The sequence below is a fragment of the Alkalibacter saccharofermentans DSM 14828 genome (assembly GCF_900128885.1).
In the GTDB taxonomy this organism is placed as follows: domain Bacteria; phylum Bacillota; class Clostridia; order Eubacteriales; family Alkalibacteraceae; genus Alkalibacter; species Alkalibacter saccharofermentans.
This window is the reverse complement of the sequence record NZ_FQTU01000010.1, coordinates 1-57,671: the sequence shown is the minus strand read 5'-3', so window position 1 is coordinate 57,671 and position 57,671 is coordinate 1. Positions and strand designations below refer to the sequence as shown.

The following is a 57,671-nucleotide window of genomic DNA, read 5'->3' as shown; positions in this document are numbered from 1 at the left end:
TGCTTATCAAAGAAAACGAAACAAATTTTGTGAAATTGCAGGAACTCTCAGATATGAAAGATTTAACAGAAGAAAAACTCATTAATAAGTTGGAACGAGAGGAATATTTAAAAAATCTCATCGAAAGCTTTAAATGAAACATAAAAACCTTATTTCAATCAAGGGGGAAGCCTTTTAGAAATAAGGTTTTTATATGCTATTTATAAAGGTTTTCGTAATTGTCCGCACGATTTTTCAAAAACCCTACAGATTCAAACAGCGGAGCCAGAGCCGCAGCTACGAAGCCCCCTGAAAATCCGTTGTTGTATAGATTCATTCCCCCATGGAGGTAAGATACGTTCATGGTCATTGACATGTGTAAAAAACCTGCAATGATTCCATGTATCGGACCGTAATGACCTGCGATGGGAGCTAATGTCGTGCCGAAAAGCGCAGCCAACAGGGCCACTGTAGAAGCTGTATCATATACATTGAACAGGGATGCTATGTATACTCCCAACAATATCGGAACTACATTTCTTAAATGCTTTCCATATGCTCCAAAGCCGACTACCGTGAAAATTCCACCTATTACAGGACCGTTTAAATCTCCTCCTAAGAGTATCACATAAAACATTGATAGAAATCCAAGTAAAGACATATTGATCAAGACTATACCGAAGCCGACTTGCGATACAAAATCAGAAGAAAGTCTTCCTGACAATTTAAATAAATCGGATAACCCCTTAAAGCTAAACTGATTTAAAAACAGTCCAATAAATAGCATCATGCTGAACATTATAATCAAAAACATGGACAGTGGTTCATTCATTCCGCTTAAAACATGAACTGCCGTCTCAGTCTGAAATCCAAGACCTCTAAGGGCCGCCATAAAGAACATTCCTATAATTCCTGCCGTAAATCCTATGTTGTAAATGCTATATCCTTGATGAAACAACAGAAAATGCGAAGCGAGTGGAGGCAAAACAAAACCAGCCATAAATCCTGCCAGGTTGCCCAATAAAATCCCTTGAATAAGATTTAGCTCAATCCCAAATGTTATGCAGCTAATCAAAGGACCTAGTGCTGTGCTGAAGAGAGCTTGAACTATGTATTTATCGAATGATTCTTTTTTAAAGACAGAATATGTGTACACACCAGCCATTATTCCCCATGTGTTGTAAAGGTTCTTGCCGAAAAATGAAAAGCCTGCCAATGTCAACAATGCCGCTATCATAGGACCGTTCATTTCTACTTTATTGACTCTGGCCACTATTATTCCCACCATTGTTATTATGGCACTATTAAATAATGAGGAGCCTATATTTGCTATCTCAAAATAGTCGGTGACAAGAGTACTAGGAGATACTATAATGAGCTTCATTCCTGACATTATTTCTGAGGGGGTATTGAATACCAAAGATGAAATCAACAAAAACAAAGTCATCATTGCCATAACCATGTACTTAAGTTTATCTGTTACTATAACATTGTTGATATATAGCACTTCTTCTTCTATTAAGATTTTTTCTCTCGACTCTATGGCGCTGTTTTCTAAAACTGCTTCCCCATCCTGCATTAACTTATCCTTGAACTCCATATTCTATAAACTCACCTCAGAAATTATTTATTAGAAATCATTAGTTGCTTACATATTGTATACAATATTATTATACACTATGTAACCAATATCACATTGTATATTTGACACAAAAAATTGATTAAATTTTGTCTAAAACTTTAGAAACGATTACAAAGAAAATCCTAGCATTCCAATCTTTACTGTACCTTTGATAATTCCAAAATTTAATGATCTTTTTATATACTATTGAACTATGGTTTATGATAAAATCATATAGATACAAAGATAAAGTACAGGAGTGATAATGTGGATACAGACAAAATAAGGAAGTCATCAAATTTTATTTACAGCATCATCGAGGAAGATATCAAGAACAACACATTTACAGATAACAGGGTTCACACTAGGTTTCCACCGGAACCTAATGGATACCTTCACATAGGGCATGCTAAAGCTATCTTATTGAACTATAATACGGCTAAAAGATTCAATGGAAAATTTAATCTGCGATTCGATGATACTAATCCCGTGAAAGAAGACATCGAGTATGTTCAATCTATAAAAGAGGATATCGAGTGGCTTGGCGCGAACTGGGATGACAGGTTGTTTTTTGCATCCGGATACTTTGATCAAATGTATTCATATGCAGTCGAATTAATAGAAAAAGGCTTAGCATATGTAGACGATCTTTCACCGGAAGAGATTAAGCTTTACCGTGGGACATTGACTGAACCAGGGAAAAACAGCCCATACAGAGATAGGACTGTTGAAGAAAACTTAGAATTATTCGAAGGAATGAAAAACAGAAAATACGATGACGGATCAAAAGTCTTAAGAGCGAAAATCGACATGACCAGCCCCAACATCAACATGCGGGATCCCATAATTTACAGAATATTAAGAGCATATCACCACAACACAGGAAATGCATGGTGCATATATCCAATGTACGATTATGCTCACCCAATAGAAGATGCCATAGAAGGCGTAACTCATTCTTTATGTTCTCTGGAATTTGAAGATCACAGACCATTTTACAACTGGGTCCTATCAAATATCGACGATTTCAAAAAAGAACCTCCCAAACAAATCGAATTTGCAAAATTGTATCTTACGAAGACGATTGTAGGTAAAAGATTTCTTAAAAAGCTTGTGGACGAAAAGAAGGTTGACGGCTGGGATGACCCTCGCCTGATGACAATAGCCGGAATGCGCAGAAGAGGAATAACTGCTGAAGCTATTCAAAATTTCTGTGATGAAATTGGAGTTGCAAAATCAAATAGCACCGTGGATATAGCTATGTTTGAACATTTTGTCAGAGATGATTTAAAGCCTAAAACATCCAGGTGCATGGCAGTTTTAGATCCAATAAAACTGGTTATAACAAATTTGCCCGATGACCATTTAGAATGGCTCGAAATTAAAAACAACCAAGACAATGACGAATTAGGCCATAGAAAGATGCCTTTTACAAAAAATATATATATAGACAGGGATGACTTCATGATCGACCCTCCCAAAAAATACCACAGATTATATCCAGGAAATGAAGTTAGACTTATGGGAGCTTATTTCGTTAAATGCCATGATTATAAATTAGATGACCGTGGGTATGTAACAGAAATACACTGCACGTACGATCCTGAAACAAAATCAGGAAGCGGATTTACAGGAAGAAAAGTTAAGGGCACCCTTCACTGGGTAAGCGCAAAGATTAACACTGAAGCTGAATTTAGAATTTATGATTATCTGATTGACGACCAACCTAATGATATGGTAGAAGATGCACAAAAACATCAATTAAATCCGAACTCTCTAGTTATTAAGCGGGGATTTGCAGAAACCTATTTGTCTGAATCTAAACCTATGCAGCGGTTCCAATTTGTCAGACATGGATATTTTTCAGTTGATCCTAAACACACCTGTGAGTCAAATTTGGTTTTCAACCTTATAGCTAACTTAAAAAGTTCCTGGAAGCCTGTGTGAAAAAGCCGCAAGAGTCATTTTTATGATTCTTGCGGCTTTAGCCATTCAAAAAAGCGTATATTATCAAAAGAATAAAGCTAATCATTATCAGCACAGCTTTATTTGACTTAACTCAACTTTTTAAAACTCTGAGAATTGCAATATGATATGGAATTGCATAGATACCTGCAAGCTGATCATAAGCGTAATTTATTCTTTTAATCGAATCCTGTGATATAAAAGCCAAAACGCCATTGTTCAAGCCTACAGCGATTGCGCCACTTCTCAAATCTTTGATATATACATCCAATGCAATTTGCTCATCTCTTATATATCCTTTGCTGCCAAGAACAAGTCTGAACGATTCACCCTTGTTCTTACGGGAATAAAAAAACTCAAGAAATGTATTTTCTTTCTGAATCTTCGTTCCATTTATCAATATATTCCTATACTCAGGTTTTACGATTCTAGTTAAAACTTCAATCTCTGATTTTAAATCTTTTAATGTAAAATACCTTCCCTCATATTTATCGTTCTCTTCTCGTATTTCACCGAACTTCTTTATCAAAAATTCTTTTATCACTTAATTTTTCAAGTCCGTCTCATTCACAAATTTTAGAGAAACGCTCATAAATTTTTGATCCTTCAAGTTAATCTCATCTGTATCATTCTCAGATATCGAAATATATAATTTACTGCTTCAATTCCTTCTTGTTCAAGATATTCATAGTCGAGCAATGTCAAGAATACTCCGTCAGATAGCTTGAAATTCACTTTAAGATCATCAAATAGCTCTATAGCCTCCGTATTCAAGAGCATAATGCCTGATTTATTATTTGAAATATTTTTAATGTTTTCTAGAAATCTCTTTAGTTCACCGTTAGCTGATGTCGCCTTGAACTCATGAACTTTTTTTCCTTTGGAACCAGCCAGGTCTATTTCAAATGACTCTAGTTTTCCTTTAGCTTCAGCATCTTCAGGGTTATTAGGCGCTGTTTTTATGACATCAGTAGGCGTCATTCGGCTTTTAAGCCTTGCACTTTCCAGATTTTTGTCCTGATTTTCTATTCCAGCTTTAATCTCGTCGGACAGTTTGGCAACCACTTGAGGTCCTACTGCTTTATCTGCTGATGGCTTATCTGCGTTTTTTACTATTATGTCATTTAGATACTCGCTAACGATTCTTTGTATTCTCACCTTTGGTACATCCCGACATTAATAGTATCGGCTTATTTAATGCATGTATACCCTTATTTTAATCAAATAACTAAGAGTCAGATTCCTTCGGCTTGAATTCTAGGAATTCTCCCAATAATAAAAAAAGCCGAAGACAAAGTCTTCGGCAATATGCTTACTCAGCAAGCTTTTTATATGTTGCCATTTTTTCTTTTGCATCCATCTCGGCTTTTTCAAACAGCTGTTCAGCCAGTGCCGGGAAGGATCTTTGAAGTGAAGTGTATCTTACTTCGCTTCTAATGAAATCTTGGAATGATTTTGTAGGCTCTTTAGAGTCAAGAACAAATGGATTCTTGCCTTGTTCCTTAAGCTCTGGGTTGAATCTGTACAAGTGCCAGTATCCAGTCTCTACAGCAAATTTAGTCTGCTCTTGAGTTTTACCCATTCCGCCTCTGATACCATGGTTGATACAAGGAGCATATGAGATTATCAATGATGGTCCATCATAGTTCTCAGCTTCGATCAACGCTTTCATAAACTGGTTCTTGTCTGCTCCCATGCCTACTTGAGCTATGTAAACATTACCGTAAGTCATGGCTATCAAACCAAGGTCCTTTTTCTTGTTCTTCATTCCTGATGCTGCGAACTTAGCTACTGCAGCAATAGGAGTCGCTTTAGATGCTTGTCCACCTGTATTTGAGTAAACCTCAGTATCAAATACCATGATATTGATGTCTTCTCCGCTTGCAATAACGTGATCCAATCCTCCGAATCCGATATCGTAAGCCCATCCGTCTCCACCAAATACCCAGACAGATTTTTTAATCAAGAAATCTTTCAAATCTATTACTGTCTTAATGCTTTTAGCACAATCCGTACAAGTCGCCTTAGCATCGGTCAGTACCGCTAACAGTTCTTTGGAAGCAGCTTTAGAAGCTTCTCCGTCTTTTTTAGTTTCAATCCACTTAGTAGCAGCAGCTTTGACTTTTTCATCATCACAGCACTCCATTATGTGGTTTAAAGCATTTTCTATAGTAGTCCTGTTCTTCTTCACTGCTATAGCCATACCGAAACCATACTCTGCATTGTCTTCGAACAAAGAGTTAGCCCAAGCTGGACCTTTGCCCTGTGCATCCGTACAGTATGGAGTTGAAGGAGCTGAACCACCCCAGATTGAAGAACATCCAGTAGCATTGGCTATCATCATTCTATCTCCGTAAAGTTGAGTGATCGCCTTTGCATAAGGAGTCTCACCACAACCTGCACAAGCTCCTGAGAACTCTAGCAATGGCTGAGCAAATTGGCTTCCTTTTACTGTTGTCTTGGCAACGATGTTATCTCTTACAGGAAGAGTAACCGCATAATCCCAGTTTTCTATTTGTTCTTCTTGTGTTCCTATTGGCTTCATCAACAATGATTTTTGCTTTGAAGGACAGATATCGGCACAATTTCCGCAACCTGTACAGTCCATAATAGAAACTTGAATTCTATATTTATAGTCTTCGAATCCTTTTCCAATGGTTTTCTTAGCCTCGAAAATCTCCGGTGCATTTTTCATTTCTTCCTCAGTTGCAAGGAAAGGTCTGATTGCCGCATGAGGACATACGAATGCACATTGGTTACATTGGATACAGTTGTCTATTTGCCACTCTGGCACGTTTACTGCAATACCTCTTTTTTCATAAGCAGCTGTACCTTGTGGGAAGGTACCGTCTTCTCTTCCAGTAAATGTTGAAACTGGTAGTACATCCCCTTCTTGTCTATTCATAGGTCTCAATACGTTTTTAATGAAATCAGGCTCATCTTTTGTAGAAACATGTGCCGGATTCTCCTTAGCATCTGCCCAGTCTGAAGGAACTTCTATCTTTACAAGTGCGTTGATTCCTTGGTCAACAGCTTGGTTGTTCATGTTGACAATGGCATCTCCCTTGCTTCCATAAGACTTCTTGATGGCATCCTTAAGATAGCCAATTGATTCGTCAAGATCCATAACCTTCGCCAGCTTGAAGAATGCTGATTGCATGATAGTGTTGGTTCTGTTTCCAAGACCTAGTTCTTCAGCTAGTTTTGTAGCATTGATTGTGTAGAATTCTATATCGTTGTTGGCGATAAATCTTTTCATTTCTGCAGGCAAATGCTCAGCTAGTTCTTCCGGAGTCCAGATGGTGTTAAACAAGAATGTACCACCCTTTTTCAACCCTTTAAGAAGATCATACTGGTATACATATGCTTGTGTTGAACATGAAACAAAATCAGCCTCATCTATCAGGTAAGTAGATTTAATCGGCTTTTTACCGAATCTCAAGTGAGAAATAGTAACTCCACCTGATTTCTTACTGTCGTAAGAGAAGTATCCTTGGGCATACATGTCTGTATTGTCCCCTATTACCTTGATTGCGTTTTTATTTGCTCCAACTGTTCCATCAGATCCCAATCCCCAGAATTTACATCTGATTGTTCCTTCCGGAGTTGTGTTGATAACTTCTTTTTCTTCCAGGGAAGTAAAAGTAACATCGTCAACAATACCAACTGTGAATCCATTTTTAGGTTCAGCTGTGCTTAAGTTTTCATAGACAGATAAGATTTGAGATGGAGTGGTATCTTTTGAACCAAGACCATATCTTCCGCCTACGATTACAGGCTTCTTATCTTTGTCGTAGAACAAGGTTCTTACGTCTTCATAAAGAGCATCTCCAAGAGCTCCCAATTCTTTACTTCTATCTAAAACTGAAATTTTTTCGACAGTATCAGGCAATACATCGAAGAAATACTTTTCTGAGAATGGTCTGTAAAGTCTTACCTTTATTACTCCGACTTTCTTTCCTTTTGAAACAAGATAGTCAACAGTCTCTTCGATGGTATCTACTACAGAGCCCATAGCTATGATCACTTCAGTTGCGTCTTTAGCTCCATAATAATCAAAAGGCTTGTATTCTCTTCCTGTCAGCTTTGTTATTTCCTTCATGTAGTCTGCTACTACATCAGGAACACTTTCGTAAAATGGATTTAATGCTTCTCTTGCCTGGAAGAATATATCTGGATTTTGTGCTGTACCTCTAGTTACAGGATGCTCTGGATTAAGGGCTCTGTCTCTAAATGCTTGAACTGCTTCAAAATCTAAAAGTTCAGCAAATTCTTCATATTCGATTTGCTCAATCTTTTGAATTTCATGAGATGTTCTAAAACCGTCAAAGAAATGAAGGAAAGGAACTCTAGTCTTAATGGCCGCCAAGTGAGCGATACCACCAAGGTCCATAACCTCTTGAACACTGTTTGAAGCAAGTAGAGCGAATCCTGTAGGCTTTGCAGACATAACGTCTGAGTGATCGCCGAAAATTGATAGTGCGTGTCCTGCAATTGCTCTTGCGCTAACATGGAATACTCCAGGCAGCAACTCTCCTGCAATTTTGTACATGTTTGGAAGCATTAATAAAAGTCCTTGAGAAGCAGTGTACGTACTTGTCAACGCACCAGCAGCTAAAGAACCGTGAACTGCTCCTGCGGCTCCTGCCTCAGATTGCATCTCAACTACATCTACTGTTTCACCAAAGATGTTTTTTTGGCCTTTTGCCGACCACTCATCCACCATTTCTGCCATATTGGATGATGGAGTGATTGGATAGATAGCAGCAACTTCGGTAAATGCATAAGATACATAAGCCGCGGCTGTGTTACCATCCATAGTTTTCATTTTTCTTGCCATGAATGAACCTCCTTATATTTCAATAAAAATTGTTAATGAAAATAAATGCAATGTACTAAAAACCATACGCTTTGGGGCGCAATAGCATGTCAATTATAACATAGGCATTGTACATTGTATATAGAATTACACACGAATTGACTTGTGTACACAGGATAATGTATGTCTTTTATTGTATATATAACTCGTTATGCCATATTTTTGGGTTATTTGTATATCCTTTTTCTTGTTTTAGCACATTTTTATTCAGGCTTGTTCATGAATGTGTATGTCTTTTTCAGAATACTCAATTTAATGTAACGGATTATAAGCCTCTATTGTTAAAAAAAAATACAATACATGTGCAGTTTTATTTGAAATAATTTTGCATAAATTCAGCTATTCCTTCGTTGGAATTTTCACCGGCAATATACTTTGATTTGTCCTTTATGGACTGATGTGCATTACCCATCGCGACTGAGGCTCCGGCTATTGTCATCATCGTCTCATCATTATGATTGTCTCCGAAGGCCATAAGATCTTTTGTATCTAGGTTATTCAAATTAAACAAATACTTGAGGGCTTCGCCTTTACTGACATCCTTGTGAGTTATATCCGTGTAGTTTTCTTTAAAATCGACATAGTTTATACCATCATAGCCTCTTAATGATTCTAAAATATTCATATAGCTTTCATCGCCGTCCGACATAGAAAATGTGAATATCTGATATATTTCTTCTTTCCTTAAAAGCTCTTTTTTGCCTTCAATAGATTTGAGCAGCATCAAATTAAAGGACTCCATGGGGTACTCACTCTTGTAAGCGCTAATATAATCTTCTTCGAAAGGAAGTAGATTATTTGAATAGTAGGTATCAAAGCTATCCCATTGAATCTTGAGAACGTCAGAATATTTATACATGTCTTCAATTATTTGATGCGCCGTATCCTGAGGCATTGGTTTCTTATAGATTACATAATCAAGGGCCACATCATAAACTATGGCTCCGTTGCAGCAGACTATATAATCGGCTTCTATCTGATTTGCATAAAATTTGCTTGCAGAATAACTTCTCCCTGTGGCAACCGATATTTTAATTCCTTCATTCTTGACTCTTTTAATTTCTTTTAACGTCTTTTGAGTTATGCGCTGCTTGTCATTCAACAAGGTTCCATCTAAATCAAAAGCTATCATTTTAATACTCATATTTTCTTCCTTCCTTTAATCATCACTCCCTTAATTATACCATATAAAAAATATTTATTGTTTGTCTATGCATCAAAATAAAAAACCAACTGTTAATATATCTCTAAATATAAAAGAGCAACCTCATCCAATGAGGTCACTCTAATATATTAGTTTACATGATTCTTACTGTATGGTATCCTTCATGCACTGCATTCAAAATTTTTCTTGGCGCCTCTGCGTCGCCTACAACGGCTATATTATCCATTTTATCGTACAGTTCATCCTCTAATCTGTTCTCAGATTTAAATCCTGCGGCTACAATAACGGTATCGCAGTCAACCGCATGATCCTCGCCGTCTTTTGTATATATCACTCTATCTTTTTCTATTTTTTTTACTTTGGCATTGCCTACTACAGCGATATTCCTTTCTTTTATCATATCCCTTAAGGCTTGATCATTATTCAAACAGTGATCTGCTATTGCCAAAATGTCGCCCAACATCTCTATAATTGTAACTTCCTCCGCTGTTTCTTTCATATAAGCTGCTGTCTCGCATCCGACAAGACCGCCACCTATAACCACTACCTTTTTGCCCGGTTTCTTCAGTCCCACCAGATAATCATTAGCTGACGATGCATTTTCTATTCCTTCTATTGGAGGCATTATCGGATTTGAGCCGGTTGCAATAACAACTTTGTCATATTTACCCGCTGGTATATCCTGTTGAGAACCTTCCTTGTTCAATTTAACATCGACTCCCAGCTTATCCAACTGTCTTTCCATATATGTTATAAGCTTCAATACATCATTTTTAAATGTAGGCAAACCTGCAGCCCATAAATTCCCGCCAAGTTTAGAATCTTTCTCCCATAGTTCTACCTCAAAACCTCTTTTTGCAGCTGCTATTGCAGTTGACATACCACCTGGTCCGCCACCAACTACCAGTACTGATTTCTTTTCATCAGTCTTTTCAGGCAATTGGTAATCTCCTTCTGCATAGCAAAGCGGATTTACGCCACAGTAGTAATGTTTACCTGAAAATCCAGCTAGCAGGCATTCGTTGCATCCGATGCAAGGGATTATATCCTCATAATCGCCGGCTTTAACCTTATTGGCCCAATGGGGATCAGATAACATCTGATGACCTAACACTACATAGTCAGTCACCCCTTCTTTAACAGCCTTTTCGGCCTTCCTAGGATCAAACATCTTCCCTTGTCCCAGCACAGGAATCGATACAGTTTTTTTCACTGCTTCAACAACATCCATTTGATGTCCCTCTTCTTGGTAAACTGTAGAAATCGCCTTGTACCAAGCTTCATAACAACCAACATCTACATGCAAGGCATCAACTCCGGCAGATTCCAATATTTTGGCCATTTCAAGACCTTCATCTAATTCTCGTCCACCTTCTACTCTATGCACAGGAGTAAATTTCACTAAGATAGGAAACTCAGGACCTACATTTTTTCTTATTGATTCTATGCACTCAACAGTAAACCTCATTCTATTTTCCAAATCACCACCATATTCATCAGTTCGATTATTCCATTGCGCAGAATGAAATTGATCTAATAAATATCCACCGTAAGCGTGCAACTCTACTGCATCGGCTCCGGCTAATTTTGCCAAATAGGCTGAATATCCTACTTTATCCACAAGATCTTTTATTTGATCTTTGGCAAAAGGCTTGCACTTTAAATCAGGAAACCAAAATGCTCCACAATCACCTGCAGAGTATGGAGGAGTAAAGGGGTCTGTAAACTGCTGCCTTCCTAGCCCAGGAGATATTTGCACGCATACCTTGGAACCATGGTGGTGGCATCTTTCAATCAGCATATTTAATCTCTCTACATTGTGAAAGTCACTAAGTTCCGTACACGGCCGAGGCTCATACTTGCTTGTTACTACATTGGCACCTGTAATTATCAAACCTGTACCGCCTTTTGCTCTTTCTTCAAAATAACGAATGCCTTCATGACAATACGAACCATCCGCTTCTCCCGTCGTACCCATAGGGCCCATTACTATTCTGTTTTTCAGTTTCATGTTTCCAATACTTGTTCTTTCAAACAATTTCATTTGAATACCTCCTTTGGTTTACCTTAGTATTGTTTTATATGACCTCAGTAATATAATATCAACTTGTTATATTATTGTCAATATAGTTTTTTAAAAAAAAATGTGCTATTATATAGCATATTAAACATATATACATTTAACGGAGGTTCTCATGTCAACAGCTAACAACTCAACTAAATCATTTATCATAGACACCGCAAACAAGCTATTTCTCGAAAAAAATTACAAAGAAGTTACTATTGCAGATATTTGTGAGGCCTGCAACATCTCAAAAACCACATTCTATTACCACCTCAAGTCCAAGGAAGATTTGATCCTACAGTTTTATGATGGGATAACTCACAACATAAGCCTTTACTTAATGTCTATAATTACCCAAAACAACCACTGGGACCAACTTATGATATGCTTCGATTCACTAATAGATGTAGCCCATAAATATGGTTCAGATTTTTTCAGCCAGATGCTTATAAGCAACCTCAAGAAAGATCACGGCAGTTACGAACTTAGAGATGAATTGACACAAATTGCTGTTGCAATAATTAAAAAGGGACAAGAAACAGGACAAATAAGAAATAAAAACAACCCACTCGACTTGTACGTGGCTTCTGCTTATGCTTTTTTAGGTCATGAAGTAACCTGGTGCATAAAAAACGGCAACTTTGACTGGAAAGGAAGTTTCAGACATGCATTGGAATGCATCTATGATGCTGCACCTGAATTCAGAAAATAATCTTTATATTCAATAATTTGCAAACGTTATAATATTGTGCTGTCCTATAAAGAGTAGTATGATTTAAGCATATAATACTTTTTAGAGGTGATTGAAATAAACTTCATTATTGATTATCATATACACTCCACTTTTTCACATGACGGAAAGTCTTCTATCGAGGAGATATGTTCTGCTGCCATTAGAAAAAAGATAGATGAAATCTGCTTCACAGAGCATATTTCCGCTACTCATGCTTCTCCATGCTGCCACAACCTCAATATGGAAGAATACTCAAAAGAAATAGAACGATGCAAGGATTTATTTCAAGAAATTTTAATAATAAAAAAAGGGATAGAACTTGGCGAGCCTCACCTTAATTCGCAGGAGCTGATTCAGTATACTTCAGACAAGACACTTGATTTCGTACTGGGTTCTATCCATTTTATTGATGACATTGACCTGGTTTGCTTTGCCGATGATAAAAACCTTGAGGAAAGTTACATCGCCTATTTCGAAGAAGTCTATAATAGCGTTTCAGAAGGCGATTTTGATGTCCTTGGCCATTTTGACCTGCTAAAAAGGTATGCTTTTGACTTGCACGGAAAGTACAAGCATGGTGATTTAGAAGAATTGATACATGAAATTCTAAGAAAAGCTTCCCAAAGAAACATTGGAATTGAAATAAATACATCTGGCTTTCGTTCCAGCTCTCTAGAGATTTTTCCTTCTCAGCTTATTCTTCAAGACTACATAGAGCTTGGGGGAGAAATAATAACCGTCGGTTCAGATTCCCATACCGCTGAAACGGTGGGAAATAATATTCCTCCAGTTTATCTTATGTTAAAGCAACTCGGGTTTAAACACGTTTATACTTTTGATAAGCGGAACCCAGCTGGCATAAAAATTTAAATTACACTTAAGATTTTTCACAAAATCCAATAAAACTGTCATAATTATAATTCAAATCAAAGGGGTAGAAGTCGGGCAACCGTCATCTGTCCCTTTAAATTATTCATGTCTTCTTTCATTTATAATACATTTATTTACATTAATATTATATTTTATTGACATTGTTTAGAATTAGGTATACAATAGTAATGCTAATAGTTAAAAACTAGTAATCTCTGTTGTTCAACTAGCATGTATTGGTTTAACGCTTATGCAACCTAAAAAAGTGGAACGAAGTGACTTTTTTCAGTTGTTATGAAAACGTATTCAAATATCCATTAGAGGTGATGCCTATGAAATGAAAAAACTTATCACATCGACTATTTTGAAAACGATGGACAACTCATTATGCCAATAGTTAATTCAAGCGAAAAAAAGCAGTTAATTTAATGTCATCAAAGGAACCGATAGATTATACATAATTAAATCGTTAAATACAGAAAGGGTGAAAATTTTATGAACACACAAAATTTTATGAACTTGCGAAAAAGTTTTGGATCCACATCTTTAATATTGGCATTATCTCTGATTCTCCTGTTGATGCCGGCAAGTGTAGTAGCATCCGAACCAACTGTCGGTCTGGGAACAACGGAATCATTTGCGGTTCTAGCCGGTACTACGATAACCAATACAGGCTCAACCGTGATTAGTGGCGACGCCGGTGGGAATATAGGAGTTTCTCCTGGCAGTTCGGTCACTGGATTTCCACCTGGAACAGTTCAAGACGGAACTATTCATCTAAACGATGCTGAAGCCATCCAAGCACAGGCAGACCTTGTCACCGCTTACAATGACGCAGCCGGTCGCCCGGTCACCTCTGATATGACCGGGCAGGATCTGGGCGGAATGACACTCACACCTGGAGTCTATTTCTTTTCCTCATCGGCCCAATTGACAGGGACTCTGACCCTTGATGCTCAGGGAGACCCCGAAGCTGTCTTCATATTCCAGATAGGCAGCACACTTACAACAGCATCTAACAGCAGAGTCAGTCTCATCAATGGAGCACAGTACTGTAGGGTATTTTGGCAAGTAGGAAGCTCCGCGACTTTGGGTACAAGCACAGAATTTGTAGGTCATATTTTCGCTTTGACAGATATAACTGCCAACACTAATGCGACAGTGCAGGGTCAACTACTGGCAAGAAACGGTGCTGTCACTCTCGATAGCAACACGATCACTAATGGCACATGTACAGATGTGCCGCCATCATCTGAAACAAATGGTTCTGACGACACTGAGACGGAACCGGGAACAAATGGTTCTGACGATACTGAGACGGAACCGGGAACAAACGGTTCTGACGATACTGAGACGGAACCGGAAGCAAACGGATCGGATACTTCAGCAACAACTACAGATACGACAACAAAAGATCAGCAGGAAATCCCTAAAACCGGTGAAAATATCAATTATGTCATCGTGGGGCTAGTTTTATTAGGATTGGCTTTTGGCCTGACTTTCATCCGACATCGTTCACGACAAATTTAGAACTTCAACATAATACAAATATAAAAACCCACTGATATCAGTGGGTTTTTATTATATTAAAATATGTATTTTTATTTGGAGGCGGCACCCAGATTTGAACTGGGGGTAAGGGAGTTGCAGTCCCGTGCCTTACCACTTGGCTATGCCGCCATTATGGAGCGAAAGACGGGATTTGAACCCGCGACCCTCGCCTTGGCAAGGCGATGCTCTACCACTGAGCCACTTTCGCATGTGTACTATCAAATTGAAACACTAATGGTGCCCAAGGGCGGAATCGAACCACCGACACGAGGATTTTCAGTCCTCTGCTCTACCGACTGAGCTACTTGGGCTGAATATCAGCTGAAATAAAACAGATAATGGTTCTCGCTTCTCAATTGTTGACATTAAAAACATATTCTTAATTTAATGAATGGCGACCTGGAAGGGACTCGAACCCTCGACCTCCAGCGTGACAGGCTGGCATTCTAACCAACTGAACTACCAGGCCGCATATATAAGATCTGACATGCAGAATCTTTTTAAATAATGGTGGTCGCAATAGGGCTCGAACCTATGACCCCCTGCTTGTAAGGCAGGTGCTCTCCCAGCTGAGCTATGCGACCATCGCCTCAAATTTGAGACAATTAATATTATATGGCATAGAATAGTCAAAGTCAATAGCTTTGTTGTTTTTTTTTTACCATTGTGGCGAATGTTCTGTAACCGTTGATATACAAGCTTTTCAAGAGTCGTCTTTAGAATCTGTTGCTCTAGTTTTCATGCTTGTTTTTTTGATTTTTCCATAATTTTCTTCAATTCTTCGACAGTAAAACTATACTTGGTATTGCAGAAGTGGCATACAACTTCTGCCCCACCGTCTTCAAATATCATCTTCTCAACATCTTCTTTTTTTATCATGGCAAGACCATCCCAAAAGCGGTCTCTGCTGCAATCGCATTTATATTCCAAATTCTTGCTGTCAATAAGCTCGATTTTTTTTTCTGGAAAAATCGCCTTTATCATTTCCATCGGCGCCATATCTTTTTCAAGCATGGATGTGACAGATTTTGCTGTCGATATTTTATCTTCCAGGTATTTTACCACATCGTCAGGACATCCTGGCATCAGTTGAATCATGTACCCTCCAGAAGCTTTGATATCGTCATTTTCTCCTAGCAAAACACCCAATGCAACGACTGATGGTGTTTGCTCGGAAGTAGCAAAGTAATATGTAAAATCTTCGGCTATTTCTCCGCTGACAATATCCACAGTACCCACATATGGGTTTTTAAGCCCAAGATCCCTAACCACCGTCAATGTGCCTTTTCCTACAGCTGAAGAAACATCCAGCTTGCCATTAGCTTTCAGTGGAAGATAAATGTCCGGCTGATGAATATCTATTTTGATTTCTCCCGCTGAATTTACCACAGCTACTATTCCCTTAATTGGGCCATCGCTTTTTATCTGTATGCTTAACTTATCCTTCTCGCTTTTAAGAGCCATTGACATCATGGCAGCGGCACTCAGGACTCTTCCCGCCGCCGCAGTAGAAGTATACGAAGAATTGTGTACCTGTTGCATCCTAACGACTGCTTCTTTGCTGTTAACTGCAAAAACCCTTGCCGACACATCCTCTATCTTTAAGCTTATTATATTGTCTTTCATCGTTACCTCCATATATCCTTAATTGACTAAAATTATATCATAAATCATGTAACGGAGATTAATTACTCTATAAAAAATCATATCCCTGTGCACACGTATACACAGGGATCGATAATTGCTAAATGTTATTTTATACCAAGTACATCTATGTTTAAAGAAACTTTGTTACTTTACTATATAATGTTAACATTAGCAGCTTGAGGGCCTTTTTCGCCTTCAACGATTTCGAAATTCACTTCTTGTCCTTCTTTTAAAGTCTTGTAGCCGTCCATTTGCAATGCTGAGAAGTGTACGAAAACATCTCCGCTTTCATCAGTTGAAAGAAACCCGTATCCTTTTTCAGCGTTAAACCATTTTACAGTACCGTTTGTCATACAAAAATTCCTCCTAAATTAAATAAATATTATATACTGCTATGGATATTATTTTAACACCATTATTTTTGTTTGTCAAAATATATTTGTAGATATTTCCATGTTTTCTAGTTGCAAAATGCAACCATCCCAACCTTCTCTGATCTAGATGTGGGAAGGGTTTCAGATAAAAAATCATAAGCGTCAACGCTGTCAAATCCTGCATTTAAAAGCATATATTTTATTTTTTCAATCTCGTATGCCTTTTGCACATGAACTTCATCAAACCTTTCATAATTATTAGTGCCTTCTGCCTTTACAAAAAAATCTATTTCAAACTCGCTGATATCATTTTCTGAATCATAAAAACAATTCCATATATAACACAGATCATCTGACACGTAATTAAATGAGTGATTGCCATAAACATCTTTAAGTCTGTATTTAGTATTGATATCAAAAATGAAAACCCCTCCCTTTTCAAGGGAATTATATATATTTTTAAAGGCGTTATCCAAATCTTCTTCACCTAATATATAATTGATGGTGTCTAAACAAGATACGGCTGCATGGTACTTTTCAGTGTTCGCAAAATTGCAAACATCACCTTTCATCCACCTGACGCTTGATCCTTCAGCGAAAGATTTTTCATCGGCCACAGAAAGCATTTCATCCGAAATATCCATCCCGGTAACATTGTATCCCAACTTAGACAATGGTATGGACACATTTCCCGTGCCGCACCCTATCTCAAGCAAACTGTTGGCGCTGATATTTTTTTCTTTTATTTTTATATCTAGCCAGTTTACCATTTTATCGTAATCCACATCTTCATTTATTAAATTATCATAAATATAAGCCAGTTTATCGTACATGACACTCCATTAAAAGAAGAAATTTTTCTTCTTTTTCTTTCTTATGTAGTAAATTAAAAACACAATCAAAGCAACTATTATCCCGCCGGCAATTAGAATCACCGTGAAATTCCCATCTATAAATCTTCTTACGAACATCTCAAAAGCTGTAGGTGGCTTTCTTTCCTCCTCTATTCGCTCCAACGTGCTGTCAGGTATTCTAGCCATAGATTCATCCAACCATTGTTCAAGGTAGTAGTTAAGGTCAGGATCTAATTTTTCATACATTATGAGATCATACATTTCCTCATATCGTTTGAGATTCTCCAATGCCGTAATTTTGTTAATCAACATTTTGTTGTCAATCCGTTTGTGAAGCTCGCCAAAATTTAAGTCTGTCGATTCAATGAGTTCGTAGACTGCCAACACCTGGTTGTATTCCCTTTGTTGAACATATGAATCTGCCATTAGAAGATATACCAAATTGTGCGCTTCTGTGGGCTGAGAATTCTGGATATACTCCCTTCCCGCCTCTATGGCCTTTGCATAGTCCCTGTTCTCATATTCCTTCAAGAAAGCGTCTATTCTTGAACTTCTCTGTTTTACAAGCTCGTCTTTTATCTTATCGTCAACCGGATAGTAATTAAAGGATATATCTCTGAAATCTGCAGTTTCATCAAAGCTCCACTCAAGGCTGTACTGGGGAGTCATCTCTGTGGGGTTGACCGCATAGCGATTATCAAAGTTATAAATCCTAACGGATCTGGGGTTAAATGATGCAGTTACTTTTATGCTTTCCGGCTTGCTATTCCATGACTTGATATGCTCCAAATCAATATTGAACCCCAGCCTGCCATCTTCTGAATAATAATTCTCCACCGTATATGATATACTTGCTGTTTTAATCTCCCCCGGTCTCAAGGGCACTTCAAAGCTGTAAGTTCTCCAATTTGCATAATCAAGAGCCACTCCATCTATCAGATGATTTATCATTTCTCCCGCTACGATTCTAGAATTGTATACATAAGGTGTAAAGCGATATGTTGCTTCAGTGATGTTCACGTTAGACAAGGGCATGCCCATATACAAAAAAATTGTTTCCTCCCCTGTATTTTCAACCTCGTATGACGCATTTACCCTGGACGAGCTTTTATCGTTGACCAGTATGGATATATCTACGTTTTTTAGAGTTGCATCGCCCCCGCTTATAAGATAAAGGCCATTGAATACACCCTCGTTTTCATTTGCGGATATCTGGGTTGGAACTGCTATCAGACCGAAAACCAGTAAAATAAAAATGGCTGCGGTCATTAGATTCATCTTTTTCAATTTCAACTTCTCTCCCTACCTGCAAGTCTTGCATATACCTCAACAGCATTTAATAATATACTCTCGTCAAAATTAAATCTACAGTCATGCAGTCCATAGTCATATCCCAATTCTTCATTGCGTGATCCCAAGTAAAAAAACACTCCCGGTACCGCTTTTTGATAGTAGGAAAAATCCTCAGCAATCATCATTGGATCAGCCTCCTTGTATTCGTCTTTATCAAGCAGAGCTATAAAACTTTTATGAACTGCCGCATCGTTAGTGACAGGAGGATACATGTCTATAAATTTATATTCTATCGTACAATTAAATGCAATCTCATATCCTTTGAGTATTTCAATTACCCGCATTTTCATCTGATCGTAAACTGCTTCTTCATAAGACCGCATCGTTCCGGAAAGACTCACATGTCTCGCTACTACATTGACTCTTTCCCCCCCGGATATAGTTCCAATTGACAACAAAGATGTTTTAACCGGATTTATATTTCTGCTGACTACCGTCTGAAGAGATCCCACAATGCTGGATGCTATTACTACCGCATCAATTCCTTGATGAGGCACCGCCGCATGAGAGCTTTTGCCTTTGATATCGATGTAAAACTCTCCTGTCTGTGCCATCATTGGCCCCGACTTTACTGCTACTATGCCTTGGTCTACATCCGGCATGATATGGCATCCGAATATTTCCCCTACATTGTATCTTAATAAGAGTCCCTCTTCAACAATTGCTTTTGCTCCGCCTGGTCCCTCCTCAGCTGGTTGAAAAATAAGCAGGATATTTTTTTCTGGTTTTATGTCATTGTCCTTCAAGTACTTTGCAAAAACAAGCAAAATAGTCATGTGACCATCGTGACCACATGCATGCATCATGCTTTCATGAACAGATGTGTAATCCACGTCCGTTTCCTCTCTTACTGACAACCCGTCCATATCCGCTCTCAAAGCTGTCGTTGTTTCCTTGTCATTTCCCTCAATCAGCAAATAGACTCCCGTATCAGTAATATCTTCAGGCTCATAACCTAAATCCTTCAAGTATTTTTTTATATATGCATTTGTTTTATATTCACCATATCCCTCTTCAGGAATCATGTGCAGATCTCTTCTTATTTTAATTGCTTCATCCAGCATATTTAATATATTTTCCCTTACTTTCATGACTTCCTCCTCCAAATTTGCATTTTAGTCGTTTTTAATGTAAAATGAACTCACTTGTAATATTATAACGCAAATGAAATATAAAAAACATACGCAATTGTGTTTATTTTTTTGCATCTTTTTGTTATACTATTAGACAATCAAATATTTTTAAGATAGAGGTGCATCTTTTATAAGTACTCACAGGAACGGTTTCAGGATCGGATGAACTGGGATGAAAGGGTAAGATGCCGAAGTTTTCGATTCCCTGAAGTCTCGAATGCTGGTTGCCTGGTGAATAACCTTGCAATTGTCATCCAAAAGATGGAGCGCTATCTGAAACTGCCTGAGATATACATTTTTTATGCATGTCTTGTCAACGTTCAGCTAGTTTATATTAAACTAGCTTTTTTATTAGAGTTTTGCAGTTTACTTAAAAAATCTGCATCAGCAGATCAACCATAAAAACTTAGGAGGTTTTAATCAAAATGAAAAAGTACAATGTCGCCGTCGTCGGTGCAACTGGAATGGTTGGAAGAAAGGTTCTGGAACTATTAGAAGAAAGAAATTTCCCAATTGAGAATTTTTACCCATTGGCATCGGCTAGATCAAAGGGCGAAGAACTGACTTTCATGGGAAAGACTTATACGGTACAAGAATTAACTGAAAAATCATTCGAACAAGATATTGATATTGCAATATTCTCTGCCGGCGGAGGAACCAGCGAAAAGTTTTCACCTATCGCTGCAAAAAATAATGTGGTGGTAGTGGACAACTCTTCAGCATTCAGAATGGATCCTACAGTACCACTGGTAGTGCCGGAAGTAAATCCGGATGATCTGAAATGGCACAAAAACATTATTGCCAACCCTAACTGCTCAACCATTCAAGCAGTAGTGGCATTAAAGCCCCTTCATGAAAATTACAAAATCAAAAGAATTGTATATTCCACATACCAAGCGGTTTCAGGATCAGGCATTAAAGGTTACGAAGATCTTGAGAAGGGCGTAAAGGGTGGAACAAACGAGTTTTATCCTCATCAAATCGCCTTCAACTGCCTTCCTCACATCGATGTGTTCCTAGACAACGGGTACACCAAGGAAGAAATGAAGATGATTGAAGAAACACAGAAAATACTTGGTGACGACTCACTTAAAATCACGGCTACAGCGGTAAGGGTTCCGGTATTTTATGGACACAGCGAAAGCGTCAACCTTGAATTCGAGACACCTTTTGAATTGAAAGAAATACGCAGCTTGCTTTCAAACTCACCGGGCATAGTGGTAGAAGACGACGTCGCCAACAACATTTATCCACTGGCAAGAAACGCAGAAGGCAAAAATGAAGTTTTTGTCGGCCGAATCAGACGCGACGAAAGCGTGGAAAACGGCTTGAATCTCTGGATAGTAGCAGACAACATCAGAAAAGGTGCAGCTGCCAACGCTGTTCAAATTGCAGAATTGCTAATTAAAAATAATTTATTAAGCAGGTGATGATATGAGTGTATTTAAAGGATCAGGAGTAGCAATCGTAACACCATTTAAAGACAACAAAATAGATTATCCGAGGCTAGAGCAACTGATTGAATGGCACATCAAAGAAGGCACCGATGCAATCATTATTTGTGGGACTACAGGTGAGACGCCTTGCCTCTCTGACGAGGAGCAGCAAGATGAGATCAAGTTTGCAGTAGACGTAGTTAAAGGCAGGATACCAGTCATTGCAGGCACCGGAAGCAACAGCACCTTCCACGCTGTTGAGATGTCAAAATATGCAGACCAAGTGGGAGCCGACGCAGTACTTGTTATGAACCCCTACTACAACAAGGGTACTCAAAAGGGTATCGTCAAGCATTTCGAAGCAGTTGCAAGCAGCGTATCATGCCCTGTCATAGTCTACAATGTTCCCAGCCGAACGGGCCTTAACATTAGCGTTGACACCATGGTTGAATTGTCAAAGATAAAAAACATAACCGCTGTTAAAGAAGCTAGCGGAGACATATTGCAAGTAGCTGAAATAGCTAGATTGTGCGGGGAAGATTTTGCCATTTATTCGGGAAATGACAATCAGGTGGTGCCTATCCTATCTCTCGGCGGCATCGGAGTCATCAGCGTCAGTGCAAATATAATTCCTAAAGACATGCATGACATGGTTGCAAAATACCTCTCCGGAGACGTAAAAGGCAGCCTTAGTCTTCAACTTAAGATGAATGGCCTAAATGATGCATTGTTCATTGAAGCAAATCCCATACCTATAAAAGCTGCTTTAAAGCTAATGGGAATGGACACGGGAGAAGTTAGAATGCCTTTGACAGAAATGGAAGAGGATCATTTGAAGATTCTTGAATCAGAGATGAAAGCTTACGGAATACTTTAATTTGGAGGAAACAAAATGAAAATTTTACTCAGTGGATGCAACGGTGGAATGGGAAAAACCATATCATCTCTCGTAGCTGAGAGGGATGACATGGAAATAGTTGCCGGGTTTGACTCGTCACAATCGCCTGACAGCCCCTTTACCGTTTATACCGAACTGGAAGATGTACAAGAAAAGATTGATGCGATCATCGACTTTTCACACTTCAGCGCATTCGACAAAATAGTCGATTTTGCAGAAGACAAAAAAATACCATTGGTAATGGCTACTACCGGATTGAGTCAAACTGATGAAGATCGATTAAAAGAACTATCGAAGTCAATACCGGTATTTAGGACAGCAAACATGTCCATAGGAGTCAATGTCCTTCTCGGGCTTGTATCACAAGCTGAAAAGATGTTGCAAGGCTTTGATATTGAAATAATCGAAAAACACCACAACAAAAAAGTTGATGCTCCAAGCGGTACGGCACTGATGCTCGCAAATGCGATAAACGAAAGCGCAGCAGAAAAATTCACTTTTACTTACGGCCGTGAAGGCACCTCTGCCAAACGCCAGGACAAAGAGCTTGGAATACACGCCGTAAGAGGTGGTACTATCGCAGGCGAACACACCGTTTTGTACGCAGGTGACGATGAAAATATCGAAATCAAGCACACTGCGACTTCAAAAAAGGTGTTTGCTAAAGGAGCGGTGGAGGCTGCTAGATACATCGCCGTTCAAAAAAACGGACTTTACGATATGAAAAAAATGCTAGGTTTATAATTGAGAGGAGAAGTTAATATGACTACAAACGAAGAATTAAAAAAACAATTTGATCTTACCAACCCTTATGAGATTGCAAAATACATAAAGGCGGTACAAAAACAAACACCTGTAAAAGCCTATATCAACGGTGACTTCACAGAAGCAGACCTTGAAGGCATGGAATACTACGGTCTTCCTAGTTCCTTTACATTATTTGGAGAAAGCGATATAGTCTTGCCGTTTATCGATAAAAACAAAGAGAAAATCAAATCCTGCAGAGTCGAAAATGACAGAAGAAACTCAGCAGTTCCCATGCTTGACATGACTGCTGTGGATGCTAGAATCGAACCAGGCGTCTTTATCAGAGAAGGTGCACATATAGGGAAAAGCTGCGTTCTGATGATGGGTGCGGTTATAAACATAGGTGCAAACATAGGAGACGGAACCATGATCGACATGAATGCCGTAGTAGGCGCTAGAGGCCAGCTAGGCAAAAACGTACATCTTGGAGCAGGCGCTGTGGTAGCAGGCGTATTAGAACCCCCAAGCAAGACTCCTGTTATTATCGAGGACGATGTAGTCATAGGAGCAAACGCAGTTATATTGGAAGGCGTAAAAGTCGGAAAAGGTTCCGTGGTAGCTGCCGGAGCAATCGTTACAAAAGATGTTCCTTCAGGCACCGTGGTAGCAGGATCTCCTGCAAAAGTCATTAAGGATATTGATGATAAAACTAAAAGCAAGACAGAGTTGCTTGATGATCTTAGAGGATAACATTATAAAGGAGCTAAAATGAATATCGTAGTGCAAAAATACGGCGGAACTTCCGTCGGAAATATAGATAGAATTCAAAATGTAGCAAAGCGAATCATAAAAAAGAAGGAAGAAAATCACAAAATAGTGGTGGTCGTTTCAGCTATGGGCGACAATACCGACAAGCTTTTGGAAATGGCCTATCAGATTTCAGAAAATCCGCCAAAGCGGGAAATCGACATGCTTATTTCCACAGGAGAACAGGTATCCATTGCCTTATTGTCAATGGCTCTAAACAGCATGGGACATCAAGCTATATCATTGACAGGATCACAGGTAGGAATAAAGACCACAGGACATCATACAAAATCCAGGATTGCAGACATTGACGACAGCACGATAAAAAAACACCTAAAGGAAGATAAAATAGTCATAGTTGCTGGATTTCAAGGCGCCAACGAAGAGTCAGACATAACAACCTTAGGTCGTGGTGGCTCGGATACATCTGCTGTCGCCATAGCCAGCAAGCTACAGTGTCCTTGCGAGATATACACCGACGTAGACGGAATATATTCACTGGATCCTAGAGTTTACCCTAATGCAAAAAAACTAGACGTCATAAGCTACGAAGAGATGTTGGAAATGGCAAGTTTGGGCGCAGGCATAATGCATACAAGAGCGATCGAGCTAGGTCAAAAGTACCATATCCCAATTATAGTTGCATCCAGCATGGGGGAAAAACCAGGTACAGTTATCAAGGAGAGTGAGAAGAATATGGAAAGCGCGGTTATAACGGGCTTGGCAATTGACAATAACGACGTGATGATTACACTGAATCATGTTCCCTACAGTATAAGAACTACTGCAGATATCTTTGATTCACTGGCTAAAAAGGATATCAATATAGACATGATAAGTCAGACTTCCCCACAGGATAATTCGGTAAGCATATCATTTACTACGCCAAAAAGTGAATTGAGCGATACCAGGGACATCTTGGCTTTCCTGGCTAAGAAATACCCACAGATTTCTTATGGTATAAATGAAGACATATCTAAATTATCAGTTGTGGGAATTGGGATGCGAAGCCATAGTGGAGTTGCAGCTCAAATATTTGTGCTTCTTGCCAAAGCAGGCATTGAAGTTCAAATGGTTACAACCTCAGAAATCAAAATCAGTTATGCGATTGATTCTGCCGATCAACAAAAAGCAGTCAACCTTATTGCTGATGCATTTGAACTTTAAAAAACTGCCTGGAGCATCTGCTCCAGGCAGTTTTCATTTTCTATTGAACATCTCCGGCGTACTTTCTAATTAGGTCAGTATCTGTTCCGTTTATTAAATCCTGATAAAAAACAGCAATTGTGTTGTTGAAATAAGGCATGACGTAAACGTAACCCAGCCCCAATGTCACTGCTGAAAAAACAAACCATCCCACAAAGCTCATAAGCAAGTTAAAATACCTTCCCTTGTGACCTTTCATAATGTCCTTGCTCATAGACAGAGCATCCATTGCAGATAGGCTTTTATAATCCGCCAACAGATAATATGCCATGGAATAATTGATAGCTGCTATAATTCCCGGAATTATGAAAAGCAAGCTCCAAAGCACTATGAATATAGTTTGCATAAGGCCACAGAGAAACGTCGTTCCAAACCTCTTGAACCCGGTAAAAACATGGACTATTTCCCCCTCATTGCCTCTTGCTGCATTCAGAAAAAACAAAGCTACTCCATAGGATATTGGCCCTGTAAATATTATCGATTGAATCCCAGCAAGACTGGTAAGGTTTCGAGCCTGTGTTCCAAAAATTTCGTGCATGACTTGAAAATAACCATCTATGAATGATATCGAGCTTAATATAAAAAAACTGATGATCAAAACAGCTACAGAATTAAGCCAATTTTTCCTCATTCTCAATATTCCCATATTTTTCATTTGATCAGTTGAATTAAATTCCATAAAATCATCTCCCGTTAATATTTATGTGTCATTTGTTGCTTGTATGGTTTTTGGGACAAATGCTCATACAAATGCCGCATACGACTCCCCTTCCTATGTCTTTGTAAGCTTCCTTCATGTAATCGCTGCATGCCCTTGCGTCATATAGCTCGTTTCTTTCCATTCCAGCTTTCCACTCTTTTCCTTCTATAGCCATTGCCGGGCAGCTTTCAACGCATATCCTGCACGATCCACACCCACCTGATCTGACCGGAGATGCCGAAGGTAGCTTCATATTGGTAAAAATCGTCCCCAATCTCACAGAGGGACCAAGCTTGTCGTCTATGAACATGCCGCTTTTCCCTACCCATCCCAGGCCGGACAAAGTGGCCGCCGTTCTGTGTTGAAAAACTCCACTGATTTCATTTTTCTCGCTTACAGTTTGTGATGCTGGTATGGGCACAGCTTTAAACCCCATTTTTTGTAGATATAGCACTATTTTGAGTGAGACCTCGTTTATATGGTAGTTGACGCTTCTGTAATGGGCAAAGTAAGTCTTCGAAGGACCGCTTTTTATGTCATCAACTATAGGCTCCGACAATTTAATCGAAAATGATATCCCATATTCAAGCTCTTTCCAATTATTTGGCACTACGCTTTTTGCACCAAAGAAACCCAGTCTAGATACTCCCAAAGATTCTATATAGCTTATCAGATTATCAGTCATTTTATTGCTCCTTATCGTATTTTGCACTTATATGAGTCACCCTTTTCTGTTATAATATAAACAGAAAGTAGGTGTACCAATTGTATTTTGACTCAGAAAACATACTTGAGAATAAACTAATTATATTATATGCACTGGACCAATTCAAGGTTCCGGTAAACAAGGAACAAATTAGCCAAATCGTATTGGAAAACGTTCAAATCAGTTACTTTGATATACAGTTTTTAATCAATAGCCTATTAGATGATGAATTTCTATACAAGATGAATGACAGCGATATAGACTATTTTTCTATTTCTGAAAAAGGTAGGGAAACCCTGTCTCTATTTTCTGACAGGATACCTTTATTCATAAAGGAGATATTAGACATATTCATCCGCCAAAACAAGGATAAAGTTTTAAGGCAGGTAAAAAATCTGGCCACTTATAAGCTTACCGGAGACGGCGAGTTTGATGTCAGCCTTAGATTAATGGAAAATGATGTTTCTCTGATATCCATATCCCTTAATGTCCCCAGCAAAACCCAGGCCAAGTATATATGTTCAAATTGGGAGTCTAAGGGACAAAATATTTATACCGATATAATCGACTCCTTGATAAAGGAGTAAAAAAAACAGCCTAAGCTGTTTTTTTATTGCCTCCCTTTTACCTTTGGATATCATCGAATCTTAGTTTTCATATTTTTTGATCATTTCCAAAACATTGTCATACATCTTTTGATACTTTTCCTGTTTTGCCTTTTCTTCTTCTACAACCTTTTCTGGAGCTTTTTTTATAAAGCCTTCATTTGAAAGTTTTTTGACAACTCTGTCTATTTCTTTAGCCAGATTATCTTTTTCCTTATTCAGTCTTTCAAGCTCCTTTTCCTTGTCTACAAGTTCATCCAAAGGAATCATGATTTCGGCGCCATCGATCAATGCCGCAGTGGCATTTTCCAATCCATGATCTTTCCCCACTGCTTTTACGCTAGATCCGTTGGCAAGATTTTTTATATAGGATTCATTTTTTATGATTATCTCTTCTATCTTGCTGTCAAATGGAACTACAAATATGCTGACCTTCTTTGAGGGAGGAACATTAAGCTCTGCCTTTATGTTTCTTACAGCTCTTATTGCATCCATAACAAACCCTATCTCGCTTTCTTCTGCGTTATAACAGTGGTCTTCCTTCCATTCAGGCCATCTAGACAACATTACTGTTTCTTCCTCATCCTGTATAGCCAAAAACAGTTTTTCCGTTATAAATGGCATAAATGGGTGCAGCAGTTTCAATGAGGTTTTTAGCACATGCTTCAATGTAGCCTGAGCAGCTTTTTTAGAATCGTCATCACCGTACAACCTGCTTTTTACGAGTTCGATATACCAGTCACAATACTCGTTCCATAAAAAATCATATAATTTTTGAGCTGCTATTCCCAGTTCGTATTTTTCCATATTTTCATTTACTTCTCTTGTTATTTGATTCAGTCTGCTCAAAATCCACTTGTCCATGGACAACAAATCATCTTTTACGTCAGCTATTTCTAAAATGACGTCATTTTCTGTATTCATTATGACAAATTTCGAAGCATTCCAGATTTTATTGGCAAAGTTTCTGTTAGCTATAACCTTCTCATCGTGCCATCTTATATCGTTGCCTGCCGCATTTCCTGTCACTATAGTAAATCTAAGCGGGTCCGCTCCGTATTTTTCAATAACTTCCAAGGGATCTACTCCATTGCCAAGAGATTTGCTCATCTTTCTCCCTTGCGCATCCCTGATCAATCCGTGAATATACACATCACTGAAAGGAGTCTCCCCCATCTGTTCGATTCCTGAAAAGATCATTCTTGCTACCCAAAAGAAAATAATGTCGAATCCTGTGACAAGAAGATTATTTGGATAGAATTTATTAAGGTCTTCAGTGTTTTCCGGCCATCCTAAAGTTGAAAATGGCCAAAGTGCAGAGCTAAACCATGTATCAAGCACATCTTCATCCTGCCTAACATTTCCCGACCCGCATTTGCCACAAGAAGTAACTTCATCTTTGGAAACCATGACCTCGTTGCAATCGTCACAATAATATGCGGGAATCCTATGTCCCCACCACAGCTGCCTGGATATGCACCAATCTTTTATGTTTTCCATCCAGTTGAAGTAAATCTTGCTGAATCTTTCAGGCACGAATTTCGTTTTTCCATCCCTTACCACATCTATTGCAGGCTTAGCAAGTGGCTCCATGCTTACAAACCATTGCCTTGATATAATAGGCTCAACTACAGTGTCGCATCTGTAACAGGCTCCCACATTATGCACATGCTCTTGGATTTTCTCGATAAGCCCTAAAGCCTTAAGATCTTCTAAGACTTTCTTTCTCGCTTCGTATCTTTCAAGACCCTTGTAATCTCCTGCATGCTCATTCATGATTCCAGAGTCGTCAAGGACTCTAATCTGGTCCAGGTTGTGTCTTAAGCCGACCTCAAAGTCATTTGGATCATGAGCAGGAGTCATTTTAACTGCACCTGTCCCAAACTCCATATCAACGTAATCGTCAGCGATTATTGGGATTTTCCTGTTCATAAGAGGCAGTATTACATTTTTGCCTATCAAGTCCTTGTATCTTTCATCGTTGGGATTCACGGCCACTCCGCTATCTCCCAACATGGTCTCCGGTCTCGTCGTTGCTACGACCAAATATTTGTCGCCACTTTCTAGAGGATATCTCAAGTGATAAAGGTTTCCGCTTTTTTCACTGTACTCCACCTCGGCGTCGGAAAGTGCAGTCTTGCAGTCAGGACACCAATTTATTATTCTGTTTCCCCTATAGACAAGCCCCTTGCCATATAGCCGTACAAAAGTTTCCACAACCGCCTCGCTGCAGCCCTCATCCATGGTAAACCTCTCCCGGTCCCAATCGCATGAAGCGCCCAGCTTTTTGAACTGATCCACTATTCTTTTTTTATAAACCACGGCCCAGTCCCAGGCTCTGTTTAAAAACTCCTCTCTGCCAAGCTCTTCCTTTGTTTTTCCTTCATCTTCTTTAATTTTTTCAACTACCTTGACTTCTGTAGCTATACTCGCATGGTCTGTTCCCGGAAGCCACAAAGCGCTGAACCCCTGCATTCTTTTCCATCTGATAATGATATCCTGTAGAGTTCCATCAAAGGCGTGTCCCAGATGAAGCTGTCCTGTTATATTAGGAGGAGGCATCACTATTGTGTAGGGCTTGCCGTCATTGTTCGCTTCCGGTTTGAAATAGCCCCGTCTTTCCCAGTTTTCATAAATTTCATCTTCGAATTCGATAGGATCATAAGATTTAGATAATTGCTTTTTGTTCATTTTTTCCTCCTGTTTACATATTATTTCAAAAAAAAATCCCCTGCTAATCAGCAAGGGACGATATCTACCGCGGTTCCACCCTAATTGGTTTATAACCCAACTCCAATTTTAACGCATTTGCGTCCTTGCTTACTATATGTTCAGCAAGGCGGTTCAGAAGCTACCTTCTAAAAGCCTTTGACGGAAAATCTCACAGCCTTGGATTCTCCTCTCTGTAGCCCGGTCTTTTATACTCCTCTTCATCGTTACCTTTTAATATTAAGTTGAAAACACATATACATTTTACATGAAAATCTTCTTCTTGTAAATCATCAATTATACGTTAGATTCATTTGCTTTCATGTAAATCAAAACTAAAGCATACACCATCGTTTCTGTTCTCAGCTTTGTACTTTCCATCGTGAAGGCTTATTATGTTCTTGGCTATTGAAAGTCCCAAACCGACACCTTTTTTACCTTTCCTCTTGTCTCCCTTGAAAAAGCTCTCCCAGATGTAATCCAGTTCATTTTCGTTTATCTTTTCCCCTTCATTGAATACCCCGGTTGTTATGATTCCTCCATTGTGCTCAACCGATAAAATTACTCTGCCGCCCTGCCTGACGTGATTGAATGCGTTGTTTAACAGATTGTTCAAAACCTGTTCCAATCTGAATTCATCTCCATCAATATGATACTCACAGCCTTCATCTGCAACCAGCCTGAATTCTACGTTTGAATCCCTCTTCTGGTTTGAGTATTTTTCATGAACCTGCCTGACAAGATCGGAATAATTGAATTTTCTTTTTACCAGTTTATAGCTTCCAGATTCAAGCTGAGACAAATCCAAAAGATCTTGAGTCATCTTGCTGATCTTATCAGCCTCTAAGGATATTACCCTCAACGCATTATCCCTGTCCTTTTCGTTTGCATACACCTTGTCTTCGATTGCTTCAATATAACCCTCTATTACAGTAAGCGGCGTCTGTATTTCATGGGAAACCCTTGCGACAAATTCCCTTCTCATCTTGTCTAGGTTTTTTTCTTTTTCAAGCTCTTCCGTTAACTGCCTGATGGTATCTTCAAGTTTTACCATCAATTCGTTTAATGTTTGCCCCAACTGTCCTGTTTCATCTTGGGACCTTACGCTGTATTTAGCTTTAAAATCAAGCTTTTTCATCCTCTGGGCCACTTTATTAAGTTCTACCAACGGTTTTGATATACCCTTAGACAACGGATATATAACGGCAATAGACAGTATCAAAACCGGCAAGATGAGATACATCATAAAACTCTTCAACGCCTCAATCGCCCTTTGAAAAGACTCATATCCAGTCCTAATCACTAAATAGTTGCCATCACTTAATTCTTGATTGAAGATAAGCCAGTCTTGCTCCACAGACGAGTCATTTGCATTCATCCTGTAAAACCTACCCTGCCCCATCATCATATTCATCATGTGCCTCATATTCCCTGACCCTCCAGACACGCTTCCAGAGTACAGAACAGTTCCTCTATCTGTGACTATTTCAACAGTCATCCCCAAGCTTAATGAGTAAGTCTTTAGGATATCCTCGATATCGGCATTGTTTTCATCATATAATTCCTGAATTTCCTCTGCTGTTTCTCTCAAGGAATTTTCCTGAGTCATATAATAAAAATCATCAAGAAAGAACTCCACCATAAACACGATGAATCCGGAAATAATAAGGATCAGTATAGCCATGTAAATGAATATTCTGTTAAAAATGCTTTTTTTCATCGTCACACCTCAAATTTATAGCCTAAACCTCTCACTGTCTTGATATAACCTTCAGCTGCTCCCAGTTTTTTTCTTAGCCTTTTTATTGCTGTATCCACAACCCTGTCATCACCTTCAAAATCTATTCCCCAGAGCCCGTCAAGGAGCTTGCCCCTACTAATGGGTATATTTATGTTTTTTGCCAGGTATGCTAAAAGCTCATATTCTTTACGGGAAAGCTCGATTAACTCTCCACTGACTCTAGCTTCCATTTTAATCAGATCTATAGTCAGTTCTCCGTATGTCTGGAGATAATCTTCCTGGTTTCCTGATCTTTTAAGTATGGCTTTGGTCCTCATTACCAGTTCTTTCATGCTAAAGGGCTTTACTAGATAATCATCTGCGCCTGTTTCAAAACCCTTTATCTTATCTTCAAGTTCTCTTTTTGCGGTAAGAAAAACAACCGGAACCTTGCTGTCCTTCCTTATGTAATCCAGCACTTCATATCCGTCAAGGCCGGGCATCATAATATCCATAATTATTATATCCGCCAAGGAGTCCCTCCACTTTTCTACAGCTTCAAGACCATTTTGAGCAGTAACCACCATAAAGCCTTCTTTTACCAGATAGGCTTCTATCAGATTCCTTAGGTTTTCCTCATCTTCGACCACAAATATTTTTTTCATAAAATCACCCTATAGTTGACTTTTGATTATATTATAACCTATTCTTGTGTCGTTATCGTGTCTTTTTAGTTGATATCTTAATATATAATAATTATAATAGATACGTTGACTTCAGTGTCACTTATTACTATATGGGTATAGACATTACAGGAGGTGTTTATAATGAAGAAGCTGTTGGAACTTCTTAAAGAGAAAAAATTCAAGGATTTAAGAATTCATATTTCTACCCTTCATGCTCCCGATATTGCAGAAGCAATGGCAGAAGTCAGCCAAAAGGAAAGCCTCCTGATTTTTAGACTTCTTCCAAAGGATCTGGCTGTGGAGGTTTTTTCACATATGGAGCCCTCATATCAAGTTGAATTTTCTCAGCTCATTAATGAGGATGAACTTAAGGAGCTTGTCAACGAGCTGAATTTTGATGACAAGATAGACTATTTGGAGGAGATTCCTGCGAATCTCGTAAAAAAAATATTGCAAAACACTCCCGAAAATGAACGAAGGCTCATAAATCAATTCCTCAACTACCCTGAATATTCCGCCGGAAGCATAATGACCATAGAATTTGTGGACTTGAAAAAGCGCATGACCGTCAGAGAAGCTATCAATCGAATCAGAAAAATTGGCGTTGACAAAGAAACCATATACACCTGTTACGTTACAGACAACGAAAGAAAGTTAGAGGGTATAATATCCCTTAAAGAGCTGATACTATCCTCAGAAGACTCAAAGGTGGAAGCTATAATGAATAAAGAATTCATAAGCGTCGAAACCCACGACAATCAAGAGGATGTTGCGGATAAGTTCTTAAAATATGATCTTTTGGCAATGCCGGTAGTTGATTCTGAGAACAGACTTGTAGGCATCATAACAGTTGATGATATAATGGATGTAATGGAAGAAGAAACCACAAAGGATTTTCATATGATGGCTGGTATGCAGATTTCCGAGGAAAGCTATCTCGAATCCACTGTTGCAGGTTTATTTAAGAAGCGTTTTCCTTGGTTGGCAGTATTGATGATTTCGGCAACATTTACAAGCGCTATAATGGAACACTACCAAGCTTTAATTGCCAGCATGGCAATATTAAGCGCAAATATCCCCATGCTTATGGGCACCAGCGGAAATGCAGGGGCTCAAGCCTCAACTTTGATGGTCCGTTCCATAGCTGTCGGCGACGTAGAATTCAGAGATCTTTTCAGCATTATATGGAAAGAGTTGAGAGTAAGCTTTCTAATCGGCCTGAGCCTGGCATTTTTGAACTTCATCAGGATGTACATAATTGGCAATTATACATTTTTGCTTTCGTTTGTAGTCAGCCTTACGCTGATTGCCACAATTACGTTGGCAAAGCTTATAGGAAGCGCCCTACCTATGTTTGCGAAAAGAATCGGACTGGATCCTGCCATTATGGCTAATCCCATGATCAGCACCATATTGGACGCTTTAGTGCTGATCACCTACTTTACAATAACCTCGTTGTTTTTTCATTTTTAAAAACACCCGTTTTGCCTATGAAGGCATCACGAGTGTTTTATTTTTATACTTGCCCTCAATATTTTTTGCAATAAGTTCGCTTCCGAGAGCAATTATTCTGTCAATTGATTGTTCCTTGGCCATTTCAGACATATTCTGAGCCATACTGTCGAGAATGTCTTTGTTGTGGACCAGGTAGTCTACGACATTTGTCAAATCTTTTATTTTGTCAACTTTGATAGCCATTCCCGTTTCAACTAGAAAGTCGGTATTTTCCTCTTCCTGCCCAGGAATATAATATGGAATAATCATAGGTATATTCTTGATTATGGATTCTGTAGTCGTCAAGCCGCCGGGCTTTGTTATTATAACATCGCCCCTGTCCATGAGCTCAGGTATGTTTTCTACAAAACCATATACCTCTACGATTTTATTTAAATGCTCATCTTCCATAATTTTGTCGATTCTGCTTTTAACTTTGTCATTTTTTCCACAGACCACGATTATCTTTAAATTGTGCTTTGAGCTGATTAGGCTTAGAAATGCCTTTTCCATATGGGCAGTTCCCATTGAACCTGCCATCAGCAATACAGATAAATCAACGCTGTAATCCTTGACGGCTATTGTGGTATGATCTAAAAAGGATTTTCTCACCGGAATCCCATATGTGTGAATCTTCTTTTCATCCACGCCTTTTTTGATGATCGTTTCTTTTGTATATTCGCTGCCTGCAACATATGCATCTATTTGATCGTGAATGTATGCGCGATGTATCATATAATCTGTTACAATCGATATGATAGGAACGTCAAATTCTCTGTCTTCTTTTAAAGTGCCTAATACATTTGTAACCAAGGGATGTGTTGCGATTATAAGATCCGGATTATTTTCGTTAATTATGCCCATCATGTTTTTTTCCATTACGTCTGTAATAAGTGCTACGATGTAATGACTGAGCGTCTTGTTGTTGGCAGCTCGGTACATTCTGCCGTAGGTTCTGGGACTTAAGCTTAATATCTTTTCATATCCTCGGGATATTACCTTGTCCAGCAATAGATTTGTTTCCTTAAAAGCGTCAAATATTGCTGCTTCATATCCACTTGCTTCAAAATGCTCCTTTAATGAATTTGCGGCGATATTGTGTCCCCCGCCTGTTGAAGCGGTAAAAATTAAAACTTTCTTCATAAAATCAACCCCGTAATAATTTTTAAAGTCTAATATATTTTATCCTATAGGGATTAAAATATCATTAAAATTTAGTTTAATTTTTTGACAATACATTAATTCTACCATATTCTCTTGCTTCCTGTATCTAAATGTACAAAACTAGCGTAACTAATCCCGCATCCTCCATGGGAATTTATATTTACTGCCAACTTTCCCAGTTCTTTAACCGAAACTCCAGGGGATCTTATATCAGCCGCTCTGCCTTTTAGATGCAAAGAAGATTTGACCCCCCCTGAATTTATATTGTGCCTCTCACACCTTAAGCCTGAAGTGATTATTACAGGCCTTTTCAAGCTGTTTCTTATTCTTTGTAGCTGGGTGATTAGGTCTTCATCTATTTTAGCTGGAAAACCGTCGCAATAGGCTCCTCTGCATTTGCACTTAAATTCATGAGAGCTAAAATTCGGATACTTTAAAAACATTATTTCTCTGTTTGTTTCATCTCCAACTATTCCATCAATCTTTAATTTATTGTTTTTCTGAAATTCCATGACGGCAGCTCTTGTCTTAGGTCCGAATATCGAATCAATTTCCCTTTTATCCAGCAGGTATCCTTCTTTAACTAACATCTTTTGAAGATTTCTTACTTTAATTCCTCTCGCTCCTATACTTATCATCTCTCCAACTCCTCGTTTTTCTCCTTTAGGTTCCGCAAAACCCTTCTCATGAAGGCAGGCATTGGAATTCCAATCTCTCCTGCGTTTTCCATAATCGATATCCCTTCATTGCCGATATAAAAAATAATCGTGCAATTTCTTAACAGCAATGAATCCGTTTCGAATATCATATCCGTGTGATGGGCCAATATGACGATAAAAAATATTATGCCTTTTTTTAGAATTCCTCTGTAGCAAGCTTCAGAGCTTAAGTTGTTTTTATACAGAGCCAGTATCACACCAGTGACATAATCGATGACTATAAATAAAACCAAGGTCTGCATCGATTGGTCGAATCCTCCAACAAGTCTTACCAGCGCTGCTGCAATTCCCATAATGCCGATCTTCTCCCAAGGGCTCAGCGTCATTATTTTTGGCCTTATCATTTCTAATATATCCATTTTTTCACCTCCGTTTTTTATTTATCATCTACTAATAAAATGGAAATATCATCAAAAAAAGGACAAAAAAATAATCCCTTTTCAGAGATTATTATTTTACTCCTATCCAAACTCCTTGCTAAACCTGTAGTCAACTTTTACCAACCTGCCGCCAATCCTGTCATTTTGTTTCTTTTGAATTAGATAGATTATACCCATGACCATAAGAACCGCCGAAACGAGAGTGGTAACGGCAACAACAAACCTTTTCATTTATATCACCTCGTCTTTTGCTTATATTCTATTTATACCATAAACACTTTCTTCTAAACAACATTAAAGAGGCCGGTGCTTAACCGACCCCTTGTGAAATCATAAGATCATCATAAATGTAAGCCCAGCCATGAAGCCGTTTCGGATGTTTTCATCAGGTGGTAAGAAGTCGAGCTCATTTTTAACTTCTTCCATTATTTCTTCAATTGTTTTTTCTTCCGGCATATTTTTCACTCCTCATTTATAGACTCCATACTCGTGTACAAACTCATTGACTGCCTTGAAGTTTTCAATATTAACATCTTTACCCGACAATAAAGCTAGATTTGTTGAAAAAATAAAACCTCCACCAGGGGCACAATTGTCGATAATTTTTTTTGCATGATCTATGCATTCCTCCTTGGTTTCATATCTTAATTTATCCAAGGGCATGCCTCCTGATATAGTTATCTTCTTTCCTAAAATTTTTTTAACTTTTATTGGGTCGTCTTTTTCAAGATTTCCAATAGCAAAGTTATCCGGCAGTTCCTGAAGAAATTCATAATATGGCTCCCACAAGCCTTCCATAAATATAAAGACTTTAGCGCCTCTTTCATTGAGAGCCATCAACATTTTTTTATAGCTTGGCCAATAGAATTTTCCAAACTGCTCCGGTCCTAAAAATGTAGGTATGTGCAAAGGAGAAAACACCCATGGAAAAGGTTCTAGTTTTGGAGCATTTCCAGTTGCCAAGCTAATGCAAAAATCAACAAGCTTGTCTGTTGCCTCAAGTAATTTGTCAGGATTTCTTCTCATATCCGTAAGCGTACCTCTAAAACCTCTAAAATAGTCAAATATCTGATCAAGAGGTGCAATTATATAATTGCCTGCCGTCACAGGAACCCCTGCAAGGTCTTTCAGGTAAGCCGCTCCGTCGCCCATCTTCTTTCCAAAGTCGGCTAGACCAAGTGCCGCATTTTTTATCGCCTCCTTATTTTGAGGATAAGGCAGGTTTAAATTTGGGTATTTGCGTTTAAACAATACGTTTTTCGCAAACCTTATGGGGTTTTCGATAAAATCATCATACTCGGTGTCTGCCATGGGAGATATTTCTCCATGTTGAAGGGTAGTTCCATCCTCGCTTACAAAGTAGGCATTTACCCCCAAAGCGCTATACACATTCATAGCCCTGTTAAGTCCGAAACCAAGTGTTCCATCAAAATAAACGTCCTCAAATAACTTTCCATAAATTTTGAATTCATCATCATGGCTTTTCAAGCATTCTTCAATTGTCGCTCCTGCATAAGCTATCGCCATGGTCTCTACTAAAGACAACACAGGCACTCTGTCGGGTTCTTCGTGGTTGACTGTTTTAACAAATCTCTCTACACGTTCATTGTACATTTGTTCTTTTTCATTCATCAACATATCACCCTTTCTTGTCGCTTAGAGCCATGCTTACAAACGCAATGTCTTGAAGCACCCTTGATGTTACATCAGCAGAAACATGATAAAACCAAACATCATCTCCTCTTGTGACTGTATAGCAGGCGCCATAACCTCACCCTGCTCAGGCTTGATATCATTTTCCTCCATGTATTCAGGCCATGATGTGTATAATTCAGATTTATAATCCATTATAGATCCCTCCCTTAATATACGGCGTATTCACGAACAAATTCATTGACCGCTATAATATTTTCTGGCTTTGCATCCGCTAGAATCAGTGGATCTTTGTCATAGTTGAATATATAGTTTCCTCCAGGAGCCAAAATATCGATGACTTCCTTTGCCTTGTCTATACACTGTTGTTTCGTTCCGGTCCTAAGAAGGGTTACTGGATACATTCCTGAAATAATCTGTTTTTTGCCGAGTCTGTCTTTAACTAACTTGGGATCACCAAATTCGAACCATAGAAGGCAACCTTCCGGTAGTTCTTCCAGATAATCCATATGGCGCATCCAATCCTGCTCAACGAAAATATTCATTCCAACTCCTTTTTCAGCCAAACCATCGCATAGCTTCTTAAATGTAGGCCAATAATATTTTTCAAAATCCTTGGCATTTAAGAAAGGTCCCATATGAAGGGGTATGAATGTCCTGTTGTATCTGTTTGAATTTGGCAGCGCCCCACCTTTAAGCATCATTGGGAGAACAGCCTCACAAGCTTCTGCTACCATTGCCCCTCGTCTTTTAATATCTATGGTTATGCCTGTAAAGCTTCTCATTTGATCTGCTACAAGGTCAAATGGTGCTTCAACTAAAGTTATTCCGATTCCACCTGGTGAGACACCGTGCTTTTCAGCGGCTTTAGCTGTAAACGTTCCCACCTGACCCATCAAATCAGCCCAGGTTTTAAAAGCTTTCGCAAATGTCATCGCACGTTTTTCCGGCGTAGTGTCCAATCCTTTATATAGCCTTGGCAGAACTTTTTCGTTGACGAATTTGTATGGATCTTTGTTAAACTCAGGGTAATCTTCGGGCTCCAAGCTCCTTACTTCAGGATGCTGAATGAATCCGTCAGAACCCATCACGAAGTTTTTTGCCTTTAATATTTGATAAAGCTGGGGAAATCTGATCATTACCGTGGGAACGACATCGCTTTTGAAATCTTCAGTAGTTTTATCCATGACCTTTTCTATTATATCCATGTTCCACTGAGCTTCCCTGACATCGTAGCCGCAATATTCAATTGCATAAGCGATATCTGTCCATGTACTTATAGGTACCCTCTTGGGCATTTTCATATCATAAACATCGTTAAACATCTGGGTTATTTCTTGACTTTTCTTTTTCATATCAGCCATATCATTTCACCCACCCTTTACAGATCTTAACCCCTTCTGCTGCATTTGTGGTAAAGGCGTCTGCGCCTATGTGTTCACAAGCTTCTTTTGTTACAGGATTTCCACCTATTATTATTTTTACGCTGTCTCTTAATCCCGCTTCAACTAGTCCGTCAACGGTGTTTTTCATTGATTCAAGGGCTAGGGTTAAAACTCCGCTCATGCCGATTATTTCAGGCTTAACTTCTTTAACTTTATCAATAAACGCACCTACAGGTTGATCTATTCCTAAATCAAAAATTTCAAAGCCTGCGGCTTCAGACATGCTCTTGAATATGTTTTTACCTATATCGTGTAAGTCTCCATGGACTGTTCCTATTACTATCTTTCCGATTTTTTCAGTGGTACTTGAGCCAATTACAGGTTTCAATGTATCTATTGCCTCTGATAGGAGCTCTCCGGCAAAAATCAAATCTCCTACGAAATACTCCCCGGACTCGAACAATTCTCCAACTACTGCCATACCCTCCTGACAGGCACCTACTACCTTTTGCGCTTCTTCTTCTGAAGGATTAGATGATATAAATTCATTTAGAAGCTCTAATACCTCCTCTTCTTCAAGGTTTCCAATTAACTCTGTGATCTTTTTCAAATCAACCATATTATAAAACCTCCTTTTTTTACAACATACTTAAGTATGCTTAAGGAAATTATATCAAAGTAAAAATGAATTAGCAACACTCTTGTAAAATTAATTAAGATTTCAAAAAACAGCACTTCAGATTGTGATCTGGTGCTGTTTTTCCACTATGTCAGCTGTTGAGCATCATAGAGTTTTTTATACATTCCGTTTTTGGAATAGAGATATTCGTGATGTCCTTCTTCTTCAATCCCCGCTTCAGTCAGTACAACTATCTTGTCTGCGCTCCTTATAGTCGCTAACCTGTGTGCGATGACAAGGGTCGTTCTGCTTTTTGACAATCGGTCAAAAGACTGCTGGATGATTTTCTCATTTTCATTGTCAAGGCTTGATGTCGCCTCATCCAATATCAATATTGGGGGATTCTTAAGAAATATCCTTGCAATGCTTATCCTTTGCTTCTGTCCGCCGGAGAGCATAACTCCCCTTTCCCCGGTATAAGTATCATACCCGTTTGGCAACTGCATTATGAAATCGTGAGCGTTTGCAAGCTTGGCCGCATTAATCACTTCTTCCTTTGTAGCATTAGTATTTCCGTACATGATATTTTCCCTGATAGTTCCTGAAAATAAAAATACATCTTGCTGTACGATGCCTATGTTGTCTCTTAAGTCTCTCAATTTGATGTCCCTTATGTCTTTCCCATCGACTATAACCTCGCCTTCATCTACTTCATAAAACCTTGGTATCAAGCTGCATAAGGTAGTTTTTCCGGCTCCGGAGGGACCAACGAAGGCCACCGTCTCCCCGGGATTTATCTTTAAGTCTATTCCTTTTAGCACTAGGTCTTTGTCATTGTAGCTAAATCCTACATTTCTAAATTCCAATTCACCGGAGAGCTTGCCTATTTTTACCGCGTTCTTTTTGTCTACTATATCCGGTTCAATCATCATTATCTCGTCAAACCTGTAAAACCCTGAAGCAGCCTTTTGAAATGTTTCAACAAAATTTGCTATTCTCTTAATCGGCTCTATGAATATCCCGACATACAGCAGATACTGTATCAACACTCCAACAGTTATTTGATCGTAGTAGATAAACAGACCGCCGAAAAAAATAACGGAGAGGTATAATAGGTTCGCCATAAGATTTACCCCGGATATAAACTCTCCCATGATCTTATATGACTCTTCCTTTGTCCTTCGGTAATCATGATTTCCGATATCAAACTTTTTTTGTTCATACCATTCGTTTCCAAAAGATTGCACCACTCTGACTCCTGATATGCTGTCTTCGATCTGTGCGTTAATATCTGCGATCTTTATTCTCATTTCGGCAAAAACCTTGCGCATCTGCTTGTTCTTGATTATTGTGAAATAAAGCATTATCGGAACCAAGGCAAATATTATCAACGCAAGCTGCCAATTGGCAATAAACATGATCGTAAAGGATCCAGCTATAGTAATTATCGTAATAAAAACATCTTCGGGACCGTGATGTGCAAATTCGGCTATATCAAAAAGATCGTTTACCAGCCTGGACATGATATGACCGGTTTTGTTCTTGTCAAAATATCCAAATGACAGCTTCTGAACGTGATTGAATAGATCTTTTCTCATATCTGTTTCGATTCTTACCCCAAGGACATGTCCCCAATAGTTTACTATGTAATTTAGAACCGCTCGTATCAAATATAAAAACAGCATTACACCTGCTGTCATGTACATCATATTAAGATTTTTATTTGGTATTATATCATCAATAATTATCGCTACCAACATTGGAAATATCAAGTCGATAACAGACATGAAAAAAGCGCTGGAGAAATCCGCAACAAAAAGTTTCATGTGAGGGATATAAAATTTTGAAAATTTTCTTATCATTTCGTCTCCTTTTCTGTGCAAAATATAATCAAGGGCAGCCGATAAAGTATTTTCGGATGCCCTTGAATCATTTTATGAAAGTGCCTACTTCTTTCCCTTCCAAAATATCATAAATCTTATTTAGATCCTTTGATCCTGCCAAGATCGTATGAATTCCCTTTCTAGAGGTTATCTTGGAGGCCAAGAGCTTAGTAATCATTCCTCCGGTACCCACCTTGCTGTCAGTAGTCTCAGCCACTGAAACCAAATCTTCAGTCATCTTTTCAACATAGGTTATGAGCTTTGCGTCAGGATTTTTAACGGGATTGCAATCATATAATCCCTCAACATCAGAAAGAATCATAAGCAGATCTGCATTAACCAGTACAGCTACCATCGCCGACAATGTGTCATTGTCTCCAAAGCATTCCTCTTGGATTTCCTCGGTAGAAATGGCATCATTTTCGTTGACTATCGGAACAACCCCAAATTTAAAAAGGGTATCGAAGGTGTTGAAGGTGTTAGTCCTTTTGATTTTTGATCCAAATACATCTGCAGTCAATAGGATTTGAGCTATAGATTGATTGTATTCACCAAAAAACTTTTGGTAAAGCTGCATGAGTATAGCCTGCCCCACTGCAGCAGTTGCCTGCTTTTCCTTTAGTTCTTGAGGCTTTTGCATAAACCCCATCCTGTCCATGCCCGCACCAATCGCACCGGAGGAAACAAGCACGACTTCCTTGCCGCTGTTTTGCAGATCCGATATGATTCTGGCTAGGCCCTCCATTTTCCTTAAATTAATATTGCCCGATGGATATGTTATGGAGGTGGTCCCAATTTTTATTACTATTCTTTTTGCATCCTTTACCGCTTTTCTCACCATTTTGATACCTGCTTTCATTAATATGCTTAACATGCTTCTGCAAAAAAAATCAGATACACTTGCCGTGCAGCTGATTTTATCATTCAAGATTATATAGCTATGGTCTCGATGACAGGACACTGTGCTTCCTGAAGTTCATAAATAAAACCCATCATTACTATAACGTTGACCATTATTGAATACTCTATATCTAAGTTGCATTGCAGAGGGTCTTCTGTCTCCTCAGACATTTTCAGATATTCATCTTTTGTCTCAGTCAAGAAAGATTCTAAGTCAAATCCCAACACCTTGTCAGAGTTAAGTCTGATTTTTTCTTCGATTCCAACATCCACCCGGTGGTCTTCAATAGCTTTCGAAAGCTGTAGCTCATACGCTACATGACCTTTAAAATCTTTGTATGATCTCATTTTCTTGTTGTGGGCTATGCAAAACGTATCACATATATAATGGGACAACATGCCCAAAGAAAATGATAAGCTAAGCTTGTTTGTCTTGTTTATAAAGTTGTTTGATTGTGCATAATAATTTGTATAAACCTGATTTAAATTATGTATTTTAAGTCTTCTTATGAAATGCATGTCCGGATATACTGCGCCCAACTCCATAGAATCTCTGTCAATCTTGATGTCCATTTGAGCTTCCAACAGATCTGCCACTGTATTGGCAATACTGATGTGCGACTTTAGCTTCAAAAATCCGCCTCCTTAAATAGCTTATATAATTATTTTAAACCCTTTTCTAGATAATTCAAGCTTTTTTTATCAATATGAACATATTTCATGTACAGCATTCCTTGTTTTCCTATCATTTATCAGTCCAATGAACCCTGCAACTTAAATATTGCTCTCACGACTTTATTTTTTTACTCTATATCCGGCAACTTGTGTTATAGGGTTTATGCAACAGATACTTGGATAAATATAGATTATATCTACCCGGTTTTAAAGTTAAAATAGCCACTTTAATAGTCTGGTAAAAAATAGGAGGAATAACCATGTCACTTAGTCAACTAATTAATATGAACGGAAGAGAGCAGTCTCCTTATATGGCAGCGCTTGTTAACCACCTGCCAATGGGGCAAATAGCTCTTTACAAATTAACCGGAGATTTAAGCAAGGTTGCATCCTACACCGAATATTACAATTGTCACTTTAAAGTCGATTCCGTATCCACCAGCTATGCACCGGTTTCTTCCATAGAAGAGTGCCTCGGAAAAAAAGAGCGATATGAAGCTTGCTTAGACTTAATGAATAAAAAACTTGAAGATCTAGGTATGGACCATATGATCAAAACAATCTTAAATACTTACCCTTTAGGAGTTTCTTCCGGTCTTTTTCATGCGACAATTCGACTCGCCTATGCTACTGAAGGGGTCTCTTATGATGAAAAACTTCTAGAGGAAGTATCCAGAGCTCTAGCTTATTATGTAACGGCCTATAGGGAAGTCACCCCTTTTTATCGCAAGATTTCAAAGGAGCTAGTCCATGAAAATATGAATCAATTGTTCAATAATCCTGAAGTGAGCAAAATCCTTGTAAATAACAAAACTTTAGGCCAAACCATCAAAGCCCTTTATCAAAATCCAGAGTACCTGGATACAGGGTTCTTAATCGATGGAGATGAAGAAAACAAAGCACAAGGATTGTTAGATTTATGTCTTCCTGCATTTAATCATACAAAAAGTATCGTGGTCCTTCACTGCATAACCGGACTCCATGCTTTGCTGGTACTTAAAAATTATTTTAAGGATTTCGGTAAAGCCCTCGATATTTATACCGCTGCAGTAATCACCCATTTGCTTACTGTAGACGGCATAGCATTCTTCAAACCAGATCCTAAACCAATTTCACTTTCATGGCCAGAATTAATTGCAAAGGGTTCCGCTTCTAAGGCTGTTCATACTATTAAGTTTACTTATTCATGTCACGAATTATATGCCCTACAGTCAAGAGAAGATCTAAAACAATCTTTAATCAATCAAATCAATTCCTAAGTGTCTGGGCATGTGCTCAGACACTTAGGAATTGATTTTGTTGGAATCGTTTTGATCTTATCGTCTACTGATAACATTATGATTAATAGTTAGTCTTAAATCAACAAAATGGGTGCTTTTTTAAGCACCCATTTTGTTTGTTTTACCTATTAGTCGAAACCTGCCCCTAATGTTTTCTGCTCTTACCAGGTCTTCTTGTCACCTGCTCGATATGATAAATTGCAATTTCTCATCATCAGCCTTACTCAATCATATCTTCGATTCGGCCTATCGGTTCGCTCAACTCGATATGACCTGCTATCGATGCGCCTGTCTGGCCTTCAATTAATATTTGTACCTCATCGATGCTCGGGAAATCGGTTAATGTGTTAACGATTGCTGCAATCGTCAATGATTCACCGCTGGTTCCTCCCCAGTGATTATCCCTCAATTCACTAGAAAAATCCACATAGCAAATTCCAGATTCAATCCGGATGCCAAGGAGCCTCGTGTCCTTGGGTACTGCACGACCTAGAGATTGGGATTGGGGCCCGTCAATCAGCTCATTCATGGCTCTTCTGGCAACACCCAAATCAGTCATCGATACAACACGTTTTTCCTGGCGAACACCACTTCCATCAGGAAGTGGAAAATAGAGATTTAAGTTGTACTCGAAGGTTTCCGGTTCAGGATCTGGATCTGTCCCTGGATCTATAGATGGATCAAAGATATAGTATCCAACAGTAAATGGCTCTTCGCCCAGCTCCATAAGACGCTCAAAGGATTGAATCCCAGCTCCCTCTTTTATTATTCGTTCCTCCCAGTATTCGCTGTTTTCTTCTTCATAGCGTACTGTTAAAATCTTTTTATTATCTTCCTCACTGACTTCCGTTATCTTCCCGGTAATTGTGGCTTGATTGCCTTCGTTATCAGTTGCCTGCTCCTGCCATGATGTCCCTGCTGCTAATGGTGTTTTAATCAATGTCAATTGATCAAATTTGGAATCCAGCATAGCTTCTTCCGTTTTAACCTGCACTAAACTGTCTTCATCCACTATATATGAAATTGAAATAGAAAAATCATGCTGTGCTTCGCCGCCGGAAGGATCTGACACCTCACCGGATATTAGGTAAGTGCGCTTGCCTTCCATTTCTGTAATAGAATCGAGTACCATCATATGACCGTATTCTGCAAAACCGCTATAGGACCATTCATAACCTTCCTCTTGCGGCAATAGCCCTGCCAGTTCTTCTGAAACGGCAGGATCCGGGGTAGGATCTGGTTCTATTGCTGTACAGCCTGATAAAGCCGTAAACAGTATCGCGAGCAACATAAAAACAGAGATTTTTTTCATTACCTGCATCATGATCTTCCCTCCTCTATATACACGCTGGCCAGTTCTCTGGCTATATACTAATTATCCCATCATACAACGCTAATAACAACATGTTTTTACACAAAATAACTTTTATTGCATCCATAGACTATGGGCGATACGTCAAAACCTATCTTATCTGATTATCTGTTTTACTATACGTATTGGTACTTAGAAACACCGCTATGAGTATCATCAATATTTACACAGACAATGGTTTCAGCGTTTTTAAAAAGTTTTTTACAATCTTCGCTCAGACGGATTAAAGTTAGCTTCTTTTCTAGACTTTTATATTTTTCTGCTATGGCATTAATAGCTTCAATTGCTGAATGATCCATTACTTTAGCATATTTAAAATCAATGATGACATCCTCCGGGTCATTCCTAACATCAAATAATTCCTTAAAGCTCAACACAGATCCAAAAAATATTGATCCATTGATTTTATATGTTTTCGCCCCATTGTCATCTATTTCTACATTAACATAAATGACTTTGCCTTTTTCCCAAGCAAAAACCAATGCTGATAACACCACTCCTATAATCACTGCTGTTGCTAAATCTGCAAAGATCGTCACTACGGTCACTACAGCTATTACTGTAAAATCTTGCTTAGGTATTTTATTGCCATACTTCAGACTTTGCCACTCAAAGGTACCCACTACTACCATGAACATAACTCCCACCAGAGCAGCCAGTGGAATCACATTAACTAAGCTTGATCCAAACATAATGAATATTAGTAATGCTACCGGTGCCACGATTGATGATAATCTGGTTCTGCCGCCTGATTTAACATTTATTATGGACTGCCCTATCATAGCGTCTCCCCCCATGCCACCAAAGAAACCATTTATAGTATTGGCAATCCCTTGAGCCACACACTCTTTGTTGGTTCTACCTCTTGTATCTGTCATTTCATCAATAACTCTCAGAGTCAATACTGCTTCTGTTAATCCTACCAATGCCCCGATTACAGCATATGGAAAAATGATTTTTAGCGTTTCTATACCGATCGCCACCTGGGGAATATAAAATTGGGGCAATCCCCCTTGCAGCCTCATTCCCGCAAAGTCTTGTACATTTCTTAAATGATAGCCGCTTCTGCCTAACAGGACTGCAACAATTGTCATCACGATAATTGCAACTAAGCTTGAAGGCACAGCCTTGGTGAATTTAGGAACAAAATGAATAATTGCCATTGTTACTGCCACAAAGAACAACATAATTGCCATATCTGTCGGTGGCATCCACACCTTCTCTATCGTTTCAGCGCCATTTACCACGACAACTTGATCTACCTTAAACTGCGCCCATTGAGCTAAGAACATAACGATGGATAAGCCGTTTAGAAAACCGAGCATTACTGAATAAGGTATGATCCTTGCAAATTTCCCTAGCTTAAGCAATCCAATGGTTATTTGAATAAGCCCCATAAGCACAACTGTCGCAAAAAGATATTCTAAACCATGCTGTGCGATCAATGATGCAAACACAACTGAAATAGCAGCCGTTGACGAGCTGATCATCCCTGGTCTCCCTGTAAATATTGCCGCCACAAACCCTATCATGACAGCTGTTTGCAAACTAAGAATAGGACTTACACCTGCTACAAACGCAAATGCTACCGATTCGGGAATCAGAGCCAGGGCTACTGTTAATCCCGCCAAAATATCATTTTTGATCATTACTTTGTTTTTCCCAAACTGCTTTGCCAAGTGGGTTAACCTGCCATTATTTTTCTTTACAAAATGTTTAATCATTGAACCATCTCCTTATATTGTCTTTCTTAATTGTCTTTATCCCTGAAATTGACCATAAAAAAACCCCGTCCAGTAAACAGGGTATCTCATCCAGTATATCCATGCTAAAACGCTATATGTGTGCCTATTTTTCGTAAAACAACACTGTATTCATTAAATAACGATTCCGCTCCGTTGACCATAAGACTGAATTATATCAAATTAAAGCGTGATAAGCAATACATTTTGTATTAACCCATAATATGAAAAGTACAATAACAATGTGCATGTAATTGGTGCGGTTTGTAAAACATATTCAATCTTCTAAATTTGCTTTGATTCTACCGCTTTTCCTGTTAATATATTATAATGTTAGATGAAAACAAATTTGGAGGTCAACATGGTAAAAAAAGGTGAAATAATTGAACTTAAAATAGAGGATTTGAAATTCCCAAATAGGGGCCAAAGCATCCTTGAAGATAAAAAAATAATCGTCCACAACACTCTTCCCGGCCAAGAGGTCCGAATCCGTATAAAAAAGAAGAGAAAAAGCAAAATTGAAGGCACTTTGCTAGAGGTCATAACTCCTGCTCCAAATCAAATCGAGGCTCCTTGCCCTGAATTTGGAAGCTGTGGTGGATGCACTTATCAAAATCTGGCATATGCTGATCAGTTGAAACTCAAAGAAAGCTTCGTAAAAGAGATTTTATCAGATTTTAATATCGAAGAAGCTTTTGAAGGAGTATTGCCCTCGCCTCAAGAATTTAGTTATCGAAACAAGATGGAATTTTCTTTTGGCGACAGCTACAAGGAAGGTCCCCTAATGCTTGGTCTCCATAAAAGGGGTAGCATGTACGACATCATCGATGCCTCCGAATGTATGCTGGTTGACAAGGACTTTAACAAAATCCTTAAAGCTGTTCTAGAATTTTCTCGATTCAACGAATACGACTATTATCACAAAAGATCTCATGAAGGTTTCCTTCGCCATCTGGTTGTAAGAAAAGGCATAAAGACCAACGAGCTATTGATTGAGCTTGTAACGAGCTCTCAAAACACTCTAAATGAAATCGGGTTTTTAGAAGCATTAGAAAACGCAGATGTGGATGCAACCATAAAAGGAATAATTCATACGCAAAACGACTCCCTTTCCGATGTAGTTCAGGAGGATACCAGCAAGGTCCTATATGGACAAGATTACATATACGATGAAATCAACGGGCTCAAGTTTAAAGTAACTCCACGCTCATTTTTCCAAACCAATACTCTTGGGGCCGAGGTGCTATACGACGTGGTAGTAGATTATGCTGGTTCAAGTTCAGCCAAGCATATATTCGACCTTTACTGTGGAACAGGCACCATAACCCAGATACTGGCTAAAAATCATGATTTCGTAACCGGCATAGAGATAGTAGCTGACGCGGTGGCAGCAGCCAATGAAAACGCTAGATTAAATGGCATTGACAATGCACAATTTATTTGCGGTGATGTAATGGAGGAAGTTTCTAAGCTCGAAGATAAGCCCGATGTCATAATTCTAGATCCTCCAAGAGACGGCATACATGTTAAAGCTATTGATAAAATAATTGCATTCAATCCTGAATCATTTGTCTACGTATCCTGCAAGCCAACCTCCCTCGCCCGTGACCTCCCTAGATTTTTAGAAGCCGGTTACGCTATAAAGCGCGTTTGCTGTGTCGATATGTTCCCAAATACCCCCCACGTTGAGACGGTAGTATTGGTATCAAGAGTGACGAAAAAGGCTTGAACTAAAGACATTTTGGGATTTGAGAGTAAAATACGATGTGTGGAAATAAAAAAAATATCGGTTTACTGAAACAAGTCTAAAGGCATTTTTCCGTAAACGCAACAGAGCTATTTTGATGCCAGGGGTTCGCGTATGGTCGATTTAGATGTTTTCTTAATTTGCAAGGTTGAGAAAGCAGGTTGGACGTCATCATAAAACAAGCTGTATATGCACCATAAAGAACGAAATTTAAATAACATGGTCTTTGTAAAACAGAAGAGGAGTTTTTCTTATTCCTAGAAATATAATTAGTAGCAAGTTGAAAATCGAATACATCGAAAAATATATTGCTGATAAAATAAGCATACGCAGTATTAGCAAGAAATTAGGAGTCTCAACGAGAATTAGTTAATTATATAGAATAGTATAATGCGAAGAGAATCAATCGCAACCTAAAAGAATTGAGTCCTGTAGAGTACAGAATTCAATCCTTAATAGTTGCTTGATATACGTCTAACTTTTGAGGGTCAGATTAAAATTGGGAGCTTATAATATGTGCTATTTATGTTTACAGATTATAATAAGTGTATCCGTCAAGTATGAAGTCGATGATGCTTTCTTGTGTCAAAGGATGGTAGATCAAATTACCGCAGATATCCGGATTAATAGTTACTGAATGTGCTCCGGAAAGACTTACCTGGTGGACTTGCTCCACGTTTTTAAAACTGGCTGCCAACACTTTTGTGTTTAATCCGTAAGTTTTAATTAGCTGAACTATGTCTTCAACGACCTTGATTCCACTTGAAGATATGTTGTCAAGTCTATTTACATAAGGAGCTACGAAGTCAGCACCAGCCACGCTCGCTATAAGAGCTTGCTGCTGAGTGAATATTGCAGTTGCCGTTATATTGAATCCGTCTTTTTTAAGCAGCTGCATGGTTTTAAGACCCTGCTCATTAACCGGAATTTTAGCATAGAAATCGCCTTTTACAGCATCTCTTAATATATTTGCTTCTCTCACCATTTCCTCGGCTGTTTCCCCCAAGGTCTGAACGTGAAGCATTTTTTCGTCCCCAATTAGATTTCTGATTTCCTTGATGGTCTCAATTACGTTTTTTCCTCTTTTAGCAATAATAGTAGGATTTGTAGTTACACCGGCTATAGGATAGCAATCCATTATCTTTTCTATAGCATCCACATCGGCGGTATCCAATAAATACAACATTTTATTTCCTCCTTAAAATTCGTTCTATAATACCAATAACTTAACAATATATCAGCAGTGAACAAATGTAAAGGCAAATGTCAATGTAAACCTTTGCTAAATTAAATAGAGGCCGATTAAACTCGGCCTTCCGTAATCATTCGTCTTTTCTGTAGTTGTAATCCCTCTCATTAAAGAAATTAAGCCATGAAGAAGTCTTGTAAAGATCCCAGTTGCACGGAGGAGCATATCTTAGCTTCATGGTATATTCCTTTTCGTGGGCCTTAAGCTTTTCGTACATCACTACGTAAATACACTTTTGTTTTCCGGGATAAACCTCGCACCAACCATCCCTGCCACCACCGCAGGCACCGTTTCGCTGACTTTTGGGACACTTTGACATTGGACATTGAAACCCTATCTCGTGCATTACACAATCTCCGCAAAACCTGCATTCATTTGTAAAAGTTTTAGTATAGTACTCAAACCATGTAAACGGCTTGTTCAAAAAGTTTTTATCAATTTTTTTTGCAAAGAACTTGACCATGGGATAAAAGAGCGCGCTCTCCTTGAAAACGAGTTTATGAACCAACCCAAACATCCTATCGAACAATGAATTCCTTTTGTGTCCGGTTTTCGACCTATCCACCGGAACATCTGTATTCAACCCTGTAGCAGGATCTTTCTCGAAATAGTAAAAGCCGTTATCCATAGGATAGTCGAATTCTTTAGCTATTTCCTGCCAATCAAGCAGGAGCTCTTCCCCTTTATCCAAGATCCAGCAAAGATCATCATAGCTCATGCCATGCCCTGCAATGGTTGCGCCATCATACTTAAGTCCTTTCAATACTGCGTAGAGCTTGGCAGCCCTTAAAAGCTGTCTTTTCTTGTTGTCAGGATACTTGCCCTTTTCATCTTCCATGTCCCTTATCATTTTATCGGTAACTACACATCCTGGTATCAAGTTCTTGTTCATCATTTTCGCTACCGGCAACGACAGTACAAAAATATTTCCTATAAGGGGCACGCCCAATTCATATCTGTCGGCATATCTTCTCAGCTCGTCAAATTTCCTTGCATCATAACCAAGCTGGGTAATAAGGTAGCTTGCACCGTTATCCACCTTTTGGTGCATTTTATAATATTGGGCCATCTGCTCAGGTTCAGTGGATTTAAAGGGTGACACTACCGCTCCGGTAAAATAATCCGTTTCATTTAGCTTCTTTGTACCCTTTCTAACAGGTATTTCGTATCCTTGATTCATTTTTTTTATCATTTTTAAAGTATGAACCGCATCTATGTCGAAAACAGGCTTCGGTCTTCCTGCATATCCTTCGGTGGTATAATCACCTGTCATTATCAGCAAGTTTTTGAGCCCGGATCTATTCATGGCATGAAGCTGACTTTCAATTTCATTTCGGTTTTTATCTTTACAGGTAAAGTGAATAAGCGTCTCTCCACCAGTTTCATCAAGTATTTGTTTTGCCAGTGGATAAGGTAATATTGCAGGTTTCCCACTGGGGTTCTCGGTAATTGTAAATGCGTTTATCCTAGGATCATCAACAGCCAATTTAGCCGTTTCAATAACTTGATCTTGGGCTGGCTCTGTAGACCCTCTTCCCGGTACCAATTCCCAAGTAACAGAAAAATGCTCCTTGCTTAAAACCGCATCTTTGTAAGAAAGCTTTTTATTGGCCATGTTCTTCCTCCTCGCAATTTGCCTTGTTATAATTCGCGTTCCCTGCGATAGATACATGTATATACATGTCGTTTTGCAATAATTTCTCTTTAAATATAACATACCAATGTATAGGTTTTCAACGATTGATAGTAAGTTAACGCAAAAACCTTTAAGCTTATTTTGGTTAAAGCCATCACTATTCGGGTATTTATTGAATAAAGTAAAACAAATCGTTGAGGAGGTTTTAGGATGAACCTACTAACAAGAGTTCAACTAGATGAATTGATCAACACCGAAAACCAAAACTGCATAAGTATCTATCTTCCTATGGAGAAGGCGCCAACAGAAGCTGATAAAACCAAGGTTTTATTTAAAAACCAGATTAAAAAGGTTGAAAGCGAGCTGATCGAGCATGGAATTGCTCAAAAGAACGTAGACAGTTTGATCGCTCCGGCAGTCAAGCTGCTTGAAACACCTAAGTTTTGGACTAGCCCTGATGAAAGCGCGGCAGTATTTGTGGTCGGCAGCAATATAACAACCATTAAGCTTCCTTTCCCAATCGAACCCACTACGTTTATCGGGCCAAAATTTTATCTGGTGCCTCTATTTAAGCTATTTTCATTTGATAGCAAATTCTATATATTGGCCCTAAGTCAAAACAAGGTCAGGCTTTTACATTGTGATTTGCTGGATTGTGATGAAATAGACATAGCTTCTCTGCCTACAAGCCTAGATGAAGCACTGCAGTATGACGATATCGAAAAGAAAAACCAATATGTCATGCGCAGCCCTGGCAGCACCGGAGATGGAAGCCCCGGGGTCTATAATAGAGGTCAAAATGACGGAAAGGACGAGCATAAGACAAACATCTGGAGATTCATGGAGATGCTTGATTCCGGACTTGCAAGCTTAATAAAAGACAAAGATACGCCTGTGGTGTTGGCCGGTGTCGAATTTCTTACTGCGATATTCAGGAAAGTCAATTCCAACTTGCATTTAATAGACAAAGAAGTATCCGGCAACACCGACATACTATCAGAGAAACAGCTTCATGAAAAGGCATATCCGCTGGCACAGGAGTTCTTCGATAAATTCGTGGCAAGTGACCTGGAGTTATATCACAATTTGTCTTCTTCCGACAAAACCGGTGACACCATAGAAGAGATTGCATCGGCAGCAGCAAAAGGAAAGATTAGGATATTGTTCGCCACCCAAGGGATGTTCATTCCCGGCATGTACAACGTGGAGCTGGATTCAGCTTTCCATAAGGACCACAATCCTGACTCTGAAGATTTAATAAACTTCGCTGCCGTTAATACCTTCAAGACCGGAGGCAAGGTTTACGTTCTTGATAGGAATCAAATGCCGGACACGGAAAACTGCGCCGCAATCTTTAGATATTAAAATCATAAGGCCCACCGATTGGTGGGCCGATTTTTTTACTCTTTTTTACCTTCAACAAAGAAGCTTGTTTCCCTTACAGCACTTTTCTCGCTGTCAGAAGCATGTATTATATTTTTTGTTTTGCTGATGGCATACTTACCCCTAATGGAACCTGACTCAGCATCCAAGGGATCTGTAGATCCCGAGAGCTTTCTTGTGACTTTTATGGCATTTTCTCCTTCAACGACCAATATGACAACAGATCCGCTTTGCATGTACTCCATCAAAGATGGAAAATATGGCTTGTCAATGTGTTCATGATAGTGATAATTTAAATCTTCATCACTCAAATCCTTGATTTCCATGTAAGTTATTGAAAGATCTTTATTTTCTATAGCGGATATTATTTCTCCTACAAGCCTTCTTTTGACTGCATCAGGCTTCAGTATAACCAAAGTCTTTTCTACTGCCATTTACTGACACCCCCTTTACTTATTGATGATTTTCTTTATACCTTCACTTATAACCGGTATAATCTGTTTCTTTCTCGATACCCATCCATCGATGAAGATGCCTTGATACATCTCTTTTTCAAATATACTATCTATGGACTTATTGTTGGCATTATAAAGTATATACGAGCCTTGCTTTATAATGTCGGTTATTATGCACAAGGTCAGATAGTGATTTCTGTTTTTGTTTAGGTTGTTTATAAACGACAGATACTCTTCGACATTTTCGCTAATGGCATCTATGTTCAAGGTAAATACTTGGGAAATACCTGTTTTCATGCCCTCTAAAACAAATTCCTTGTAATCAGAGAAGAAGACTTCTTCAACAGATTTACCTGATATGTCCGTTCCTTTTTTAAACATTTCCATAGCAAAATCATTTAAGTCTATCCCTGTAACTTTAACCAGATTTTCAACTGCTTCGATATCATTTTCCGTAGTTGTGGGTGACTTTAACAACAAGGTATCTGACACTATCCCCGAAAGCATCAACCCCGCTTCTTCCTTTTCCATTTCTATGCCAGCTTCTCTGAACATATTGTAAAGAATTGTGTTGGTGCTGCCTACCGGTTGATTTCGAAATGCGATCGGGAGGGTAGTCGATATATCCCCTATTTTGTGGTGATCGACGACTTCCAAAATATCTGCTTCGAAAATCCCCTCTGCACTTTGGGCATATTCATTGTGATCAACTAGAATTACCCTCTTCTTTGCAGGGCTGATTATGTGGCTTCTGCTAACTATGCCTAAATATTTGCCATTTTTGCCCACTAGGGGGAATTTGGAATGGTCTGAATCTTTTATTATGTCCCTACAATCATCCAGATAATCTTCTTCCGAAAAAGACAGTATATTCTCTTTTACCATTATGTTCTTAACGAAATTTGTCAAAAATATCGTTTTAGTGGCCTCATACGTATCAAACTTTGTCAATATCATATTCACACGGTTATCTTTAGCCGCCCTTGTTATCTTCTCGTCTAATTCTGCTTTACCGGTAACTATTATCAGCTTGACCTTTTTCTCTATGGCAAATTTTATAATATCAAATCTGTCGCCTACGATGACTATGGAATTTTCGGTAAATAGCTGCATCTCTTCAATTGTATCCAAATGAAATGCAGTAACCATGACATCACCACTTAAATCATCTGCACACTTATTGATGACACGACCCTTCATTCCCTCTAGTATGTTGTCAAATGTGGTTTCTATCCTTCTTTGATCGCTGTTTATCAGGCTCATGGCTATATCCTTCATGGTTAATATGCCGGATAATTTTCCGATGTCGTCAACCACCGGCAAAGTCCTTACTCTGTTTTTTCCCATATGCAAATACGCATCATATATGGAATTATCGTGTGTAAAGGCTTTTACTCTGTCATAATTCAAGTCTTTCATTTGTATTTTTACATTATCAAGAATTTCGGGTTCTTCAACACCAAAGTAATCCAATACGTATTTGCTTTCCTTGCTCATTTCATCTAAAATAAACGGTTTAGTGTTGAAACCAATCTTGTTTTTAAATTTAGACATCACTATAGCCGAAGTTACGCTGTCTGTATCCGGATTTTTGTGTCCAAAAATCATTATCTCACTCATTGTTTTCCCCCTTTTCTAAAAATTGCTGCAATCACTTATCAACAATTATTATATCAGTGGACGATGTCCAGCGCCAAGGAATTTTCCTTAAGCCAATCTTTTGCGTCTTTGAACCTGGGATAAATTTTCTCCACCAAGCCCCAAAAATCTTTTGAATGGTTTTTATGAACCATATGGCACATTTCATGGACCACTACGTAATCAATGACCCATTTTGGAGCCATTACAAGCCTCCAGTTGAACAAAAGCTTGTTATCATGGGTACAACTACCCCAGATTCTTTTCTGTTCCTTTGCCTTTATTTGCTTTGGTGCCACATCAAAGTAAATGGAATGCTTATCCACACTTTCAATCAGAATTTTTTGAGCGCATTTTTTATACCATCCCGCAAAAATTTCTTTTAGCAAGCTAGTTTCACATCCTGGGTGTTCCAATAAAAATCGACCTTCTACCAGTTGAAGTCTGGCAGCATTTAAATCAGTTTCAATTACCTCCAAAGCATATTCACAACCTAGAAACATGAATTTCTCTCCAGTTTCAAATTTTCTAACCTGTCGTTTTTCCTTCTTTTTCTCCATATAATCGATTTTATCAAATATCCATTTGCTTTTTTTAGATATCAGTTCTTCTACAGCTTTTATGGATGCAACATTTGGCGCGATGACCACAAGACCTTTTTCGGGATCCAGCTTCAACTCAACAGTCTTTCTTTTTCGCCTGATCAATTCATATTCCACGGTACGACCATTTATATTTAATATTTTCTTCATAGTTCCTCCCAAGGCTTTTCTTTCACAATTTCTTGTGCGACGTCTTTATATATGATATCATAATACATTGGAGAGCGAGCAAGTCAGATGATCGCGTGGGCATGTTCCGCAAGGACGCTCACGAGGAAAGTCCGAGCTCCATAGGGCAGGGTGCCGGGTAACCCCCGGTGGAGGCAACTCCAAGGAAAGTGCAACAGAAAGGAAACCGCCCGGCGCATAACAATGTATATCTACGATAACTTTATTTATATAATATCTGAATTAAAAATTCAATAACATTGTATGTAAGTTATACATTTTTATGCGTCGGGTAAGGATGAAAGGGTGAGGTAAGAGCTCACCGGCGATCAGGTAACTGATCGGCTATGTAAACCCCACCTGGTGCAAGACCAAGTTAGGACAAAAAAAGCAGTGGCCCGCTGTGTCCAATGGTAGGTCGCTTGAGCCTTTCGGTGACGGAAGGCCTAGATAGATGGTCATCTAATACAGAACTCGGCTTACAGACTAGCTCGCTCTTCCCTTTAAAATACAAGGGTTTCAAAAGACTTACAACCAGTTTATGAACCAAAATAACATTTCGAAACAAGACCGTTCCTGCTTTTGATTTGTAGTTTGGTTTAATCGTACTATTAAATTCGATATTTTCAAATATTCGATAACTATTTTAATTCAAAAAAATATCTTTTCTCTGTTTTTTCTTCGTCATTACCTAATTGATCTAATCCCTTGAACTTAGCTTTCACTTCATTTATGTACTTCATCTATGTACTTTTTACAGTTGTACGTGAAATATTTAAATCATCACCGATCTTTCTCTGAGAGTCGTGTTTATGGTAATCTAGAACTGCAATAAATGGCAACCAAAAATACAAAAAGTAATTGCCAGTACAAACCTTAAATAATACCCTATTAAGTGACTAAACTTGTAGGGAGGAAAGGAAGTGCTGACAATTACTCAAATCAATTATATCCGAGAATTATACTTTTTAGAAGGAAAAACTTATGCACAGATAAGTGGAATGACCGGCAAGAACTATCGCACAGTGAAAAGATACATAGAGATGGATGACTTCAATGAGCAAAAGCATAAGGCAAGTAGACCCAATAAGACTGATGAATTAAGGCCAATAATACGA

Annotated in this window: 50 protein-coding genes, 5 tRNA genes, 1 other RNA gene, 2 pseudogenes, 1 riboswitch and 1 other annotated feature (1 of these 60 running past the window's edge); of the genes and pseudogenes, 18 read left to right on the top strand and 40 right to left on the bottom strand. The window is 38.7% G+C overall.

The features are described 5' to 3' along the window. Positions 1-137: the end of an ABC-F family ATP-binding cassette domain-containing protein gene (locus BUB93_RS07775; protein WP_073270819.1), read on the top strand. Its footprint begins 1,762 nt before the window's first position; only the last 137 of its 1,899 coding nucleotides appear in the window; the start codon falls outside the window, past its left edge; its stop codon occupies positions 135-137. A 59-nt stretch (positions 138-196) separates the two neighbouring features. Here BUB93_RS07775 and BUB93_RS07770 read toward each other — a convergent pair whose 3' ends face one another. Further along, a complete protein-coding gene (locus BUB93_RS07770; RefSeq protein ID WP_242945416.1) occupies positions 197-1,579 on the bottom strand; it encodes a DUF1576 domain-containing protein in 1,383 nt (460 codons plus the stop codon). Positions 1,580-1,867: 288 nt separating this feature from the next. Between BUB93_RS07770 and BUB93_RS07765 the strand changes: the two genes are divergently transcribed. Continuing rightward, the gene (locus BUB93_RS07765) at positions 1,868-3,547 is read left to right on the top strand and encodes a glutamine--tRNA ligase/YqeY domain fusion protein (protein WP_073270818.1); all 1,680 of its coding nucleotides are present in this window, start codon (positions 1,868-1,870) and stop codon (positions 3,545-3,547) included. Positions 3,548-3,659: 112 nt separating this feature from the next. Here BUB93_RS07765 and BUB93_RS07760 read toward each other — a convergent pair whose 3' ends face one another. The 5 genes from BUB93_RS07760 to BUB93_RS07740 form a co-directional block, all read right to left on the bottom strand. After that, positions 3,660-4,109, bottom strand: coding sequence for a hypothetical protein (locus tag BUB93_RS07760; protein WP_073270816.1), 450 nt, complete (start codon positions 4,107-4,109; stop codon positions 3,660-3,662). Between the two features lie 62 nt (positions 4,110-4,171). Then, positions 4,172-4,723 carry a hypothetical protein gene (locus BUB93_RS07755; protein WP_073270814.1) on the bottom strand — a complete coding sequence of 184 codons (552 nt, stop codon included), beginning with the start codon at positions 4,721-4,723 and terminating at the stop codon, positions 4,172-4,174. Positions 4,724-4,877: 154 nt separating this feature from the next. Beyond that, positions 4,878-8,405 carry a pyruvate:ferredoxin (flavodoxin) oxidoreductase gene (gene nifJ / locus BUB93_RS07750; RefSeq protein ID WP_073270813.1) on the bottom strand — a complete coding sequence of 1,176 codons (3,528 nt, stop codon included), beginning with the start codon at positions 8,403-8,405 and terminating at the stop codon, positions 4,878-4,880. Between the two features lie 349 nt (positions 8,406-8,754). After that, positions 8,755-9,588 carry an HAD family hydrolase gene (locus BUB93_RS07745; protein ID WP_073270811.1) on the bottom strand — a complete coding sequence of 278 codons (834 nt, stop codon included), beginning with the start codon at positions 9,586-9,588 and terminating at the stop codon, positions 8,755-8,757. Positions 9,589-9,742: 154 nt separating this feature from the next. Beyond that, the gene (locus BUB93_RS07740) at positions 9,743-11,653 is read right to left on the bottom strand and encodes an oxidoreductase (protein WP_073270809.1); all 1,911 of its coding nucleotides are present in this window, start codon (positions 11,651-11,653) and stop codon (positions 9,743-9,745) included. A gap of 151 nt (positions 11,654-11,804) precedes the next feature. Between BUB93_RS07740 and BUB93_RS07735 the strand changes: the two genes are divergently transcribed. The 3 genes from BUB93_RS07735 to BUB93_RS07725 all read left to right on the top strand — a co-directional run bounded on the left by BUB93_RS07735 (position 11,805) and on the right by BUB93_RS07725 (position 14,807). Continuing rightward, positions 11,805-12,386, top strand: coding sequence for a TetR/AcrR family transcriptional regulator (locus tag BUB93_RS07735; RefSeq protein ID WP_073270806.1), 582 nt, complete (start codon positions 11,805-11,807; stop codon positions 12,384-12,386). 87 nt (positions 12,387-12,473) lie between these two features. After that, a complete protein-coding gene (locus BUB93_RS07730) occupies positions 12,474-13,277 on the top strand; it encodes a histidinol-phosphatase HisJ family protein (RefSeq protein ID WP_084117126.1) in 804 nt (267 codons plus the stop codon). Positions 13,278-13,790: 513 nt separating this feature from the next. Then, positions 13,791-14,807 carry an ice-binding family protein gene (locus BUB93_RS07725; protein WP_084117130.1) on the top strand — a complete coding sequence of 339 codons (1,017 nt, stop codon included), beginning with the start codon at positions 13,791-13,793 and terminating at the stop codon, positions 14,805-14,807. Positions 14,808-14,883: 76 nt separating this feature from the next. Here the strand turns inward: BUB93_RS07725 and BUB93_RS07720 are convergent. From BUB93_RS07720 to BUB93_RS07675, 10 genes are all read right to left on the bottom strand, one after another. Continuing rightward, positions 14,884-14,957: transfer RNA gene (locus BUB93_RS07720), tRNA-Cys, on the bottom strand. Positions 14,958-14,961: 4 nt separating this feature from the next. Beyond that, a tRNA-Gly gene (locus BUB93_RS07715) sits at positions 14,962-15,036 on the bottom strand. A gap of 27 nt (positions 15,037-15,063) precedes the next feature. Beyond that, a tRNA-Phe gene (locus BUB93_RS07710) sits at positions 15,064-15,139 on the bottom strand. Positions 15,140-15,220: 81 nt separating this feature from the next. Continuing rightward, positions 15,221-15,297, bottom strand: a tRNA-Asp gene (locus BUB93_RS07705). A 39-nt stretch (positions 15,298-15,336) separates the two neighbouring features. Continuing rightward, positions 15,337-15,412: transfer RNA gene (locus BUB93_RS07700), tRNA-Val, on the bottom strand. Positions 15,413-15,566: 154 nt separating this feature from the next. Next, positions 15,567-16,454: an Hsp33 family molecular chaperone HslO gene (gene hslO / locus BUB93_RS07695; protein WP_073270802.1), complete on the bottom strand. Its 888-nt coding sequence runs from the start codon at positions 16,452-16,454 to the stop codon at positions 15,567-15,569. Positions 16,455-16,627: 173 nt separating this feature from the next. Further along, the gene (locus BUB93_RS07690) at positions 16,628-16,828 is read right to left on the bottom strand and encodes a cold-shock protein (protein WP_073270801.1); all 201 of its coding nucleotides are present in this window, start codon (positions 16,826-16,828) and stop codon (positions 16,628-16,630) included. A 107-nt stretch (positions 16,829-16,935) separates the two neighbouring features. Further along, entirely contained in the window at positions 16,936-17,682 is a 747-nt protein-coding gene (locus tag BUB93_RS07685; protein ID WP_073270799.1) for a class I SAM-dependent DNA methyltransferase, read from the bottom strand. A gap of 9 nt (positions 17,683-17,691) precedes the next feature. Further along, positions 17,692-18,990, bottom strand: coding sequence for a tetratricopeptide repeat protein (locus tag BUB93_RS07680; RefSeq protein ID WP_143159079.1), 1,299 nt, complete (start codon positions 18,988-18,990; stop codon positions 17,692-17,694). Positions 18,991-18,992: 2 nt separating this feature from the next. Next, entirely contained in the window at positions 18,993-20,147 is a 1,155-nt protein-coding gene (locus BUB93_RS07675) for a M20 metallopeptidase family protein (RefSeq protein ID WP_073270795.1), read from the bottom strand. A 148-nt stretch (positions 20,148-20,295) separates the two neighbouring features. Continuing rightward, positions 20,296-20,469: riboswitch (Lysine riboswitch) on the top strand. A 145-nt stretch (positions 20,470-20,614) separates the two neighbouring features. On the opposite strand from BUB93_RS07675, the gene BUB93_RS07670 reads away from it, so the two are divergent. The 5 genes from BUB93_RS07670 to BUB93_RS07650 are packed head-to-tail and all read left to right on the top strand — an operon-like array spanning position 20,615 to position 25,244. After that, positions 20,615-21,619 (top strand): aspartate-semialdehyde dehydrogenase, encoded by a 1,005-nt coding sequence (locus tag BUB93_RS07670; protein WP_073270793.1) that lies wholly within the window; start codon positions 20,615-20,617, stop codon positions 21,617-21,619. Between the two features lie 4 nt (positions 21,620-21,623). Further along, positions 21,624-22,502, top strand: coding sequence for a 4-hydroxy-tetrahydrodipicolinate synthase (dapA, locus tag BUB93_RS07665; protein WP_073270791.1), 879 nt, complete (start codon positions 21,624-21,626; stop codon positions 22,500-22,502). A gap of 15 nt (positions 22,503-22,517) precedes the next feature. Further along, a complete protein-coding gene (gene dapB / locus BUB93_RS07660) occupies positions 22,518-23,267 on the top strand; it encodes a 4-hydroxy-tetrahydrodipicolinate reductase (RefSeq protein WP_073270789.1) in 750 nt (249 codons plus the stop codon). An 18-nt stretch (positions 23,268-23,285) separates the two neighbouring features. Beyond that, positions 23,286-24,020, top strand: coding sequence for a 2,3,4,5-tetrahydropyridine-2,6-dicarboxylate N-acetyltransferase (gene dapD, locus BUB93_RS07655; RefSeq protein ID WP_073270787.1), 735 nt, complete (start codon positions 23,286-23,288; stop codon positions 24,018-24,020). Between the two features lie 18 nt (positions 24,021-24,038). Continuing rightward, entirely contained in the window at positions 24,039-25,244 is a 1,206-nt protein-coding gene (locus tag BUB93_RS07650; protein WP_073270785.1) for an aspartate kinase, read from the top strand. Between the two features lie 40 nt (positions 25,245-25,284). On the opposite strand, the gene BUB93_RS07645 is transcribed toward BUB93_RS07650, so the two are convergent. Together BUB93_RS07645 and BUB93_RS07640 are read right to left on the bottom strand one after the other, a co-directional pair. Next, positions 25,285-25,962, bottom strand: a complete 678-nt coding sequence (locus BUB93_RS07645) for a DUF975 family protein (protein WP_073270783.1) — start codon at positions 25,960-25,962, stop codon at positions 25,285-25,287. Between the two features lie 28 nt (positions 25,963-25,990). Continuing rightward, a complete protein-coding gene (locus BUB93_RS07640; protein ID WP_073270781.1) occupies positions 25,991-26,668 on the bottom strand; it encodes a 4Fe-4S double cluster binding domain-containing protein in 678 nt (225 codons plus the stop codon). Between the two features lie 80 nt (positions 26,669-26,748). Here BUB93_RS07640 and BUB93_RS07635 point away from each other — a divergent pair, with 80 nt between their 5' ends. Further along, positions 26,749-27,276 carry a DUF4364 family protein gene (locus BUB93_RS07635; protein WP_073270780.1) on the top strand — a complete coding sequence of 176 codons (528 nt, stop codon included), beginning with the start codon at positions 26,749-26,751 and terminating at the stop codon, positions 27,274-27,276. A 60-nt stretch (positions 27,277-27,336) separates the two neighbouring features. Here the strand turns inward: BUB93_RS07635 and BUB93_RS07630 are convergent, their stop codons facing one another. From BUB93_RS07630 to BUB93_RS07620, 3 genes are all read right to left on the bottom strand, one after another. Next, positions 27,337-29,985: a valine--tRNA ligase gene (locus BUB93_RS07630; protein ID WP_073270778.1), complete on the bottom strand. Its 2,649-nt coding sequence runs from the start codon at positions 29,983-29,985 to the stop codon at positions 27,337-27,339. 50 nt (positions 29,986-30,035) lie between these two features. After that, positions 30,036-30,240: a binding site (T-box leader), on the bottom strand. Between the two features lie 73 nt (positions 30,241-30,313). Continuing rightward, a complete protein-coding gene (locus BUB93_RS07625) occupies positions 30,314-31,723 on the bottom strand; it encodes a sensor histidine kinase (protein ID WP_073270773.1) in 1,410 nt (469 codons plus the stop codon). 2 nt (positions 31,724-31,725) lie between these two features. Further along, a complete protein-coding gene (locus BUB93_RS07620) occupies positions 31,726-32,388 on the bottom strand; it encodes a response regulator transcription factor (RefSeq protein WP_073270771.1) in 663 nt (220 codons plus the stop codon). 162 nt (positions 32,389-32,550) lie between these two features. On the opposite strand from BUB93_RS07620, the gene mgtE reads away from it, so the two are divergent. Further along, the gene (mgtE, locus tag BUB93_RS07615) at positions 32,551-33,882 is read left to right on the top strand and encodes a magnesium transporter (RefSeq protein WP_073270769.1); all 1,332 of its coding nucleotides are present in this window, start codon (positions 32,551-32,553) and stop codon (positions 33,880-33,882) included. Positions 33,883-33,897: 15 nt separating this feature from the next. Here mgtE and BUB93_RS07610 read toward each other — a convergent pair whose 3' ends face one another. From BUB93_RS07610 to BUB93_RS07565, 12 genes are all read right to left on the bottom strand, one after another. Next, positions 33,898-35,046: an MGDG synthase family glycosyltransferase gene (locus BUB93_RS07610; RefSeq protein ID WP_073270767.1), complete on the bottom strand. Its 1,149-nt coding sequence runs from the start codon at positions 35,044-35,046 to the stop codon at positions 33,898-33,900. A 101-nt stretch (positions 35,047-35,147) separates the two neighbouring features. Continuing rightward, positions 35,148-35,705 carry a D-Ala-D-Ala carboxypeptidase family metallohydrolase gene (locus BUB93_RS07605; protein WP_084117120.1) on the bottom strand — a complete coding sequence of 186 codons (558 nt, stop codon included), beginning with the start codon at positions 35,703-35,705 and terminating at the stop codon, positions 35,148-35,150. Further along, the gene (locus BUB93_RS07595; protein WP_084117118.1) at positions 35,702-36,145 is read right to left on the bottom strand and encodes a phage holin family protein; all 444 of its coding nucleotides are present in this window, start codon (positions 36,143-36,145) and stop codon (positions 35,702-35,704) included. The genes BUB93_RS07605 and BUB93_RS07595 overlap by 4 nt, the downstream gene beginning before the upstream one ends. Before the next feature lie 102 nt (positions 36,146-36,247). Then, complete coding sequence (locus tag BUB93_RS11390; RefSeq protein WP_159432072.1) at positions 36,248-36,397, bottom strand: hypothetical protein; 150 nt, start codon at positions 36,395-36,397, stop codon at positions 36,248-36,250. Between the two features lie 99 nt (positions 36,398-36,496). Further along, positions 36,497-36,622, bottom strand: coding sequence for a hypothetical protein (locus tag BUB93_RS11510; protein WP_278278381.1), 126 nt, complete (start codon positions 36,620-36,622; stop codon positions 36,497-36,499). A 12-nt stretch (positions 36,623-36,634) separates the two neighbouring features. Then, positions 36,635-37,798 (bottom strand): uroporphyrinogen decarboxylase family protein, encoded by a 1,164-nt coding sequence (locus BUB93_RS07590; protein WP_073270765.1) that lies wholly within the window; start codon positions 37,796-37,798, stop codon positions 36,635-36,637. Positions 37,799-37,867: 69 nt separating this feature from the next. Continuing rightward, positions 37,868-38,014 carry a hypothetical protein gene (locus BUB93_RS11445; protein WP_200789467.1) on the bottom strand — a complete coding sequence of 49 codons (147 nt, stop codon included), beginning with the start codon at positions 38,012-38,014 and terminating at the stop codon, positions 37,868-37,870. Between the two features lie 14 nt (positions 38,015-38,028). Beyond that, on the bottom strand, positions 38,029-39,183 hold the full coding sequence (locus BUB93_RS07585) for a uroporphyrinogen decarboxylase family protein (RefSeq protein WP_084117114.1): 1,155 nt from the start codon (positions 39,181-39,183) through the stop codon (positions 38,029-38,031). 1 nt (position 39,184) lies between these two features. Next, on the bottom strand, positions 39,185-39,823 hold the full coding sequence (locus BUB93_RS07580) for a cobalamin B12-binding domain-containing protein (RefSeq protein WP_073270763.1): 639 nt from the start codon (positions 39,821-39,823) through the stop codon (positions 39,185-39,187). A 146-nt stretch (positions 39,824-39,969) separates the two neighbouring features. Further along, complete coding sequence (locus BUB93_RS07575) at positions 39,970-41,685, bottom strand: ABC transporter ATP-binding protein (protein WP_073270762.1); 1,716 nt, start codon at positions 41,683-41,685, stop codon at positions 39,970-39,972. A 67-nt stretch (positions 41,686-41,752) separates the two neighbouring features. Next, the gene (proB, locus tag BUB93_RS07570) at positions 41,753-42,544 is read right to left on the bottom strand and encodes a glutamate 5-kinase (RefSeq protein ID WP_479722685.1); all 792 of its coding nucleotides are present in this window, start codon (positions 42,542-42,544) and stop codon (positions 41,753-41,755) included. Positions 42,545-42,636: 92 nt separating this feature from the next. Next, the gene (locus BUB93_RS07565) at positions 42,637-43,239 is read right to left on the bottom strand and encodes a zinc dependent phospholipase C family protein (RefSeq protein ID WP_073270758.1); all 603 of its coding nucleotides are present in this window, start codon (positions 43,237-43,239) and stop codon (positions 42,637-42,639) included. 302 nt (positions 43,240-43,541) lie between these two features. On the opposite strand from BUB93_RS07565, the gene BUB93_RS07560 reads away from it, so the two are divergent. After that, on the top strand, positions 43,542-44,540 hold the full coding sequence (locus tag BUB93_RS07560) for a questin oxidase family protein (protein ID WP_073270756.1): 999 nt from the start codon (positions 43,542-43,544) through the stop codon (positions 44,538-44,540). Between the two features lie 241 nt (positions 44,541-44,781). Here the strand turns inward: BUB93_RS07560 and BUB93_RS07555 are convergent, their stop codons facing one another. Together BUB93_RS07555 and BUB93_RS07550 are read right to left on the bottom strand one after the other, a co-directional pair. Then, positions 44,782-45,885: a GerMN domain-containing protein gene (locus BUB93_RS07555; protein WP_073270753.1), complete on the bottom strand. Its 1,104-nt coding sequence runs from the start codon at positions 45,883-45,885 to the stop codon at positions 44,782-44,784. Between the two features lie 164 nt (positions 45,886-46,049). Next, the gene (locus BUB93_RS07550) at positions 46,050-47,657 is read right to left on the bottom strand and encodes a SulP family inorganic anion transporter (RefSeq protein ID WP_084117112.1); all 1,608 of its coding nucleotides are present in this window, start codon (positions 47,655-47,657) and stop codon (positions 46,050-46,052) included. A gap of 379 nt (positions 47,658-48,036) precedes the next feature. Between BUB93_RS07550 and rlmD the strand changes: the two genes are divergently transcribed. Both rlmD and BUB93_RS11515 read left to right on the top strand, forming a co-directional pair. Further along, positions 48,037-49,404, top strand: a complete 1,368-nt coding sequence (rlmD, locus tag BUB93_RS07545) for a 23S rRNA (uracil(1939)-C(5))-methyltransferase RlmD (protein WP_073270751.1) — start codon at positions 48,037-48,039, stop codon at positions 49,402-49,404. 404 nt (positions 49,405-49,808) lie between these two features. Further along, positions 49,809-49,889 (top strand): annotated as a pseudogene (locus BUB93_RS11515) (IS3 family transposase); the annotation flags it as partial. Between the two features lie 62 nt (positions 49,890-49,951). Here BUB93_RS11515 and BUB93_RS07540 read toward each other — a convergent pair. Both BUB93_RS07540 and BUB93_RS07535 read right to left on the bottom strand, forming a co-directional pair. Further along, entirely contained in the window at positions 49,952-50,608 is a 657-nt protein-coding gene (locus BUB93_RS07540) for a transaldolase family protein (RefSeq protein WP_073270749.1), read from the bottom strand. Between the two features lie 136 nt (positions 50,609-50,744). After that, positions 50,745-52,286, bottom strand: a complete 1,542-nt coding sequence (locus BUB93_RS07535; protein ID WP_073270747.1) for a methylenetetrahydrofolate reductase C-terminal domain-containing protein — start codon at positions 52,284-52,286, stop codon at positions 50,745-50,747. Between the two features lie 231 nt (positions 52,287-52,517). Between BUB93_RS07535 and BUB93_RS07530 the strand changes: the two genes are divergently transcribed. Continuing rightward, positions 52,518-53,672 (top strand): baeRF7 domain-containing protein, encoded by a 1,155-nt coding sequence (locus BUB93_RS07530; protein WP_073270744.1) that lies wholly within the window; start codon positions 52,518-52,520, stop codon positions 53,670-53,672. Between the two features lie 35 nt (positions 53,673-53,707). Here the strand turns inward: BUB93_RS07530 and ndk are convergent, their stop codons facing one another. The 3 genes from ndk to BUB93_RS07515 are packed head-to-tail and all read right to left on the bottom strand — an operon-like array spanning position 53,708 to position 56,535. Continuing rightward, positions 53,708-54,124 (bottom strand): nucleoside-diphosphate kinase, encoded by a 417-nt coding sequence (gene ndk / locus BUB93_RS07525; protein ID WP_073270742.1) that lies wholly within the window; start codon positions 54,122-54,124, stop codon positions 53,708-53,710. 15 nt (positions 54,125-54,139) lie between these two features. Next, positions 54,140-55,765 carry a putative manganese-dependent inorganic diphosphatase gene (locus tag BUB93_RS07520; RefSeq protein ID WP_073270740.1) on the bottom strand — a complete coding sequence of 542 codons (1,626 nt, stop codon included), beginning with the start codon at positions 55,763-55,765 and terminating at the stop codon, positions 54,140-54,142. Between the two features lie 53 nt (positions 55,766-55,818). Further along, positions 55,819-56,535 (bottom strand): M48 family metallopeptidase, encoded by a 717-nt coding sequence (locus BUB93_RS07515; protein ID WP_073270738.1) that lies wholly within the window; start codon positions 56,533-56,535, stop codon positions 55,819-55,821. A gap of 75 nt (positions 56,536-56,610) precedes the next feature. Here BUB93_RS07515 and rnpB point away from each other — a divergent pair. Together rnpB and BUB93_RS07505 are read left to right on the top strand one after the other, a co-directional pair. Further along, positions 56,611-57,051, top strand: an RNA gene (rnpB, locus tag BUB93_RS07510) — RNase P RNA component class A. A gap of 425 nt (positions 57,052-57,476) precedes the next feature. After that, positions 57,477-57,671 (top strand): annotated as a pseudogene (locus BUB93_RS07505) (sigma-70 region 4 domain-containing protein); the annotation flags it as partial.

Excerpts from the sequence above, each read along its gene's own strand:
- BUB93_RS07620 (WP_073270771.1), bottom strand. The coding sequence starts at position 32,388 with ATGAAAAAAATATTTGTGGTCGAAGATGAGGAAAACCTAAGGAATCTG.
- BUB93_RS07580 (WP_073270763.1), bottom strand. The coding sequence starts at position 39,823 with ATGGTTGATTTGAAAAAGATCACAGAGTTAATTGGAAACCTTGAAGAA.
- BUB93_RS07610 (WP_073270767.1), bottom strand. The coding sequence starts at position 35,046 with ATGAAGAAAGTTTTAATTTTTACCGCTTCAACAGGCGGGGGACACAAT.
- BUB93_RS07520 (WP_073270740.1), bottom strand. The coding sequence starts at position 55,765 with ATGAGTGAGATAATGATTTTTGGACACAAAAATCCGGATACAGACAGC.
- BUB93_RS07625 (WP_073270773.1), bottom strand. The coding sequence starts at position 31,723 with ATGAAAAAAAGCATTTTTAACAGAATATTCATTTACATGGCTATACTG.
- BUB93_RS07540 (WP_073270749.1), bottom strand. The coding sequence starts at position 50,608 with ATGTTGTATTTATTGGATACCGCCGATGTGGATGCTATAGAAAAGATA.
- BUB93_RS07770 (WP_242945416.1), bottom strand. The coding sequence starts at position 1,579 with ATGGAGTTCAAGGATAAGTTAATGCAGGATGGGGAAGCAGTTTTAGAA.
- hslO (WP_073270802.1), bottom strand. The coding sequence starts at position 16,454 with ATGAAAGACAATATAATAAGCTTAAAGATAGAGGATGTGTCGGCAAGG.
- BUB93_RS11510 (WP_278278381.1), bottom strand. The coding sequence starts at position 36,622 with ATGCCGGAAGAAAAAACAATTGAAGAAATAATGGAAGAAGTTAAAAAT.
- BUB93_RS11390 (WP_159432072.1), bottom strand. The coding sequence starts at position 36,397 with ATGAAAAGGTTTGTTGTTGCCGTTACCACTCTCGTTTCGGCGGTTCTT.
- BUB93_RS07645 (WP_073270783.1), bottom strand. The coding sequence starts at position 25,962 with ATGGAATTTAATTCAACTGATCAAATGAAAAATATGGGAATATTGAGA.
- dapB (WP_073270789.1), top strand. The coding sequence starts at position 22,518 with ATGAAAATTTTACTCAGTGGATGCAACGGTGGAATGGGAAAAACCATA.
- BUB93_RS11445 (WP_200789467.1), bottom strand. The coding sequence starts at position 38,014 with ATGGATTATAAATCTGAATTATACACATCATGGCCTGAATACATGGAG.
- BUB93_RS07530 (WP_073270744.1), top strand. The coding sequence starts at position 52,518 with ATGAACCTACTAACAAGAGTTCAACTAGATGAATTGATCAACACCGAA.
- dapD (WP_073270787.1), top strand. The coding sequence starts at position 23,286 with ATGACTACAAACGAAGAATTAAAAAAACAATTTGATCTTACCAACCCT.
- BUB93_RS07535 (WP_073270747.1), bottom strand. The coding sequence starts at position 52,286 with ATGGCCAATAAAAAGCTTTCTTACAAAGATGCGGTTTTAAGCAAGGAG.
- BUB93_RS07595 (WP_084117118.1), bottom strand. The coding sequence starts at position 36,145 with ATGGATATATTAGAAATGATAAGGCCAAAAATAATGACGCTGAGCCCT.
- BUB93_RS07735 (WP_073270806.1), top strand. The coding sequence starts at position 11,805 with ATGTCAACAGCTAACAACTCAACTAAATCATTTATCATAGACACCGCA.
- BUB93_RS07675 (WP_073270795.1), bottom strand. The coding sequence starts at position 20,147 with ATGAAAGTAAGGGAAAATATATTAAATATGCTGGATGAAGCAATTAAA.
- BUB93_RS07745 (WP_073270811.1), bottom strand. The coding sequence starts at position 9,588 with ATGAGTATTAAAATGATAGCTTTTGATTTAGATGGAACCTTGTTGAAT.
- BUB93_RS07740 (WP_073270809.1), bottom strand. The coding sequence starts at position 11,653 with ATGAAATTGTTTGAAAGAACAAGTATTGGAAACATGAAACTGAAAAAC.
- BUB93_RS07685 (WP_073270799.1), bottom strand. The coding sequence starts at position 17,682 with ATGTACGATAAACTGGCTTATATTTATGATAATTTAATAAATGAAGAT.
- nifJ (WP_073270813.1), bottom strand. The coding sequence starts at position 8,405 with ATGGCAAGAAAAATGAAAACTATGGATGGTAACACAGCCGCGGCTTAT.
- BUB93_RS07555 (WP_073270753.1), bottom strand. The coding sequence starts at position 45,885 with ATGATGCAGGTAATGAAAAAAATCTCTGTTTTTATGTTGCTCGCGATA.
- BUB93_RS07725 (WP_084117130.1), top strand. The coding sequence starts at position 13,791 with ATGAACTTGCGAAAAAGTTTTGGATCCACATCTTTAATATTGGCATTA.
- BUB93_RS07560 (WP_073270756.1), top strand. The coding sequence starts at position 43,542 with ATGTCACTTAGTCAACTAATTAATATGAACGGAAGAGAGCAGTCTCCT.
- BUB93_RS07690 (WP_073270801.1), bottom strand. The coding sequence starts at position 16,828 with ATGACAAACGGTACTGTAAAATGGTTTAACGCTGAAAAAGGATACGGG.
- dapA (WP_073270791.1), top strand. The coding sequence starts at position 21,624 with ATGAGTGTATTTAAAGGATCAGGAGTAGCAATCGTAACACCATTTAAA.
- BUB93_RS07590 (WP_073270765.1), bottom strand. The coding sequence starts at position 37,798 with ATGAATGAAAAAGAACAAATGTACAATGAACGTGTAGAGAGATTTGTT.
- BUB93_RS07550 (WP_084117112.1), bottom strand. The coding sequence starts at position 47,657 with ATGATTAAACATTTTGTAAAGAAAAATAATGGCAGGTTAACCCACTTG.
- ndk (WP_073270742.1), bottom strand. The coding sequence starts at position 54,124 with ATGGCAGTAGAAAAGACTTTGGTTATACTGAAGCCTGATGCAGTCAAA.
- mgtE (WP_073270769.1), top strand. The coding sequence starts at position 32,551 with ATGAAGAAGCTGTTGGAACTTCTTAAAGAGAAAAAATTCAAGGATTTA.
- rlmD (WP_073270751.1), top strand. The coding sequence starts at position 48,037 with ATGGTAAAAAAAGGTGAAATAATTGAACTTAAAATAGAGGATTTGAAA.
- BUB93_RS07515 (WP_073270738.1), bottom strand. The coding sequence starts at position 56,535 with ATGAAGAAAATATTAAATATAAATGGTCGTACCGTGGAATATGAATTG.
- BUB93_RS07575 (WP_073270762.1), bottom strand. The coding sequence starts at position 41,685 with ATGATAAGAAAATTTTCAAAATTTTATATCCCTCACATGAAACTTTTT.
- BUB93_RS07605 (WP_084117120.1), bottom strand. The coding sequence starts at position 35,705 with ATGATAAGTATAGGAGCGAGAGGAATTAAAGTAAGAAATCTTCAAAAG.
- BUB93_RS07630 (WP_073270778.1), bottom strand. The coding sequence starts at position 29,985 with ATGAACAAAAAGCAATTATCTAAATCTTATGATCCTATCGAATTCGAA.
- BUB93_RS07585 (WP_084117114.1), bottom strand. The coding sequence starts at position 39,183 with ATGGCTGATATGAAAAAGAAAAGTCAAGAAATAACCCAGATGTTTAAC.
- BUB93_RS07640 (WP_073270781.1), bottom strand. The coding sequence starts at position 26,668 with ATGACTGATAATCTGATAAGCTATATAGAATCTTTGGGAGTATCTAGA.
- BUB93_RS07670 (WP_073270793.1), top strand. The coding sequence starts at position 20,615 with ATGAAAAAGTACAATGTCGCCGTCGTCGGTGCAACTGGAATGGTTGGA.
- BUB93_RS07650 (WP_073270785.1), top strand. The coding sequence starts at position 24,039 with ATGAATATCGTAGTGCAAAAATACGGCGGAACTTCCGTCGGAAATATA.